The following is a 57,671-nucleotide window of genomic DNA, read 5'->3' as shown; positions in this document are numbered from 1 at the left end:
GTAGGAAACCCTGCTGAACGTTTTAACGAAGATGCTTTGCGCATCATGCGTGGTTTTCGTTTTGCAGCCAGCCTTGATTTTAACATTGAAGCAAATACCTTTGCTGCTATGGCCTCTCATGCACCTTTGCTTGAAAAAATTTCAGTAGAGCGCTCTTTTATTGAATTTGATAAGCTTTTGTTGGCACCGTTTTGGCGAAAAGGGATTACAGCTATGTTGGCCAGTCAGGCCCAAAAATACTTGCCACATTTGGAAGAAGCACATGAAAATCTACAAGGCTTGTTGGATCATTTGGCTGAGGACTATCATTTCAAAAGCTCTGAGCAAGCTTGGGCAGCTCTGCTATTGTCCCTAGACATTACCGATAGTCGTGCTTTCTTGAGATCTTGGAAAACGTCAACGCAGTTTCAGAAAGATGTTGAAACCATTGTGACTATTTACCGTGCGCGTTTGCAATCTTCTCTGGATAAAAAACAGGTTTATCGTTATGGAAAAGATTTGATTGAGCAGGCTGAGGATTTACGAATTGGGTTTGGCTTGCCAGTTGATATTGAGCGCATCGAGCGTTTGGACGAGGCATTGACTATTCATGACAAGCATGAAATTGTGGTTAATGGTAGCATTTTAATCAAAGAAATGGCTTATAAACCAGGACCAGACCTAGGACGTACCTTGAAACAGGTTGAGGACGCGATTGTACTAGGCGAGTTGGCCAACGATAAAGCAGCGATTCTGGAATGGATTAGAGAGGCGAGTAAATGAGTGACTTTATTGTAGAACATTTAACAAAATCAGTCGGTGACAAGACGGTTTTTCGTGATATTTCCTTTATCATGCACGATTATGACCGTATTGGGATTATTGGGGTCAATGGAACAGGTAAAACGACGCTGCTGGATGTGATTTCAGGTCGACTTGGTTTTGATGGAGATGTTTCTCCATTTTCAGCTAAAAATGGTTATAAAATCGCTTATTTGACCCAAGAACCTGATTTTGATGATAACAAAACGATTTTGGACACGGTGTTATCATCTGATTTGCGGGAAATGGCTTTGATTAAAACCTATGAGCAATTGATGGCAGACTATAACGAATCCAACCAAGCTCAGCTAGAAAAAGTCATGGCAGAAATGGATTCTCTTGATGCTTGGACCATTGAAAGCGAAGTCAAAACGGTCTTGACCAAGTTAGGCTTGCATGATTTGTCGCAAAAAGTCGGTGATTTGTCTGGTGGGCTCCGTCGCCGTGTGCAATTGGCTCAGGTCCTCTTGAATGATGCGGACTTATTGTTATTGGACGAACCAACCAACCACTTGGATATTGATACCATTGCTTGGTTGACGCAATTTCTGAAGAACAGCAAGAAAACCGTGCTCTTTATCACCCACGACCGCTATTTCTTGGATAATGTGGCAACGCGTATTCTTGAGTTGGCTGATAGTCAATTGACGGAATATCAGGGAAATTACCAAGATTATGTGCGCTTGCGTGCGGAGCAAGATGAGCGTGATGCAGCAACCTTGCATAAGAAAAAACAACTTTACAAGCAAGAATTAGCCTGGATGCGGACTCAGCCGCAAGCACGTGCAACCAAGCAACAAGCCCGTATCAATCGTTTTAATGACTTAAAAGCTGATTTATCAGGTACTAAGCAGTCCAGCGAAATGGAAATTCATTTTGAAACCAGCCGTATTGGTAAAAAGGTTATCGAATTTAAGGATGTTTCATTTGCTTACCCCAATAAACCAATTTTGCAGGACTTTAATTTGTTGGTGCAAAACAAGGACCGTATTGGGATTGTGGGTGACAATGGTGTTGGAAAGTCAACCTTACTCAACCTTATCAATGGTGATTTGCAGCCAACTAGCGGTCAACTGGACATTGGGGAAACCGTCCGAATTGGTTATTTCTCGCAATTGATAAAAGACATAGATGAGAATAAACGCGTGATTAACTACCTGCAAGAAGTAGCAGATGAGGTGAAAACGAGCGTTGGGACAACGAGCATCACGGAATTGCTGGAGCAATTTTTATTCCCTCGCTCAACACACGGAACCTTGATTTCAAAATTATCAGGTGGTGAAAAGAAGCGCTTGTATCTGCTTAAGATTTTGATTGAAAAGCCTAATGTCTTGTTACTTGACGAACCGACTAATGATCTTGATATTGCAACTTTGACTATTCTTGAAAATTTCTTACAAACATTTTCGGGACCTGTTATCACAGTGAGCCACGATCGCTACTTCCTTGACAAAGTAGCCAATAAAATTCTCGCTTTTGAAAATGGTCAAGTGCGTGCCTTTTTCGGTAATTACACCGATTATTTGGACGAAGAGGCTTTTGAAGAAAATGCAGCGACTGAGCAAGCTAAGAAGGCAGCTGCACCCAAAGCAGAAAAAGAAAAAACGAAGAAAAAACGCATGTCTTACTTTGAAAAACAAGAATGGGAAACCATCGAAGATGAGATTGCCAAATTAGAAGAAGACATCGAAACCATCGAAACTCAAATGCAAGAAAATGCCAGCGATTATGGCAAATTAGCAGAACTGCAACGCTCGCTAGATGCTGCCAATGAAACCTTGCTGGAAAAATACGAACGTTATGAGTATTTAAGTGACTTAGCCGAGTAAACGTTCATACGTTTGCTTGCTAGAGTGCTGTTGAAGGAAAAATAAAAGAGGAAGGATAAGAGCTATGAAACTCATCTGGACTTATTTGAAAAAATATCCCAAATGGCTTGTTTTGGACGTCTTTGGTGCCTTGGCATTTGTCTTGGTTAACCTTGGTTTGCCAACAGCCTTGGCGCGTATGATTGACCAAGGGATAACGGCAAACGACCGACAGCAAGTTTACTTTTGGGCAATGATTATGTTTGCGATTGTTGTTATTGGGGTGATTGGTAGAATTACCTTAGCTTATGCGGCTGGGAAAATCACGACAAACATGATTAAAGATATGCGTAATGATATGTATGACAAATTGCAAGAATATTCGCATTATGAGTACGAGCAAATTGGGGTGTCTTCGCTGGTGACTCGGATTACCAGTGACGCCTTTATTTTGATGCAGTTTGCTGAACAATCGTTGCGTATCGGGGTGGTGACACCTTTGATGATGATTTTCAGTGTGGCCATGATTTTAATCACCAGCCCATCTTTGGCTTGGATTGTCGCTGTTGCTATTCCCCTTTTGATTTTGGTTGTCTATTACGTTGCTGTTAAGACACGACCATTATCTGAAAAACAACAAGCAACGCTGGATAAAATCAACCAGTATGTTCGTGAAAACCTCACAGGCTTGCGTGTTATCCGCGCCTTTGCTCGTGAAGAATTCCAAGAAGAACGTTTTGACCAAAAAAACGAAGAATACAAGGATATTTCAAGTCGCTTGTTCAAGCTCACAGGTTTGACAGAACCTTTATTTGTGCAAATTATTGTTGCTATGATTGTGGCTATTGTGTGGTTTGCCCTTAATCCGCTTGGTAAAGGAAATCTACAAATTGGTGATTTGGTTGCCTTTATCGAGTACAGTTTCCATGCCTTGTTCTCTTTCTTGATGTTTGCTAATCTTTTTACCATGTATCCCAAAGTCGTGGTTTCTAGCGAACGGATCACAGAAGTGATGGATATGCCTATTTCGATCAATCCAAATGAAAATGGCGTGACAACAACTGATAAGAGAGGTTATTTAGAATTTGACAAGGTCACTTTTGCTTATCCTGGAGAAACCGAAAGCCCAGTACTAAAAGACATTTCCTTTAAAGCCAAGCCAGGTGAAACGGTTGCCTTTATTGGTTCGACAGGTTCTGGAAAATCATCCTTGGTTAATTTGATTCCACGTTTTTATGACGTGTCTTTGGGCCGTATTTTGGTGGATGGCGTGGACGTTCGCGATTACCAGCTCAAGGCCTTGCGTCAAAAAATCGGCTTCATTCCACAAAAAGCGCTGCTCTTTACAGGAACGATCGAGGAAAACCTTAAATATGGGAAAGTGGATGCCAGCACTTTTGAATTGCAAGAAGCGGCGGAAGTGGCTCAGGCGAAAGACTTCATCGAAAACAAGGACGAGCGTTACCAAACCCACCTTGCAGAAGGCGGAAGCAACTTGTCAGGTGGTCAAAAACAACGTTTGTCTATTGCGCGTGCGGTGGTCAAAAAACCAGATATTTACATCTTTGACGACTCTTTCTCTGCTTTGGACTATAAAACCGATGCGCAATTACGTGCACGCTTGAAAGAAGTCACGCAAGATGCGACAGTTTTGATTGTGGCACAACGTATCGGAACCATCATGGACGCAGACCACATCATTGTCTTGGATAATGGTGAAATTGTTGGACGTGGTACACACGATGAATTGATGAAAACCAATGACATTTATCGTGAAATTACCAATTCCCAACTGAAAAATATGGATGAAATGGGAGGAGAATAAGGATGAAACAACGTAATGCTTTTCTACGCTTGTGGGATTACCTTAGGCATTATAAAGGAGCGCTCTTTTTTGCCATCTTCCTAAAAGTGCTCAGTAGTGTGATGAGCGTGCTAGAACCTTTTGTTCTCGGTTTGGCTATCACCGAATTGACAGCTAACCTCATCGATATGGCAAAAGGGATTCCAGGTGCGCACATCAATACCACCTACATTGGCGTGATTTTGGTGCTCTACTTCCTGCGCGGCTTGCTTTACGAATTGGGCAGTTATGGGTCAAACTACTTTATGACCAATGCGGTGCAAAATAGTATCCGTGATTTGCGTCATGATTTGAGTGAAAAAATTAATAAAATCCCCGTTTCTTACTTTGATAATCAACAATTTGGGAATGTCTTGGGGCGTTTCACATCGGATATCGAAACCGTTTCAAATGCCCTTCAACAAAGTTTCTTGCAGATTATCAATGCCTTTTTAACCATTATTTTGGTTATTGCTATGGTGCTCTACCTCAACTGGCAATTGGCGATGATTGTGATTGTCATGATTCCAATCACTTATGTCAGTGCTCAGTTCATCTTGAAAAAATCGCAACCTTATTTCAAGAAACAAGCCGATGCTCTTGGTGATATGAATGGTTTTGTTCAAGAAAATCTAACAGGTTTTAATGTCTTGAAGTTGTACGGACGTGAAGAAATTTCAAGTGAGGAATTCCGTGAGATTACGCAAAACTTGCAAGAAGTCGGCTTTAAAGCCAGCTTTATTTCAGGGATAATGATGCCTGTGCTTAGTGCCATTTCAGATATGGCTTACTTGATTATCGCAGCAATTGGTGCCCTTCAAGTGCTTTCAGGAACTTTGACAATTGGTAATATGCAGGCCTTTGTGCAATACGTTTGGCAAGTTAGCCAACCCGTCCAAACCATCACTCAGCTAGCCAACGTTCTTCAAAGTGCCAAATCATCTTTAGACCGTATCTTTGAAGTGTTGGATGAACCTGATGAAGTGTCACAAGTCACAGAACATTTGACACATGATTTGACAGGACAAGTCAGCTTTGAAAATGTGTCTTTCCAATATGTTGCAGACAAGCCTTTGATTCAAAACTTTAATCTGGAGGTCAAACCAGGTGAAATGGTTGCCATCGTTGGTCCGACAGGTGCTGGTAAGACGACCTTGATTAACCTTTTGATGCGTTTTTACGATGTGACTGGTGGTTCTATCAAAATCGACGGGCATGATATTCGTAATCTCTCTCGTCAAGAATACCGCAAACAATTTGGAATGGTTTTGCAAGACGCTTGGCTCTACGAGGCTAGCATTAAGGAAAACCTTCGCTTTGGTAATTTAGAGGCGACGGATGAGGAAATTGTTGCGGCTGCCAAGGCTGCCAACGTTGACCATTTCATTCGGACCTTGCCAGGTGGCTACAACATGGAGATGAACCAAGAATCAACCAACGTTTCCTTGGGGCAAAAACAATTGTTGACCATTGCGCGTGCCTTGCTCGCTAACCCTAAAATTCTTATCTTGGACGAAGCGACTTCATCAGTTGATACACGCTTGGAATTGCTTATACAAAAAGCCATGACGAATTTGATGGAAGGACGCACTAGCTTTGTCATTGCCCACCGTTTGTCAACGATTCAAGAGGCTGATAAGATTTTGGTGTTAAATAACGGTCAAATTATCGAACAAGGAAACCATGAAAGCCTACTTGCCGCCAAAGGTTTCTACTATGACTTGTACAACAGTCAATTTAGCAAGAGCAGTTAATTGACAATCCCCATTGAATATCTGCTTGAAAGATGTTATCATAGATACTGTTATTATAACGATGTTTGGGAAAAGCCATCGCTAAAAAAAACCAGCTCTATGACTGATATTAGCGCTCCTATGGACTTTTTCATAGGGGCTTTTTTTGACCCAAATATCTTAGAAAAGATAGAGGAGAATGGACATGAAACGCCAATCAGCCCTTGTTGTTTTTAGTGGGGGGACAAGACTCCACCACTTGTTTATTTTGGGCACTAAAACACTACGAACACGTTGAAGCAGTAACCTTTAATTATGGTCAACGACACAGTTTAGAAATTGAAGTCGCAAAGCAGATTGCCAAAGAACAAGGGGTCAAGCACCACTTGTTGGATATGTCTTTGTTGGGACAATTAACAGAAAATGCGCTGACACGCGACATTGCAATTGAAAATCCTGAGGATGACCTGCCAAATACATTTGTGGATGGCAGAAATCATTTGTTCTTATCTTTTGCTGCAGTTCTTGCGAAAGGGCTTGGGATTACTGACATTGTGACAGGTGTTTGCGAAACGGATTTTTCAGGTTATCCTGATTGTCGCGATTCCTTTGTCAAATCCCTCAACGTGACCTTGAATTTGGCTATGGCTTATGATTTTGTTATTCAGACACCCTTGATGTGGCTGGATAAATCAGAAACCTGGGAATTGGCTGACCAACTAGGAAAATTTGAGTACGTGCGTGACCATACCTTGACTTGCTACAACGGTATCAAAGGTAGTGGTTGTGGGGAATGCCCAGCCTGCCACCTTCGCCAAGCAGGCCTAGAGCAATATCTGGCTAGAAGAGGTGAGGCTTAATGTTTCAAATACCAACAGAAGTAAAAACCCCAACGGGTGAATCTTTGGTTTATTGCCCTCGCCGTGTCTGCGTATCTAAAGAATTTACCTTTGATGCTGCCCATCATTTATTTGACTATGAGGGGAAATGCAAAGCCCTACACGGACATACCTATCACTTGCAAATAGCGGTATCAGGTTTTTTAGACCATCGTGGCATGGCGGTGGATTTTGGGGATTTGAAAGCCATTTACAAAACGCACTTGGAACCCTATCTCGACCACCGTTACCTCAACGAAAGTTTGCCTTACATGAACACAACAGCAGAAAACATGGTGTACTGGATTTTCAAACAAGTTCAGACCCATTTGCCGACAGAACGCGATATAAGACTAGAATCTGTGCGTCTGTATGAAACGCCAACCTCTTTTGCAGAATTTAGAAGGGAGTGGGATAAGGATGTCGAAACGACCGCTGACACTACCCATTCTTGAGATTTTTGGTCCCACCTTTCAAGGAGAGGGGCGAGCAATTGGGCAAAAGACCATGTTTGTGCGAACAGGAGGATGTGATTACCACTGTGCTTGGTGTGATTCTGCCTTTACTTGGGATGGTTCCGAAAAACCTAGACGCATGACGGCTGATGAAGTCATTGCTGCATTGGACCAACTGGGGCAATATGATTATGTGACCTTGTCAGGTGGTAATCCTTGCTTGCTGGCAGCCAATATGGCAGAATTGGTGGCTAAATTAAAAGCCAGAGGAGTGACCTTAGCTGTTGAAACGCAAGGTTCTCGCTGGCAAGATTGGTTAAAAGATATTAACCAAGTAACTCTGAGCCCAAAACCACCTTCAAGTCAGATGACTGTCCAATTGGACACCTTAGATTTTATTGTGTCACAACTAGACAAAGACCAAGTTACCTTTAAAATTCCTGTCTTTGATGAAGCCGATTTGGCTTTTGCCAAAGCCATTCAAAAACGTTACCAGCCTGATGTTTTGTATTTATCAGCAGGCAATCCCGAGCCAAACGCTAGTGGCAATATTGTGGAGCACCAATTGGTTCGTTTAAAGCAACTATGGGATAGTGTGGCCAAAGACCCAGATTGGCAAAGCGTATGCGTCTTGCCCCAATTACACACCTTATTATATGACAACCAACGAGGCGTTTAAAAAGGAGCTAACATGACAAAAACAGATGAAATGAAAGATTTAACCCTTTTGGCAATCAAAAAACAGACTACATTTACGAATACGACCCAAATATTTTGGAGGCTTTTGATAACCGCCATGTCGATAACGACTATTTTATCAAATTCAATTGCCCTGAATTCACGTCGCTGTGCCCTATGACTGGCCAGCCAGATTTTGCGACCATTTACTTTTCTTATATTCCTGACCAACGTTGCGTGGAATCAAAATCGCTGAAACTCTACCTATTTAGCTACCGCAATCATGGGGATTTTCATGAAAATTGCATCAATACCATTGGTAAGGATTTGATTGCGCTCTTGGAACCACGCTACCTTGAGGTTTGGGGAAAATTCACCCCACGTGGAGGCTTGTCGATTGACCCTTACTTTAATTATGGTAAACCAGGTACTAAGTATGAAAAAATGGTAGAGTACCGCTTGATGAATCACGACCTGTATCCTGAAACCATTGACAATCGTTAAAAACATAAAAAAAGAACCTACTAACAGGTTCTTTTTAAGTATTTGGGGCTAGATACGGAATGAAAAGGCAATGCCTGACGCGCCGACTGCCATGAGCAAAAGCCCAGTCAAACGTCCGATGAAAATCGCAGACAATGTTGGGTTAAAGAGTAGGAAAATACCAAGGAAGATAGCCAAAATCGCAGAGATTAGGAAACGATTGGCATCGTAAAAACCAGCTTTTCGCATTTGAATCCCACCGACCAAGCGAAGGAATCCACTAATTAAAATCCAATAAGCAGCAACCGTAACCACTACATTTGAGAGTGAAAAGGCAGAACTTGATAATAAAATAATCCCAAACACAATGGATAAGATGCTTTGCAACAAGTACCAAAATTGTCGTTCGACGCTATTGGTGTACATGATGAGGCTGGTTAACCCTGACATAAAGACCAAAAAAGCGATAATCCAACCAATCATAGCAGTTGTCGTAAAAGGACGGACAAAAAGCCAAATCCCAATCAGCAAGGCAATCACACCTGACCATAATGAAAGACGTTTCATAAAAGACCTCCTCGTTCGTTACCCTTATAGTACCATATTTTTAGCAAAAGGAAAAGGAAGCTGCTAAAGAATATCAACTATTTGCCAATCATTTGGATTTTCGGTGATTTTAAAGTCTCTTTTGTAAAGAGAATGCAAAAAAGAACGTAAATACTTGACAATAATTTTCAGAAAACTTTATAATATTCATATAGTCATTTTGTTTGATTATAATCTAAATTCCGGAGGAATAGATATGACAACAGGTAAAGCCTATGTAACAAGTGTCTTTGAAAAAGTCAAAGCACAAAATGCTCATGAACCAGAATTTTTGCAAGCCGTTGGAGAAGTGTTTGAATCACTTGTTCCCGTGTTTGATAAATATCCAAAATACATTGACGAAAATCTTCTCGAACGTTTGGTTGAACCAGAACGCATCATTTCATTCCGTGTGCCTTGGGTAGATGACAAAGGTCATGTTCAGGTTAACCGTGGTTACCGCGTGCAATTCTCATCAGCGATTGGTCCATACAAAGGTGGTCTTCGTTTCCACCCATCTGTTAACCAATCAATCATCAAATTCCTTGGTTTTGAACAAATCTTCAAAAACTCATTGACTGGCCAACCAATTGGTGGTGGTAAAGGTGGTTCAAACTTTGACCCTAAAGGAAAATCAGACAATGAAATCATGCGTTTCTGCCAAAGCTTCATGACAGAATTGAGCAAACACATTGGGGCTGATACAGATGTCCCTGCGGGTGATATCGGTGTTGGTGGACGTGAAATTGGTTACCTTTACGGTCAATACAAACGCCTTCGCAACGAATACACAGGTGTTCTAACAGGTAAAGGGTTGACTTACGGCGGTTCGCTTGCCCGTACAGAAGCGACTGGTTATGGTGCTGTTTACTTTGCAGAACAAATGTTGAAAGCACGTGGCGAAGATTTCGCTGGTAAAGTGGCTATCGTTTCAGGTTCTGGTAATGTAGCTATTTACGCGACTGAAAAACTGCAATCTCTTGGTGCTAAAGTCGTTGCCGTTTCAGATTCATCAGGTTACGTTTACGACCCAGAAGGTATTGACGTTGCTCTCTTGAAACAATTGAAAGAAGTCGAACGTGCTCGTATCGTTAAATACGCTGACGCTCGTCCAAGTGCTACTTTCACACCAGCAGGTGAAGGTTCAATTTGGTCAATCAAAGCTGACCTTGCTTTCCCATGTGCAACACAAAATGAAATTAACGAAGAAGACGCTAAAACCCTTGTTGCTAATGGCGTTATCGCTGTTACAGAAGGGGCTAATATGCCATCAACGCTTGAAGCTATCGAAGTCTTCCAAAAAGCAGGTGTGTCATTTGGTCCTGCCAAAGCAGCTAACGCTGGTGGTGTAGCCGTATCAGCGCTTGAAATGGCTCAAAACAGCCAACGCACAGCATGGTCATTTGAAGAAGTTGATGCCAAACTTTATGACATCATGAAAGGCATCTACGAAAACGTAGCAGCAGCAGCCAAAGAATTTGGTGCAGAAGGCGACCTTGTTGTTGGTGCCAACATCGCTGGTTTCCTTAAAGTGGCTGAAGCCATGTCAGCACAAGGTATCGTTTAATCAGACGATTCTACCTCTAAAGAGCTCACTTAGTGGGCTCTTTTTTTGGTATAATAATACTATCGGATAAAAGAACGATGGGAGAAAACATGATTAAAGAGATTGTAAAAGACACCTTTTTCTTGGCGCAAAAATCAGAAGACGCTACAAAAGACGATTTGTATTTAGCGCAGGACTTGCAAGATACCTTGGAAGCCAATCGTGATCAGTGTATCGGCATGGCAGCCAATATGATTGGCGTGATAAAGCGTGTGATTATTGTGAATATGGGAGTGGCAGATGTGGTGATGTTCAATCCCGTCTTGCTCAACAAATCCATTCCATTTGATACCAAAGAATCTTGCCTATCATTGTCTGGGGCTCGTCCGACACGTCGTTACCAAACCATCGAAGTGTCTTTCTTAGATAAGTACTGGCAACGTCAAACCTTGGCCTTAACAGGTTTACCAGCACAAATTTGCCAGCATGAGCTTGACCATTTGGAAGGGATTATCATCTAATAAGAAGGAGCGTGGAGCGCCATGCTCTTTTTTTCTGAAAAAATGTGAAAAAGCAACGTTTTCACTTGACAATGGTTTCCATGAGAACTATAATGTTGTTTGTTAATAAATCGTGCTTATAAATGCTTAGAAAGTGAGGAGACAATGCGCCCAAAAGATCCATTTTCACAATTTAGGGATTTTATTAATTTGATGGAAAATCGTGTCAATCATCTTGCTGCGGTGTACGGAATTGAAAAACTAGCTGGTCCACAAGGATTTGCGGTGATGTATCTTTGTGAGGATAAAGGAAAAGAAATCTTTATCAAAGACATTGAAAAGCGGTTAAACATTTCCAAATCAGTAACGAGTAACTTGATTAAACGTATGGAAAAAAATGGTTTTATCCAAGTGATTCCATCAAAAGTGGATAAGCGCTACAAACAAGTTGTTTTAACAGAATTAGGTGAATCAAAAGCGAAGGCTATCAAGGCATTTCACGATGAAATGCATGACCAAGTGTTAAAAGGGATTAGCCGAGAGGATTTGAGAACCTCTTTTCGCGTCTTTAAACAAGCTTTAAAAAATTTAGAAAAATAAGGAGTAAGGCATGTTAAAAATTTTGAAACGTTTAACGGCAAAGGAAATCACCATGCTTGTCTTTGCCATCTTATTCGTTTGCTTAAATGTGTATCTTGATTTGAAAATCCCAGATTACATGTCAACGATTACCAAGCTCTTGTCAACGCAAGGGACAAAGGCGGATGATATTTTCGCTTGGAATGTTGATTCTCCAGGGATGCGAATGATTTTGCTATCGTTTGCTAGTTTCTTATCAGCTGTTGTTGTCGGCTTTTTAGCTTCTCGTATCGCGGCAAGTTTTAGTACGAGCTTGCGAGATGACATTTTCCACAGTGTTTTGAATTTCTCTGATGCTGAAATCAAGAAATTTTCAATTCCAAGTCTTTTAACCCGTACAACCAACGATATCACACAAATTCAATTGGTATTTACCATGGGAATTCAGGTGGTTACCAAAGGACCTATCATGGCTATTTGGGCCATTACGAAGATTGCCGATAAAAACCACGAATGGCTTTGGGTATTGATTGTCGCTGTTGCAGTCATGTTCTTGATGTTGACCTTCCTACTCATTGTCGTTATGCCTAAGCAACGTATTATCCAAAAATTAACGGATAAATTGAATAGTATTACTCGTGAGTCGCTGACTGGTATTCGTGTGGTTCGTGCTTACAACGCCGAATCTTACCAAGATGGCAAATTCGCCAAAGCCAATGACGATGTAACCAATACCAACTTGTTCATCAACCGTTCAATGGCTATCTTGTCACCAGTCATGACAGCAATCTCTAGCGGAATGACTTTGGCCATTTACTGGATTGGGGCACATTTGATTGAAGATGTGGCTATTCCAAAAGATCCAACTAAAATTGCTGGTGCCATGCATGACAAAGTCGGACTTTTCTCTGATATGATCGTTTACTCATCTTATGCCATGCAAGTCGTTATGGGATTTATGATGATGATTGTCGTCTTCTTCATTTTGCCACGTGCGGTTGTCGCAGCTGGTCGTATCAATGAAGTGCTAGAAACTAAGACCTCAATTGCTTACCCTGAAGCTACTAAAGAACAACCAACTGAAAAAGGGTCTATCGAATTTGACAATGTGTCTTTCCGTTACAGCAAAACTTCAGAAGCTGTTTTGGAACACGTTTCATTCAAAGCTAAAGCTGGTGAAACGGTTGCCTTTATCGGTTCTACAGGTTCAGGTAAATCAACGCTTGTGAATTTGATTCCGCGTTTCTATGACGCTACTGAAGGAACGATTAAAGTCGATGGTTTAGACGTTCGCCAATATGACCACGATACCTTGCATAATATTGTCGGTTATATTCCACAAAAAGCTGTCTTGTTTAGTGGTGATATCGCTTCTAATATGGACATGGGTGAAAGCCCTGAATCTCCTCTAAATGATAGCCAAATGTGGGAAGCACTAGATTTGGCACAAGGTAGAGAATTTGTGGAACGCAAAGAAGGGCAACTGAAAGCGCCTGTATCACAAGGCGGCCAAAACTTCTCTGGTGGTCAAAAACAACGTTTGGCGATTGCGCGTGCTTTGGCGCGTAAACCTGAAATTATCATTTTCGATGATTCCTTCTCTGCTCTTGATTACAAGACAGACCGTATCTTACGTACTCAATTAAGAGAAAAAACAAGTCACATGACAAAATTGATTGTGGCGCAACGTATCGCAACCATTATGGACGCCGACCAAATCCTTGTTCTAGACAAAGGCCGTGTGGTTGGTCAAGGAACACACAAAGAATTGTTGGCATCTAATGAAGTTTACCGTGAAATTGCGTACTCACAATTATCTAAGGAGGAATTAGAAAATGGAAAATAAAAAGAAAACAAGTTTCTATAGTCAATTGAAACCTTATATCAAAGGTTTCAGACTTCCATTTCTCCTTTCGGTTATTGGTGCTTGTATTTCAGCCACGGTAACGGTTATCGGTCCTGATAAGCTAAAAGAAATCACCAATACCATTACCAAAGGCTTAACACCAACAGCTACTGGAACGATTCCAGGTATTGATTTGGATAAAATTGGTCATATTGCGATGACCTTGGCCATTTTGTATGGGATTGCAGCTGTTGTGGGTTACATTCAAAACTTCACTGTGGCCACTATCGTTCAACGTTTTTCACAACGTTTGCGTCGAGCTATCCAAGATAAGATTGATAATGTGCCATTGAATTATTTCGATAGCCATGCCCAAGGGGATACCTTGTCACGCGTCACAAACGACGTCGATTTGTTCGCCCAATCACTTAACCAAAGTTTAGGAACACTGGTAACATCAACGATGTTGTTGATTGGCTCAATCATCATGATGTTCTATTCAAACATCAGCATGGCCTTCACTACAATTGGTTCTGTCTTGATTGGCTTTGTCTTGGTGATCGTGATTATAGGTTCTTCACAACCCCTCTTCAAACGCCAACAAAATAACCTAGCTGCCATTAACGGTTATGTCGAAGAAATTTATTCTGGTCATAACGTGATAACAAGCTACAATGCAGCAGAAGAAGTGAGCGAATCCTTTAAAGAATTGAACCAAAACCTTTACAAATCAATGTGGCAATCACAATTCTTATCAGGTATTATGATGCCTTTGATGATTTTCATTGGTAACTTTGGTTACGTTATGGTCTGTGTCGTTGGTGCGGTCAAAGTTATCAACGGTGACCTAAACATGGGTGACGTTGTTGCCTTCATGACTTATGTGCGTATCTTCTCACAACCCCTTTCTCAAATCGCTCAAGCCTTCACCCAATTGCAATCAGCTATTGCCGCTATGGGACGTGTCTTTGATTTCCTTGGCGAAGAAGAAATGGAAGACGATTCTGATAAGAAACGTCAACTTAACCATGTGAAAGGTGAAGTCGCTTTTGATAATGTTTTCTTTGGTTACTCTAAAGATAAAACCATTATTCATGACTTTTCAGCTGTGGCAAAACCTGGTCAAAAAGTTGCGATTGTTGGACCAACAGGTGCTGGTAAAACTACCATTGTTAACTTGTTGATGAAATTCTACAACATTGATAAAGGTCGCATCAGTATTGACGGCGTGGATACGCGTTTGATGTCACGTGAAGAAGTGCATGACCAATTCTCAATGGTGCTTCAAGACACTTGGTTGTTTGAAGGAACTATTAAGGAAAACTTGGTTTATAACCAAGAAAACATCACTGATGCGCAAGTCATTGCAGCAGCTAAGGCTGTTGGTGTGCACCACTTTATCATGACCTTGCCAGACGGTTACGACACTTATTTGGATGATTCCGTAACGCTTTCAATCGGTCAAAAACAATTGTTGACCATTGCGCGTTCTCTGTTGAAAGATGCTCCATTGCTTATTTTGGACGAAGCCACATCTTCAGTTGATACACGTACTGAAGAATTGATTCAAAAAGCCATGGATAAATTGATGGAAGGACGCACATCATTTGTTATCGCTCACCGTCTATCAACCATTAAAAATGCCGATTTGATTCTCGTGATGAAAGATGGTAATATCATCGAACAAGGTAACCACGATGAATTGATGGAACAAGGTGGCTTCTATTCAGATCTTTACAATTCACAATTTGAAGTCGCTTAATAGACAGGAAAAATCAGACGTAGCTCTGGTTTTTCTTTTTTGTCTGATGCCAAAACCAAATAGTTGACGCAAGTGGAGGTCTGTGCCATAATTGGTAGCGTCATGAAAGCCGTTTCAGATGCTACCAATTTATCTTTTTGCCATACCAAAAAATGTTATTGCAAGAGAGATTGTGGTATGCTGATACTGTTATGGAAACTTATCGGAAAGTTAGTAGGAAAAGCCAATGATTCAAGACATTATCACCTATTTTGTAAATAATGGTCAGACGTATTTAACTTATGTCGGGCAGCATTTGAGCTTGAGTATCGAAGCTCTGGTACTGGCTTGTGTGCTGGCGCTTCCTATGGCTTATTTTTCTTATGAAAAGCCTTGGGTCAAGCAGGTATCAACCCTTTTGACGCAAGGTTTGCGGGTTATTCCTAGCCTTGGGATATTGTTTATTCTCATTCCTTTTATCGGAGTGGGGCGGCTGCCTGCCTTAATTGCTTTGGTTATTCTGGGTATTCCTCCCATTTTGCTGCAGACCATTATCGGTTTTGAATCGGTGTCGGACACTCTAGTGGAAACAGCGCTTGGACTTGGTATGACCAAATGGCAATTGCTGACCAAGGTTCAACTCCCTTTGGCTTTGCCGCACCTTTTAAATGGCATCAAGCTAGCCTTGGTGGAATTGATTGCCAGCACGACCTTGGCGACCTACATTGGAGCAGGTGGTTTGGGAACCCTGATTTTCACTGGTTTGGGGCTTTATCGTTATGACCTATTGCTGATTGGTGGTGGTTCGGTCGCTCTCTTGTCTTTTGTGAGCATGGTTGTTTTCGATTTAGCTATCAAAGGAGTCACACATGATGAAACGTAGAAAACAAATAGCAGGCGGTTTATTAGCGCTGATTATCTTCACTCTTGTGGGAGGCATTTGGTCTTGGCGTCGCTACCAAGCCACTCAGATGAGCAAGTCCTCTATGCCTATTCGCATTGGGTCCAAAGATTTTACGGAAAATCTGATTGTTGCTGAAATCTACGCCCTAGCCTTGGAGGACCACGGGTATCGTGTGGAGCGGGTGTCCAATATTTCCAGTTCCCTGATTCACAACGCTATCGTGAGCAACGACATTGACTTGTATCCCGAATACACGGGGACGGGCTTGTTGTCTATTTTAGGGGAAAAGATGGAAACTAATTCTGACAAGGTTTATGAAACCGTTAAAAATGGGTATGAGAAACGCTTTCAACTCACTTGGTTAAAGCCTTCTCTTGCCAATGATAGTCAGGGATTGGTGATTCGAACCGATGTGGCTAAAAAGCTCCATATCCAAACCATTTCCGATTTGCAGGCTCACGCCAATAATTTACGCTTTGCCTCACAGGGCGAATTTGATGAGCGTGACGATGGTTTGCCAGGGCTTGAAAAAACTTATGGTCCTTTCAAATGGAAATCGTCTAACGTTTATGACAACAGTCTGAAATACAGTATTCTAGCCAATAATCAAGCAGATGTTAGCCCAACCTACACCACAGAGGGTCAATTGATTAATACTGACCAATTCACCCTTTTAGAAGACGATAAGCATTTTTGGCCGCCTTATAATGTGGCCCCTGTTGTTCGGGATGATGTGTTAGCCAAATACCCTGATGTAGCAAGTATTTTAAATCATGTGTCAGCGACTTTGGATACCAAAACGGTGACTCAGTTGAATGCCAAAGTGGATGTTGACGGTCAGGATTATACAAAAGTAGCCAAAGCCTACTACGAGAGCATAAAAGATTAGGAATGAGTGTTATGACAGAAAAGACAATGATTCAATTTGAAAATGTCAGTAAGGTTTATGGGGAAAAGACAGTGGTGCAGCCACTTGATGTTAGTATCCAAAAGGGTGAATTTATCACTATTCTAGGGACATCAGGTTCTGGAAAAACGACCCTACTCAAAATGATTAATAAATTAATTGAACCGACGACAGGCAAGGTCTTCTTTGATGGTCAGGATATTGCTCAGATGAATTCGGTGGCTTTGCGCCGTCAAATTGGTTACGTTGTTTAGCAGATTGGCCTTTTTCCTCACATGACTGTTGCGGACAACATTGCGACTGTGCCTAAATTGCTGGGCTGGGAGAAGGAAAAAATTGCTCAGCGGGTGGAGGATTTGCTGGATTTGGTGTAATTACCTGCCAAAGATTATGCCAGCCGTTATCCCAGAGAATTGTCAGGCGGTCAGCAACAACGGATAGGCGTAGCGCGTGCCTTGGCTGCTGACCCTGATGTGATGCTATTTGATGAACCATTTGGTGCTATTGATGCCATCACGCGCCACGATTTGCAACAAGAACTGCAGGCTATTCATCAGGCTTTGCACCATAAAACCTTTGTTTTCATTACTCACGATATTTACGAGGCTCTTCAGCTAGGAACGCGGGTGATTGTCATGGATAAGGGAGCAATTTGCCAATACGATACACCAGAAAATATCGTCAAATACTCAAAATGCCTTCGTGCAGAAATTGATTGAAACGGCTAAGGCACAAGAAGAGGTCTGGAGGGTGCGTTATGATTGAATATGCCAAAATATCCTACGACAAATTGATCAATGCTTTTATTGAGCATTTGGAGATAACGACTTTTTCCTTAGTTTTTTGAAGTCTTAATTAGTGTAATGAATGGGTCAGAATACTTAGCTTACAATGCACAAACAATGAAACGCATCTTACTTGGTGAATTAAATCAAATGACCATACGTTTCAAATTGGACGAAACCATTTATGATTATTTACGTAGCATCAAAGGAAAAACGGCTGAATTATTTTGGTTAGCTTGTAAAGAAGGGGCTTATTTCGGTGGTTGCGATGTGCAAACAGTACGTTTAGCCGGCCGAATTGGTCGTAACATCGGTTTTGCTTTTCAAATCTATGATGATATCCTAGACTATACTGCTGATCAGGATAAACTTAAAAAGCCAGTGCTTGAAGACTTAGGACAAGGCATCTATACCTTACCGCTACTTTTAGCCAAACAACAAAATCCTGAAGCATTGATTCCTTATCTATGTAAACAATCAGCGATTACTCCTGATGAGATTACTGAGGTCGCAAAGCTAGTTGTTCAATTAGGAGTCGTAGAGCAAGCAAAACAAATGGCTCAGGCTTTCACTCAAAAAGCTTTGATCGATATTGAAAAATTACCAAATTCTCCAGCCAAAGATTGCATTCAACAATTAACTTTACAATTATTACAGCGTCAATATTAACTTTAATCGTAAAGTAGCTTGGCTATTTTACGATTATTTATTATATATAGTCCGTTTTTATAAGAATTCCTATTCTAAAATATTCACAAAAAAGGAGGTCTGTTATCATTTTTAAGAGATCAATGTTTTATAAATAAATATTGAGGTGATAATTTATGACAAATGTGTCTAAAGGTAGTAAACATTTAATTATTTTTGCTTGTATGTTATTACAAGCCATTCCTTATGGTATTGCACAAAACATCCCTCCATTATTCATTCACTATTTAGAGAAAGAATATCATTTTAGTGTCCAAAGCGTTGGCTATATTTTTATGATTGGCGCTTTAGCAGCATCATTAATTTCACCAATGGCTGGTAAATTGTATAGTAAATTTCCAGTCAAGCTAATAATGTTAGGTGGATTAATTTTGTCTGCTTGTGAAGTTATGCTAAACGCAGTTTCAACCAAATTATGGATGTTTTTAGTAGCGAATGCAATTACTCAAATTGGAACTGTTACGTTTTCAGGTTTAGGGGTACCGTTTTTAATTGCTACTTGGTTTGATAAAAAGTCTAAAGCTAGCGCACTAGGAATTACCTTTGCAGGTGGTTCTATCGGGAATTTCTTTTTACAACCTATCGTAACCAACCTACTCAATCATTATGAATTGCATAGAGTCTATTTCATGTGTGCATTGGCTTCCTTGATTGTTGGGGTACTTATCGGTGTGTTTTTAATCCATCCTAACAAACAACCGGTCGAATCTAGTGCTGCCAAACAATCAACTGATTCTTCTAAAGACTCAAAAACCTCTACAAATCAATCTGTTCTCCAAGATACCCATCCTGCTAATACTCAAACCGGTATCGGCTATAAAAAAACTACCCAACAAAAAAGTTTTTGGGCATTATCTTGTTTTTATTTAATTATAGGATTAGCTATTTCTGCTCTTTCCAGTCAATATGCAAACTTTTTCGCTTCTATTCATATCAATACTACCTTAATTGGTACGATTGGCTCTACGTTTGCCATTGCTTGTTTAATTGGAAATGTTGGCGGAGGTTTCTTATTCTCAAAAATTGGTGTACGCAACGCCATGTTTTTAGCCTTTATTTTACAACTAGTTACCGTTATCTTGCTAATTGCTAGTATTTTTATTCCTAGCATTAAAGTCATTTCTGCATTTGCTTGGGCCGTCCTTTATGGTTTTAATGTTTACTCTTATATGAGTGCACCGGCTGTAATGATGCAAACACTCTTCGGTATGAAAGACACCAGTCAAATACTAGGTGTATTTAGTATCTTTTTTGCAGTTGGCTTTGCTTTAGGAAATATTGTATTTAGTTTCTTTGTTGATACCTTTGGCTTTACTGTAGCTTGGATTAGCATTTTATGTTATGTACTTATCGGATTTTCTGGTTTATTATTCTTCATTACCGATATTCAAAAACATAAATTTGCCGATGAAACTGCTTAATGCATAATTTTTTTGAAAGGAGTGCATCATATTTATGTGTACTGGATTAAGATATGTTAACGGAGATTTTTACTTTGGACGAAATTTAGATTTAGATTACCATTTTGGCGAAGAAATTGTTATTACACCTAGAAACTATGAAATCACCTATAAAAATGAACCTTCACAAAAATCACACTATGCTTTTATCGGCGTAGCTATGGTATTAGATAATTATCCACTTTATGCCGATGCGATTAACGAAAAAGGCTTAGGCATTGAAAATTTGAATTTCCCACAGTTTTCTAAATATGCTGATGAAATCAAAGAAGGTGCCCTTAATCTTCCTCCTTATGAATTAGTGCCTTGGGTGTTAGCACAATTTTCAACTGTTAAGGAAACTAAAGCTGCCCTTAAAAATTTAAATATGGTTGATATTCCTTTTAAGCCTAATGTACCGAACACTACTTTACATTGGTTTATCGCCGACAAAGACGAAGCGATTGTCGTTGAAATTATTGACGGAAAAACCGTCATTTATGACAATCCTGTTGGCGTTTTAACTAATAGTCCTAGTTTTGATTATCATTTAATGAATTTACACAATTATCGTCATTTAAGTAGCAAACAACCTCACAATTCTTATTCTCCTGATTGGGATGCAAAACCTTTTGGCGAAGGTTTTGGTGCGATTGGTTTACCTGGTGATTGGTCACCGGCATCTAGATTAGTTAAAGCTACCTTTGTTAAAGAACATTCAGTTTGTCCTCAAGATGATGTAGCCAACGTTACACAATTCTTCCACATTTTAGATTCAGTCGCTTTTGTTCAGGGCTGTACCACTTCTGATCAAAATACTCATGATATCACTGTGTATTCTTCTTGCGGAAATACTGCTACTGGTGATTATTACTATAAAACCTATACCAACAACCAAATCTCAAAGGTTTCTATGTCAAAAGTTGATCTGGAATCTACTAAATTGTTTGTTTACCCTATGGAAGATAAACAACAATTTAGACAAGTCAATTAAGGCGTTGGGTTGCTCATTTTAATTAGCTTAATCATAAATAATTGGTAAATGCAGTAAAATTTGACTTAAATAAACATCCTCTTTCAACTTCTTTACGCTGCGTGTTTTCTTCACACCTTTTTTATTTCATACTAACGTAAAATATCAATTAAGTCTTTCTTAGCCGCCTCTCTAGCTGGCATTACTGAAAAGACTAAACCAATTAACGTCGAGACACCTACAGCTATACTAATAGTAAAAAAATCAATTTGAATACCAATTTTCATAATAGCGCCTATCGAATAGGCCACAACCATTCCTAAAAGGTAACCGATAATTCCACCAGTAAAGGTTAACATGATGCCTTCTAATAAAAACTGGATCATAATCGAACGCTGAGTAGCTCCTAAGGCTCTTCTTATACCGATTTCTTTTGTCCGTTCAGAGACAGAAATATACATCATATTCATTACACCTACACCGGCAATAAATAATGAGATACCTGCCACCGCCGAGATAAAGTAGGTAATGGTACTTAAAACTTTACCGATACCCTTGGTTAAGAAACTACTATCAAATGATTGATAAGTTCCCTGATTACGTAAGCTTCCTTGTTTTTTCAATTTATCCAAAATTTTATTAGCTACTTCATCTGGTTTTGTCCCTTTATCCAATACAGCTGTTACACTAGCGGTATTTTTACTTCCTTGATAGTAACGTGAATAGGTTTTTTTGGGTATTTTGGCTTGATAATTGGTATCTGAACCAAACATGCCCGCCATCCCCATCTCATCTTCACTAATTGCTTCATCTTCATAAACACCCACAATGGTAAAAACTTGTGAGCCTAAAGATATACCACGATTTAAAGCCGCTTGTGGTGAATGATATAAATCTGTTGCTAAACTGCGATTAATAAGGGCTGTTTTATTAAAATTTAAATTATCTACTACGCTTAGATTACGCCCAGCAATCAAGTTTTGATCAGTCTTTTTGACTAAATCCACACTGACATTTTTTTCTTCACCCTTCAGTGGCGTTGATAGTGTCGCTTGTTTTAAATCAATTGTTTCAAAATCCGCACTTTTCACACCCTTGACTTGACGAATTAAACTTAAATCGCTACTTTGAAATGAAGGGCGATTGGTATCATAAAAGGCAGGATCATTAGGATTAAAGATAATCTGTACTTCCACTTGGCCATTATCACTTTTAGTTAAGCTTTTGATTAAATCTCGCTCATAACCTCGACCAATCGCTAAAATGGCAATGACAGCCGCAATCCCTATCACAATCCCTAGCATGGTTAAAATACTTCGTTTGCGATTATTTGCAATCGCCTTGAAAGCTGAACGCCAATTTACATATAAATTCATGATTTGCTCAGCTCCTTATCCTCAATAATTGCCCCATCACGAATCCGAATTAAACGATGACAATAAGGAACGACTTCTGGATCGTGAGTAACTAAAATAATGGTTGCACCATCTTGTTGATTTAATTCTTCAAAAAGCTTCATAATTTCTTCTGAAGTATGGGTATCTAAAGCGCCTGTTGGTTCATCGGCAATAATAAATTTAGGATTATTGATAATTGAACGGGCAATGGCGACTCTTTGTTGTTGTCCACCAGATAATTGTTTAGGATACTTGTCTTCCTTACCTTCTAGCCCTACTCTTTTTAAAGCAGCCATCACTTTTTCTTTCGTTTGCGAAAAACTATAACCACCATATAACAAGGGCAATTCTACGTTTTCATATACTGTATTATTTTCAATTAAGCTAAAATTTTGAAAAACAAAACCTACCGTTTGATTACGCACTTTTGATAGCCGATCATCACTACTAGCCACCAGTGATTCACCTTCAAATAAATACGTCCCTTCAAATTTACGATCAATAAAACCTAGTAAATTGATTAAGGTGGATTTTCCCGAACCAGATGGACCCATAATCGCAACCATTTCCCCTTGTGAGACGTGCAAATTCACATCTTTTAACACATGAAGGGTTTCTTCGGCATTTTTGTAATATTTATTGATTCCAATTAAATCGATCATTCAAACACCTCCACTTCTTTACCCTCAGTTAAGCGTTTATCAGGATCAACAATATACTGCTCATCAACAGCTAAGCCTTTCTCTACAGAATAGCCATCTACTTGTTCTTTAACTGTTACCTTAGTAAGATGGACTTTACCTTTTTTGTAAGTATAAACAAACGTTTCTTCCCCTTTTTTAACCAGTGCTTCTTTAGGGATGGTAATGTCACTTAAATGAACAGAAATTTGTACACTAAAACCATAATGAATTTCTTCTTGAGCTTCCACTGTAAAGCTATAATTGGAAATAGTTGTCCCACCACTAGCAGTATTGCCCGCGCCGGATAAAGCGGCACTAGCTTGATTGCTTACTGCAGCACTTTGCGGTAAAGTCGAAATATTTGTAATGCTACCTAATACTTTTCTTGAATCATTCACAGGTAAAATTTCAACTTTTTGACCTAGTTTTAATTTATTGTAGTCATACTCTGTAACGGTTGCTTGGACAATCGTTCCCGGAGATACAATGGTTGCATAAGGCGTATTGGCTGAAGATTTACCTGCTTCATCAATGTAAACGGTACCATCAAACGGCGCAGTTACTGAAGTAGTAACTTTCTTACGTGTTTGCTCGACTTGGGCATTAGCATCAGAAAAATCTAAATTGGCATTATCTAGTGCTTGTTGCGCTTGATTGACCACTTCAACTTGGGCATCATAGGCTTGTTGGGCTGCATCTAATTGTGCCGATGCTTCAATTGCACTAGGATCATTGGCTGCTTGCAAACTTTGCACATTCTTTTTAGCTTGGGCTAATTGATTGGCTAGTTGGTTACGTTTTTGAACGGCACTATCTAAATTTGTCTTAGCATTGGTAATGGCTAAATTTAATTTATTTAAAGATTGAGCTTGCTCATTGGCTTGATCAGCAATCGTTGCATTTTGATAAGTAGCAATCACATCGCCACTTTTAACTTGCTGGCCATTTTTTACGACAATATTTTCTAAAGTACCTAAAGAAAGATCCAGACTGAAACTGCGACTTTCCTTAGGTTCAGCCACCATCAATGCTGGCGGATTAGGTCGCATTTTGTTTGATGGCTTGCGCACCATGAGTTTTCCGCCTTTGATTTGGGGCATTCTCCTCACAGTGGCTCTTTCAATCTTGGTTCAGGTTATCTTGTATTTGACCGAAGAATTATTCAAAAGTGAAGGAGTGGAGTAACCTCTCAAGCCGTTTTTGGAAAATAAGAAAGAGCACCCAAATCTAAGATTTTGAGTGCTCTTACGATTAAGATGGGAAGAAAGTTGATAAGCGCTTGACTTGCTCAGGGCTTTCGTTTGGACCATAGTCGTTTGGATAACGGTCGAGAGCTTGAATGCGTTTGAGGTCATCATCTGTCAATTGGAAATCAAAAACATCGATATTGTCACGCATACGGTCAATATGTGCTGATTTTGGAATGGTGAGAATATCACTTTGAATTTGCCAACGAAGAATGACCTGTGCCACGGTTTTGTCGTGCTTTTCAGCAATGTTGTTCAAAACAGGATCCTTGAAGATATTGTCCTCTCCGCGGTTGAAAGGGCTCCATGCCTGAGTTGCCACTCCAAATTCGGCATTAGCCGCTTGCATGAGAGGGCGTTGCTTGTAAGGGTGCAGCTCAATTTGATTAAGCGCTGGCACGATATCAGTATTTATCGCAAAATCTGTCAAGCGACCAGTTGAAAAATTAGACACCCCAATAGCGCGAATGCGTCCCTCACGGTACAAGTCAATCATTGCTCGCCAAGCCCCGTGTGTATCGCCATAAGGTTGGTGAATGAGATAAAGGTCCAAATAATCGGTATCAAGCTTTTGAAGGCTTTTTTCAAAGGCTTTTTTGGTTGCTTCATAACCCAAGTCATTAATCCAAACCTTGCTGGTTAGAAAAACGTCCTCGCGGGCTAGACCTGAAGCCTTGACCGCACGTCCCACAGCCTCTTCGTTTTGGTAAAGAGCAGCGGTATCAATCAGACGGTAGCCAACGTCAAAGGCCTCCTCCACCGCACGTTGGCAGTCAGCTTGGTCAAACATTTGCCACACGCCAAACCCCAAAACAGGTATTTTCACGCCGTTATTAAGTGTTTTCCATTCCATAATGCATCCTCCTTTTTTCTATTGTAACACAAAAAGAGAAAGTGTTTTCAAGAGAAGTCTTAGATGGCATTTGGAAAGGCATCTAAACTTTTTCGCACTTCAGCAACAAAAGCCGCCCCAATGTCAGACATTTTTTATGTTTATGGGTAACGTAGCCAAGTGTATGTTTGGGGCTATCCTTCAGCGGAATCAAGACAATCTGGTCACGCACAAAACTATTGACGATGCCAAGACCAGAAGCATAAGCATCCGTGGCACAAAGCAAATTCATGACCGTTCCTCTATCATTGCTATAAAGTACGCGCTGTTTACGATGAATGCTCAGAGCGTCATCATCAAAATGCAATCCAGACTCTTCCTGACGAAAACGAATTTGGTCGTAGCCCTTCAAATCACTCTCAGAAATCTCTTTTTTCGTTGCCAAAGGGTGTTGCCTTCGCAAAAAAATACGCGTGGGAAAATCCCCCAAAGACGTAAACGTCAGATCATGATGCTTCAAGGACGTTTCTAAAATATGCTTGTTGTCGTCATCAAGGTAAATAATGCCCAAATCTGCCTCAAAAGTCGCCACACTATCCAAAATCTCCTTGGTTGTGGTTTCAATGGTTTGAAATTCCTGATATTCCTCGTTAAATTGCTGCGCTACGGTTGCCATGGGAATGGACAAAAAATCATAGTGGTGCGATGCGACTGTAAAACTCTTTTTGAAATCTTCCTGATAACGTTGCTCTAATAAATCCACCTCACCAAGAATCCGCTTGGCGTATTTTAAAAAATCATAGCCATCTTCGGTCGGGCGCGTGCTGACATTGGAACGCACAAAAAGCTGAACCCCCAATTCATTTTCCAAATCCTTAATGGAACTGGATAAATTGGGCTGTGTCATAAACAATTCCTTAGCCGCCTGACTAAAAGACCCCATACGAGCCACCATATCAACATAACGACACTGCTGTAAATTCATATGAACCCATCCCTCCTTGTGAAAGTTGTAGCTATTATAACAAAAAGTAAACTGAAAAATCGCAAAATTCTGATATAAAAAACCAAACCCGTGATAAAAAAATGTAATAGCGAAGGGGGAAGGTTCATGTGTCCTTTAATGAAAGAACATTTTTTAAAAGTCCTCTATAAACATGATTTATAGCTTGCCATAAGTAAAATAGAGTATGCAAGGTGAAAATGAGGTGATAAGATAATAGCAATCTGAAAAGAGGAGGATAGGCATTTGTCAGATACGTTTTATCAAAAATTGACAGCGATTCGTCACCATATTCATCAACATCCAGAAGTTTCAGAAAAAGAATACAACACCACTCGTTTTATCAAAGAACAGTTGCAAAATATTGGGATTGAGCCCTTGGATTACCCTTTGAAAACAGGGGTTATTGCTGAAATTGGGCATGGATATCCCATTATTGCTTTACGAGAAGATATTGATGCTCTTCCTATTTTTGAAAAGACAGGGCTTGCCTATGCGAGTGATAATGGTGCGATGCATGCCTGCGGCCATGATTTTCACCAAACCAGTTTATTGGGAGCAGCAGAACGTTTAAAACAACAAGAAGCAACATTAAAAGGAACCGTTCGCTTGATTTTCCAAGTAGCAGAAGAAAATTTTCAGGGTGGACATCAAGTCATAGCGGCTGGTGGCATAGAAGGGGTATCAGCTATTGTGGGGTATCACAATAATCCTCATTTAAAACCAGGTCAAATCGGTTTGCGTTCAGGAGCTATAATGGCTGGAGTGGAACAATTTGCAGTGACAGTCAAAGGCATCAGCGCTCACGCAGCTCGGCCTGATTTAGGTGTTGATACAGTATTGGTTATCACAACTATTATTAATAATTTACAGTCGATTGTGTCAAGAACAATCTCACCTTTTCAATCAGCAGTCTTGTCTGTGACTCATATTGATGTTGGCAATACTTGGAATGTTTTACCAGCCAGTGGTTTTTTTGAAGGGACTATTCGAACATTTGATCCTGACGTTCGCTTGTCAGTCATTGAGCAATTTACCAAAGTAGTCGAACATACGGCGGAACAATTTGGAGCGGAAGTTTCGATTTCTTGGGGAAGTTCACCAAAAGTTACGTTTAATGATTCTACGCTAACGCCTTTGATTTTTGAACATTCTAAAACCTTTGCTGAGGTTATTGAAACCCTGCCATCAACAGGTGGTGAAGATTTTGCTGCTTATCAAGAAAAAATTCCAGGAGTTTTTGCCTTTATTGGTTCAAATGGTGACGAAAATGCCCCTGACTGGCACCACGATGACTTTAGTGTAAAAGATGAGGCGCTTCCAGTTGCAGTTAATTATTTTGTTAAAAATGCCTTGTATTTATTGGATTACTACGCTGGTGAGAAATGATTTGAGAAGTTATGAGCGTTACTAAAAAAATGATCCAACAATTGCAAAAAGAGATTCATGATACTCCGCAATATAAGGAAAGCATAGCGCTTGCGAAAATAGCTTTATTAGATTATTTAGCTTGTTATTCTGCTGGATTACAATCAGCTAAAAGGAAAGGTTTGTTGCAAGCATCACTCGAAAAAGCTGGCAGTCATCTGATTCTTTTAACCCCTTATCGAACATCAAAGGAGCAATCAGCCTTGCTATCAGGCTATTTGGCTCACTACCATGATTTAGACGGTGTTCAAGCCAATTTTCGAGGGCATCCAAGTGCAGTCATCTTTTCGGCGCTGTTAGCTGTCAGTGATGCCGATGATTCTTTTGAAAGGTTATTAGCGGCTTATGTTCAAGGCGTGGAATTTGCTGGCAGGATTGGTCTGCAGTGCCAACCTCAACACATTAAACAAGGCTGGCATAGTACAGCCACCATTGGTAGTTTAGCTGCTGCTGTTGCTATTGGTTATTTTAAAACCTTACCGTTGACGAATATTCTCAGTTATTATCGTTAACATCAACGCAATCTGCAGGCTTTCTCTGCCAAGAAGGAACAGATGGTAAGCCTTTAAATGTAGGATTTGCAGCAAGAAATGCTGTTCAAGCCTATGAGTTAGTGAATTTGGGCATGACAGCTTACGATGATGTCTTATCCCCCTTGACAGGTTGGTTTCAAATCTTTAATCGGCAGCATTTCTCTGTGACGGCTTTCTTGGATAATTGGTTGGAACCTGCTCAAATCTTATCACCAGGCTTATGGTTTAAGAAATACCCTTTTTGCTCTACAGCCAATGCTGGCTATGATTTGGGAGAAAAAGCTTACCAATTTGGGATAAGGGGCTGATGAAGTATCTGATATTGAAGTACATTTTTCTGCGACAGGGGATCGGGCTTTGACGCATCGTTTTCCTAAAACGTGTTTAGAAGGTAAGTTTTCAATTGAATACCTTTTGTGGTTGGTTTTATCTAAAGGAAGTGTGGAAAGTTCTGATTTTTCCGAGGAAAAAACATTTACTGACTTTCGTGAATTTGCACAAAAAATTAGCCGTTTTAATGATTTGCCAAGCGATGATAGCACACGTCCAATACGTTTGATTATCAGAAGCAATCATCAGATCATTTTTGATCAGTTAGTACAATATCCTAAAGGTTCTCCTCAAAATCCGTTATCATCACGAGAGCATTTTGCTAAGTATCACCAGTTAACTCAAGGGAAACTCGACGCCATTTATTGGCAACTAATGGAAAAAACACTGCTAAAACTATCAGAATTTTTTGAAAAAATAACATTGTTAGACTAAAAAAGAAAGGAAATGTATGACCTATCAGCAAGCAACATATGAATTTAGTGAAGCATTAGTGAACTTGTATCATCAAGCTTATGAAGCAAATGAAAGACTAGGAATTCATTTTAAAGCAGGGATAATGACTCAATCAGAACTTGAAAAAGCACTGCAAACAACGCCTACTTTTGTAAAAGTGCTTGATAAACAACTGGTATCGTCTGTTTCAGTTAGGCTGCCTTGGTCAGATAATCCGAGTCCTTTTTTCCTCCCCCACTTAGGCTGGGTGGCGACAAATCCTCATTTTCAAGGGCAGGGACATGCTAAGTCCTTGATATCAGAAATCATTGACAACTATATCCTAAAAGAATTGAAGGCACCTGCTGTGACGCTGGGAACGGCTCTAGAACATCCTTGGCTCATTGATGCTTACGAAAAAATGGGTTTTCGTTACCTTGGTGAGAAGTCACTTTTTTCAGATCATAAAACGGTTTACCTCATCAAAACCTTTAATCAAGAAGCTTTGTTAGATGTTAAGGATGAAGCTTTGCAAACATTATTGAAAGGAGTAAGCCATGAATTTTAGTTGGCAATACTTTTTTGAATTATTTTTAAAATTACCTGCCTACATTCCTGTAACCATTTTTATTGCAATGGCTTCTATGTTATTAGCGATTTTAGTCGGAGCTTTGATGACATGGTTTCAACTATCCAATCAAAAAACGCTACGATACTTTGCTAATGTTTACATTTCCTTATTTCGTGGGATGCCGACCTTGGTGCAATTGTTTTTAATATTTTATGGCTTACCTCAGTTATTTCCAGCTTTTCAAGGAATGACCGCCATTACCTCAGCTGTTGTAGGTCTTGGCTTAAAACAATCTGCTTATTTGGCTGAGATTTTTAGAGCAGCCGTTAATTCTGTTGATAAAGGGCAAATTGAGGCAGGGCAAGCTCTTAACATCCCGGGTTGGAAGATTTTTCTACATGTCATTTTGCCTCAGGCGACTTTAAATGCTTTACCCGCTACCGGAAATACATTTGTTAGTTTGCTAAAAGAAACATCGCTTGTATTCACCTTGGGAATAACAGAGTTATTTGCCCACGCAAAAATGATTGCAGGAGGTTCTTTACGCTATTTTGAAACCTATTTAGCCATAGGGCTACTGTATTGGCTGATGATTGTGATCTACACTTGGATACAACATCTATTTGAAAGAGATTTGACAGCACCGTATAGGAGGTCCGTAGATGAGTTTGATTGAGTTAACTAATTTAGAAGTGACAATAGGTCACAAAACCATTTTAAAATCCATTGATTTAACTATTGAAGAAGGAACGGTGACCGCTTTTGTTGGACCAAGCGGTTCAGGTAAAACAACCCTGTTACGCACCTTGAATCTGTTACAGATACCAACGTCAGGAAGGTTGCGAGTTGGAGATACTGAAGTCATCGGAGGAAAGATAAATAAGCGTGATATTCGTCAGATTCGTCAGATTCGCAACCATTCAACCATGGTTTTTCAACAATTTCACTTGTTTAAGAATTACACGGTTTTGCAAAATGTGGTTCAGCCTTTGGTTTTAAGCGGTCGTTTTTCAAGAAAAGAGGCCGAAATCATCGCACATGAGTCTTTGGAAAAAGTTGGTTTAGCAGATTTTGAAAATAAGTACCCAGTTACTTTATCAGGCGGGCAACAGCAACGTGTTGCTATTGCGTTTAAGCCCAAAATCATTTTATTTGATGAGCCAACTTCAGCTCTTGACCCTGAAATGGTCGATGGAGTCTTGCAAGTTATCTCAACTCTGGCAGAAGAAAACATTTCCATGATTTTAGTGACTCATGAAATGGCATTTGCTAGAAAGACGGCAGATAATGTTGTCTTTATTGAAAATGGGGAAATTTTAACACAAGGACCTACGGATCTATTACTTTCTAATAATAACAGTCATGAGCGCGTGCGTGCCTTTGTTCATTCACTCTATCGTGGGTCTTTAGAGAGTTCAGCCTTATAAGAAAGGGAAAGATGACAAATGACAAGTGTTTTAGATTCGATATTATTGCAAAATAATTTTTCAACACCTGAGATTCGCTTGATTTGGAGTGACGAGAACAAAGTATCAAAACAATTAGCGGTTGAGGTGGCTCTGGCTAAAATTGAAGGTGAATTGGGCATTATTCCAAAAACGGCAGCACAACAAATTATTGAAAAAGCAAAAGTTGAACATCTCAACCTTTTGGCCTTGCAAAAAGAAAGTGCTCAAAAGCGGCACTCTTTGATTGCTTTAATTCATGCGCTTCAAGAATTAGTCGGCACTGAGGCGGGGGAATACGTGCATTACGGTGTTACCACTCAAGATATTGTTGATACAGGTATTATGTTGCAAACCAAAGAAGCCTATGATGTGATTGTGCAACATTCAAAAGCCCTCATTCAAACAGTAGCAGCATTGGCCCAAAAGCACCGTTCTACTCTTATGATGGGGCGAACTCATGGCATTCACGCTATTCCGATTACATTTGGCGTTAAATTAGCCATTTGGTTGGATGAATTATTAAGAAATCACAAACGTTTACGCCAATTGGAATGCAATGAGGTTTTTGTTGGAAGTATCAGTGGTGCTGTTGGGACATACGCTGCATTTGACGGAAGGGGAATTGAAGTTGAGCGTTTAACCTTGGCTGAATTGGGTTTGGTCGTTCCCAATATTTCATGGCAGCCATCCAGAGATCGCTTTTCAGAATTCGCTACGACTTTAGGGATTTATGCTGGTACCTTGGGTAAAATTGGACATGAACTGTTTACCCTGATGAAAACTGAAATCAATGAAATTCACGAACCTTTTCGTAAGGGGGAAATTGGTTCATCAACCATGCCTCAAAAACGCAATCCAGCTTTGATAGAAGGGGTTGCGAGCCTGACGCAGCCCATTTTTTCAGATGATAGCGTAATATTACAATCTATGTTGATTGATGGCGAACGTGACGCTATTCATTGGCGCAATGAGTGGGTTGCTCTTCCAGAAATCACCAGTTATTTGGATGCTCAGCTAGTTCAATTGACTTATATCTTGTCGGAGTTAGAGGTTAATACCGTTCAGATGCGGAAAAACCTTGATATTCAAGGCAGTCTCCCTTATTCAGAGCGTATCATGTTTAAGTTGGGGAAAGTTATTGGTAAGCAAACCGCACATGAGTTGGTTTATCAAGCAGCGATGAAGGCAATCGAAAATCACGATGATTTTATTAGTTTGCTTTATCAAGAGCCTACTGTAAGCACTCATTTTAGTAAGGAGACAATTCAATCTTGGATTGTTCCCGAAAATAATATTGGAGAAAATTTAGCTAAAGTTGACGATGTGGTGTCAACTGTTCAAGTTTATTTTAGAGGAGATTAATGAATGAAGAAAAAATCGATTATTGGGATTATTGCCATTGTGGTTATTGCAGTACTTGCTTATTTTGGCTATCAAACAGCTACCAAGGGCAATCAAGCATCAGAAAGCACAGCCTCATCAGATAAACCTGTTTTGAAAGTGGCGACAACTGGGGTTAGTTTTCCAGGGTCTTATATAAAGATGATAATGGAAATTTAACAGGATTTGACGTAGAAGTTATGAAAGCTGTAGCAGATAAAATGGGTTATCGTGTTGATTTTACGACAACTAGTTTTGACGGTTTATTTGGTTTGTTGACTAGCCATAAAGTGGATGCAGTGGCAAGTTCTGTGGCAATAACGGATAAACGAAAAGAAGCCTATGATTTCTCAACACCGTATGCTGCTTTCCAATATGGTGTTGTCACTCAATTAGATTCTCACCTAAAATCTGTTGATGACTTATCCAATACGACCATCGCAGCAACTGTTGGTTCTAACCAAATCACCGTCCTTAAGCAATTTAATCCAAGCACCACCATCCAAACTTATGATGACCGCGAAGCTGCATTTTCTGCAGTGACAAATGGTCAAGTCAATGGCTATTCAAATGCTAAGACCATTTTAGCTGCTATTATCAAGCAAAAAGGATTGGATTTGAAAATTTTAGATGGTGAAATTGGTGAAGAAAACATTGCCATTGCTTTTAATAAAGGTCAAGATGAAGCTCTTCAAAAGAAGATTAACAAAGCCCTGAAAGAACTTGAACAAGATGGCACCATTTCCAAATTATCTAAACAATTTTTCTCTGGCATTGATGCTAGCTACAAAAATCAATAAGAATTGTTAAATGCAAGTAAGTGTAATCCCACTGTCAATAAGACACAAGGATTATACTTACTTTTTTCCTTCCAAAATGTGGGTAGCATATGAAAAGAATTATATTCCCTCTAATCAATTTTCAGTAATAGTCGCTTTTTTTTGTTATTGATGATACAATGGTAGGTGGACTAAATTTTTTAATAAGAGAAGAAAATGACTAAGAAAATTGGCGTTGGTAAGGCGCATAGTAAGATTATTTGGATGGGTGAGCATTCGGTGGTTTATGGCTATCCTGCCATTGCGATTCCGCTTAAGGGAATTGAGGTTGAGTGCTGCATTTATCCAGCCAAAGAGAAGATAACATTTGACTTTTACGATACGGTGTCAACTGCGATTTATTCAGCTCTTGAGTACCTTAATCACACGGATATTCCGATTTCTTGTGCCATTCGTTCCGAAATTCCTCAAAAACGAGGGATGGGGTCGTCGGCAGCGGTATCTATTGCAGCTATTCGAGCGGTTTTTGATTACTTTGAGCAAAGCATTGACCGACAAACATTGGAAATTTTGGTGAACAAGGCGGAAATCATTGCGCATTCCAATCCGAGTGGTTTGGATGCCAAGACGTGTTTGAGTGACCAAGCCATTACCTTTGTCCGAAACATTGGTTTTAACACGCTAGATTTGGATTTGGGGGCTTATTTGGTGATTGCAGACACGGGGATTTATGGTAACACCAGAGAAGCCGTCGAAAAAGTGGCACAAACTGAAGAAGCCAACCTTCCTCATCTAGCGGCATTGGGTGATTTGACGGAAATCGTCCAGAAAGCGATTCAAGATAAGGCTATTGACACCATCGGTCAGATGATGACCAAGGCCCATAGTCATTTGCAAGCTATCGGTGTCAGCGTGGATCTTTCGGATCAGTTGGTTGCTCTTGCTTTGAAAAATGGTGCCCTTGGAGCCAAGATGAGCGGTGGCGGACTTGGGGGGTGTATTATTGCCCTTTCAAGCGATCAAGCTGACGCGGAGCACATTAGTCATGTATTAAAAGAAGGAGGAGCGGTTCAAACGTGGATCGAAAAACTGTAACGGTAACATCATACGCTAATATTGCCATTATCAAATACTGGGGAAAAGCTGACGCTGCCTGCATGATTCCAGCAACTAGCAGTATTTCCTTGACTTTGGACAATCTCTTTACGACAACAACCGTTTCTTTCCTGCCCCCATCAGCAACTAAGGATATATTTTACATCAATGGGGTCTTGCAAGACGAGAAAGAACACGCTAAGATTTCAGCCATTATTGACCAATACCGTGGGGACCGTAGCCAGTTTGTCAGCGTTGAAACAAGCAATAACATGCCAACAGCTGCGGGATTATCCTCAAGTTCTAGTGGCCTATCAGCCCTTGTCAAAGCTTGCAACGAACTATTTGAAACTGGATTGACGCAGGCTCGACTAGCTCAAAAAGCCAAATTTGCCTCTGGTTCATCGTCGCGTTCTTTTTTTGGACCCATTGCAGCTTGGGATAAGGACAGCGGCGACATTTACCCTGTTCAGACTGACCTCAAGCTGGCGATGATTATGCTAGTTTTAAACGATAATAAAAAGCCTATTTCTAGCCGCGAAGGCATGAAACGTTGCGTAGAAACCTCAACCACTTTTGCGGATTGGGTCAAACAATCAGAACAAGATTACAAGGATATGTTGGCTTATTTAAAAGCCAACGACTTTGAGCGCGTGGGGGAATTGACTGAGCGCAACGCCCTTGCCATGCATGATACCAATACCCATGCCAATCCTCCTTTTAACTATCTGACCGATGCGTCTTATGAGGCTATGGATTTTGTTAAGAGTTTGCGTGCCCAAGGGGAAAAATGCTATTTCACTATGGATGCAGGTCCGAACGTTAAAGTGCTTTGTTTAGAAGATGATTTGGAGCGCTTAACCAAACGTTTTGAAGAGAAGTATCGCGTAATTGCCTCACAAACCAAGGTATTGCCAGATGAAAACGATTAGTGTGCAAACAGGCGGTAAGCTTTATATTGCGGGGGAATACGCTATTTTAACCCCAGGTCAGACCGCTATTATCAAAAATATCCCCATTTACATGACCGCGCAGGTTAGGGAAGCTAGGACGATCCACCTCTTTTCAGATATGTTTGATGCAGGTGCTGACATGACTCCAAACAGTGATTACTCCCTTATTCAGCAGACGATTAAGACATTAGCCGCTTGTTTGGGGAAATCTTTGGAAGAATTGCCTGCCTTTGACCTTCGTATTACAGGAAAAATGGAGCGCGACGGCAAGAAATTTGGTATTGGCTCAAGTGGTTCAGTGACGGTTCTGACATTGAAAGCCTTGTCTGCCTTTTATGACTTGAACTTATCGGCAAATACTATTTTTAAGTTGGCGTCTTATACGCTCTTGAAAATGGGGGACAACGGTTCAATGGGCGATATTGCCTGTATTACTTATGAGGACTTGGTGGCCTTTACCTCTTTTGACCGTCAAAAAGTCGCAAGTTGGATTGCCACAGAAAGCATTCAAGAGGTGCTGGCTAAGGATTGGGGCTATCGCATTGACATTCTTAAGCCTGCTTTAGCCTGTGATTTCTTGGTTGGTTGGACCAGACAACCTTCTATTTCAAAGGATATGATTTGTTTGGTCAAATCGGCTATCACACCAGATTTTTTGAAGGACACTCAAAATCAAGTCTTAATTTGCCAAGAAGCCTTACAAACAGGTGATAAAGATGTCATTAAAACCAGTCTGCAAAAGGTCAGCGATTTGTTGCTCGGTTTGAGCCCAGCCATTTACAATGACACTCTGAAAACTTTGAAAGCAGCCGAAGAAGGCTTGGACGTTATTGCCAAATCATCAGGTTCAGGCGGCGGCGATTGCGGCATCGCTCTGTCCTTTAATCAAACAGACACCAAAACCCTCATCAAACGCTGGGAAGATGCAGGAATTGTATTACTGGATTTGGAGGAATTAGCATGACCAACCGTAAAGATGACCACATCAAGCACGCTTTGGCTTACCAGTCGCCCTACAATTCATTTGACGATATGGAATTGATTCATCATTCCTTGCCAGACTATGATTTGAGCGAGATTGATCTCACAACTCATTTTGCTGGGCAAGATTTTGATTTTCCTTTTTACATCAATGCGATGACGGGTGGCTCGGAAAAAGGCAGAGCTGTCAATCGCAAAATAGCTCAGGTGGCCCAAGCGACAGGACTGGTTATGGTGACGGGTTCTTATAGTGCTGCGCTGAAAAATCCAAAAGACCAGTCTTATCCCAAGTCGTCAGAATTTCCACAATTGTTATTAGCGACCAATATCGGCATTGATAAGCCTTATGAACTCGGTCTGCAAACTATTCAAGAGCTGCAGCCTATTTTTCTGCAAGTCCATGTTAATCTCATGCAAGAGTTGCTTATGCCTGAGGGAGAGCGCGTTTTTCATCAGTGGAAAGCCAACCTAGCTGATTATGCCAGCAAATCTCCTGTTCCCGTTATTCTTAAGGAAGTCGGCTTTGGGATGGACCTTAAAACTATTGAGATGGCGCATGACCTGGGTATTCAGACTGTCGATATTTCAGGGCGTGGTGGGACTAGTTTTGCTTATATTGAAAACCAGCGTGGCAATAACCGTTCTTACCTCGATGATTGGGGACAAAGCACAGTGCAGACCCTTTTAAATGCTCAGCCAATGGTGGATAAGATGGAAATTCTTGCCTCTGGTGGTGTTCGCCATCCTCTGGATATCATTAAATGTTTGGTATTAGGGGCTAAAGCAGTCGGTTTATCTCGCACTGTTTTAGAACTTGTTGAAAAATACCCAGTCGAAAAAGCGATTGCCATTATCAACGGCTGGAAAGATGACCTGCGTTTGATTATGTGTGCCCTAAATTGCAAAACCATTGACCAACTTAGGCAGGTTGATTATTTATTATATGGCAAATTACAAGCAACAAAAAAACACTGATAGCGATATCAGTGTTTTTTTGTATTACAACATGAAGAAGACGATGGCAACGTAATGCAGCATAGAGGCTAATAAAATGAAGAGATGCCAAATCATGTGGTCGTAAGGGCGTTTGCGTGCGTAGAAAATCGCACCAACGGTGTAAGACAATCCACCCGCAAGCATGAGCAACCAAAAGACGACACCAGTCTTCGTCACAATACTTGGAATGATGAAAATCACCAACCAACCCATAAGCAAATAAAGGGAAAGGGAGAATTTTTCGTTTATCTCTTTGGCGAAAATCTTATACAAAATACCAAAGATAGTCGCACCCCACTGCAAAACGATAATCAGATAACCAAGCCATCCGCCCACTAAAGAGAGAGCAACAGGCGTGTAAGAACCCGCAATGGCAATGTAAATCATACTATGGTCAATAATTCGAAGAACGAATTTTTGCGGTGAATCGTACTGCATAGAGTGGTAAATGGTCGATGATAAAAACATCAAAAATAGACTAATATCAAAAATCGACATCCCAACAGCAGCTTCCATACCATAATGTTGGTAGCTGTAAATAGCGGTAATAGGTAATAAAACAAGCATGGCAACAGTCCCAACGGCATGTGTCACGCTGTTGGCAACTTCTTCACCAAATGATAAGCGTTTACTTAATTTCATGGTCATGCTAGCATTCATCAGCGACTCCTCCTAATTCTTGAACTAATTGGTGGGTTTGGTCATACAGTTGCAAGGTCTGACAAGCAGAAAGCACAACAGCTGGCACGTCAGCGACCTCTTCCCCATTCATGCAAGCAACAAAATCATCGTAGCGTTTTTGCGACTGATCATCTGCGGTTAACAGCGCCAAGGTCTGACTGATTTCTTGAATGGAGAAAACATTTTTCAAACACGTAATCACAATGAGCCTCGCTACTTGCTTGCGACTGTATTTCTTTTTAGTGGGCTTATCCAAATGCCCGTGTTTGACGTAATTATTAATCATAGAAGCGGTCAAGCCTTTGTCACTTGGATGATTGGCTTGGTTGATTTGGTTGACGTAAAGAAGTACTTGGTCCAAATACAAGTCAATTTCTGGCAAATCCGCCCATTTTGGATAAGATTTTGTCATAACGTTTTCCTTACCTCTTTATCTAGTATTTATAACTAGATTATATAATCTATGAAAAATATTGTCAAGAAAAAACACCCGAAATATCGAGTGTTGCTTGATGTCTTGAGTTAGTTTAAGGTTTTGAGAATGGCCTGAGCAGTTTCCAAATTCATGTGAGGGGCTTGAAGGAGCTGGTTGACTACCTGAGTGACCTCATTTTCCTTAGCACCTGCTAGGAGAGCCAGCGATTTGGCTTGCAATTTCATGTGTCCCGCCTGGATACCAGTTGACGTGAGGGCTTTGACGGCAGCAAAATTTTGTGCCAATCCGACTGATACGATAATCTGAGCCAATTGTTGGGCGTCTGGTTGACCAAGCAGCTCATGGGCGATGTAGACCGTTGGGTTAAGTCCAATTGAGCCTCCTCGCGTTGCAATAGACATCGGCAGGGTCAATTGACCATGGAGATGCTGCTTGTCCTCGTCAAATGTCCAAGTCGATAAGCCACGGTATTGCCCGTCTTTGCAAGCATAAGCATTGGCTCCAGCTTCGATAGCACGCCAGTCATTTCCTGTGGCTAAAACGACAGCATCCACTCCATTGAAAATACCTTTATTATGAGTGGTGGCACGGTAGGTGTCCACTTGCGCCAGTTGGCTTGCCATTTGAAATTTTCTCGCTAGCTTTTTGGCTTCGCTTGTATTGCGGCTGAGGTAGCGGAGGTCCACTTGACACTCGGCAGTAACAAGGGCTTGCGTCGCATAGTTTGACAAGATAGCCATGAGGCTTTTGCCTCCAGATAGTTCTTCCAAGCTTGGGACTAAAGCTTCCATCATGGTATTAACCATATTGGCTCCCATAGCCTCTTTGGTATCAACGTTCACGTAAACGATGAGAAAGGCCTCTTTTTCTTCCACTCGCAGCGATTGTGCTCCGCCACCGCGTTTAACGATAGAAGGATGGGCGTCATTTGCCACGGATAATAGCTGCTCAGTGTGTTCTAAGATACGTTTTTGAGCGGCTGCCTTGTCTGTGACGTCATAAAGCGCCACCTGCCCAATCATTTGACGGGAATGAACAGTGGTTTTAAAACCACCTGAACGTTTGATGATTTTAGCAGCAAAACTCGCAGCAGCCACTACTGACGGCTCTTCCGTAACCATTGGCACATTGAAAACTGTTCCATCCACCAGAAAATCAGGCGCCAAAGAAAAGGGTAGCGAAAAAGTGCCTAAGACATTTTCGGTCAATTGATTGGCTATATCTAGGGACAAGCCTTTATTTTCCTTGAGCAGAGCAAGGTTGTCTTGACTGAGTAAGTGGTGGGCGTCTAGCACATCAAGGCGCTCTGGCAACGTTTTTTTGGAGAAGCCTCCCCAGTTTCCTTTAGTTTTTGTCATTTGTTCTTCCATACAATCTTTCGTGTCCAAGGATTTCTTTGAGGGCAAATGGTCCTGTGAGGTAGTCTGCAAAAGTGGCATTACCGTCCGCATCGAGCTGAGCCTCTTCAAAGAAGAGTTTTTCATAAGTCGCAACGCTAAGTGGTTGACGTTGGTTGAGTTCTTGGAGGCGACTGCTGTGGAGTTGCTCTTGAAAGCCATCGACCAAGGTTCCTGTGAAAATTTCAGCCACTGCACCACTGCCATAACTAAAGAAGGCAATGCGGTCACCTGCCGCTAGGTTTTGGCTATTTTCAAGCAAGGAAAGCAGGCCAAGGAAAAGAGAACCTGTGTAGATATTGCCCACTTGTTTGCTGTAAAGAATAGAACTTTCAAAATTGGCTTGGAGTTTTTCTTGCCATTGGGTAGGTAAAGATTTGTCCATGATTTTGCGGAAGCCTTTGAGGGCTAATTTTGGAAATGGCAAGTGGAAGCAAAAGGCAGAAAAATCAGCCAATGAGGTGTCAAAACGTTTTTGAAATTCAGCCCAAGTCGTTTTGAGCATATCAAGGTATTGCTTGGTTGAATACATGCCGTTGACATAAGGGGTTGTTGAATAATTTGGACGCCAGAAATCCATGATATCGCGTGTTTGAGCGACAGAGTTATCATTCAAAAGCAAAATACGAGGATTTTGTGTAACGAGCATGGCTACGCTACCAGCTCCTTGAGTGGGTTCACCAGGGGTATTGGCGCCGTAGCGTGCCACATCAGCAGCAATTACCAAGACTTTTGAGTCAGGGTGTTTTTCAACGTGCAAACGGGCATAATCCAGAGCCGCCGTCGCGCTGTAACAAGCCTCTTTCATTTCGATGCTACGAGCAAAAGGCTGAATGCCCAACAAATGGTGAATGTAAGTCGCAGCTGCTTTACTTTGGTCAATAGAAGACTCTGTCGCGACAATGACCATGTCAATCGTTTCTTTGTCCTCATCACTTAGAATGCTATCAGCCGCTGACGCTCCCAAAGTGATAATGTCCTCAGTAATGGGTGCGATACTGAGGTTTTCCAAAAGCAAACCTTTGCTGTATTTATCAGGGTCAACCCCACGTTCTTTGGCTAAATCATCCATATTCAATAGGTATTGCGTTGTCGCAAAACCAATCTTATCAATACCAACGTTCATTAGTAACAAACCTTTCTTAAATAGAATATTTTTGCGTGGGAGCTTAAAAACAATCACAAGCTCGTCATAATAAAATACATCCTGTCAAAAATGTCCAAAGTTAATTTTATCATAAACTCCCCAAAAAGCTCCACAAAAAACGTATTCATTTTAAGTTTCAAACTAAATAAGAATTTAAGCCATTTATTGGTTTCCTTTGCAATTTTGACACTTTTTAGCTAAAATAAAAAAAGCTAATTTTTGAGAATCGAGGAAAAACACATGACAAAGGCTGATGCCATTTTTAAAGAAAACATCCAAAAAATTATGACAGAAGGGGTCTTTTCAGAAAATGCACGGCCTGTTTACCAAAGTGGCGGGCAAGCCAACTCAAAATACGTAACGGGTGCTTTTGCAGAGTACGATTTGAGTAAGGGTGAGTTTCCCATTACCACTTTGCGCCCTATTCCCATTAAGAGTGCCATTCGTGAGATTTTTTGGATTTATCAAGACCAAACCAACGATTTATCCGTTTTAAATGACAAATACGGTGTGAAATACTGGAACGATTGGGAAGTTGGACACACAGGAACAATCGGCGAGCGCTACGGTGCCGTAGTCAAAAAACACGACATCATTAACAAAATTTTAAAACAATTGGAAGATAATCCGTGGAACAGACGCAATGTCATCTCGCTTTGGGATTACGATGCTTTTGAGCGGACGGAGGGGCTTTTGCCATGTGCCTTTCAGACCATGTACGATGTAAGGCGTGTAGGCAGCGATATTTACCTTGATGCGACCCTAACCCAACGCTCAAATGATATGTTGGTATCGCACCACATCAATGCCATGCAATACGTGGCTTTGCAGATGATGATTGCCAAGCACTTTGGTTGGAAAGTCGGCAAATTCTTCTATTTTGTCAATAACCTACACATTTACGACAATCAATTTGAACAAGCACAGGAATTATTACGTCGTGATCCAACGGATTGCAAACCAAGACTAGTTTTAAACGTACCTGACGGAACCAATTTCTTTGACATTAAGCCCGATGATTTTGAATTGGTAGATTATGACCCAGTTAAGCCGCAATTGACATTCGATTTGGCCATCTAGGTTTTGGGAAAATGCTCCTGTGATGTTGGATTTCTGAATTTTTTGGAGAAATTTGATAAAATGGAGTTGATGAATGGAAGGATAGTATGACAAAACAACTGATTGCCATTTGGGCAGAAGATGAAAATCACTTGATCGGTGTCGATGGCGGTCTGCCTTGGCATCTACCAAAGGAATTAAAGCATTTTAAAGAAACAACAATGGGGCAGGCTCTGTTGATGGGGCGAGTGACCTTTGATGGCATGGGTCGTCGTGTTTTGCCAGGGCGTGATACCCTTGTTTTGACGCGGGATAAAACCTATCAGGCTGACGGTGTGACCGTTGTTCATAGTCCTGAAGAGGTTTTCCAGTGGTTAGATGAACACGATAAAGACTTGTATGTCGTGGGCGGTAGCCATGTGTACGAACGCTTTTTACCTGATTGCCAGACCCTGATTAGAACAAAGGTTCATGCGACGTTTATAGGCGACACCTACTTCCCAGAAGTGGATATGACAGATTTTAAAACCGTTTCAGAAACGCATTACGACAAAGATGAAAAAAATGCTTACGATTTTACCATTACAGTTCTAGAAAGATAGGAAGAGGATGCAAAGAAGTATTTTTGGTGTATTTACGGCTTTTTTAATGGTTATTTGTATCTTGTGTGCTATCCCAGCACTTAGAAGAAGACGCTATGCCTTGGCTGTTCTTTTGTTTTTAAATGCCTTTACAAACCTAGTAAATACAATCCATGCCTTTTATGGCACGTTATTTTAATGAAATGAAAAGGATAGGTGAGAAAGAGTAACTATGGTTGGAAATCGAACAAATGATGTTAAAGTATATTGTTCTTTCTGTGGGAAAGGACAAGACGAAGTCAAGAAAATCATTGCAGGAAACAATGTGTTCATTTGTAATGAATGCGTGGCTTTGTCCCAAGAAATTATCCGTGAAGAACTGGCGGAAGAAGTGCTAGCGGATTTATCAGAAGTTCCAAAACCAAAAGAATTGATGGCGATGCTTGATGAATACGTTGTCGGGCAAGAATGTGCCAAACGTGCGCTTTCTGTGGCGGTTTATAACCACTACAAACGCGTGGCTTTTGCAGAAAACCGCGATGAAGAAGATGTTGATTTGCAAAAATCAAATATCTTGATGATTGGCCCAACGGGTTCAGGGAAGACTTTCCTTGCGCAAACCTTGGCCAAAACCTTGAATGTTCCATTTGCGATTGCCGATGCGACATCATTGACTGAGGCAGGTTATGTCGGAGAAGACGTTGAAAATATCTTGCTCAAACTGATTCAAGCGGCTGACTTTAATATTGAACGAGCTGAGCGCGGAATTATCTACATCGACGAAATCGATAAAATCGCGAAAAAAGGGGAAAATGTATCCATTACGCGTGATGTTTCTGGTGAAGGGGTGCAACAAGCACTTTTGAAAATCATCGAAGGAACCGTTGCCAGCGTGCCACCACAAGGTGGACGAAAACACCCAAATCAAGAAATGATTCAAATCGATACCAAAAATATCCTCTTTATCGTTGGTGGTGCTTTTGATGGCATCGAAGACATTGTCAAACAACGTTTGGGTGAAAAAGTTATCGGCTTTGGTCAAAACAACCGTAAAATTGCTGATGATGCTTCTTATATGCAAGAAATCATCTCAGAAGATATTCAAAAATTCGGTTTGATTCCTGAATTTATCGGACGTTTGCCAGTCGTTGCAGCGCTTGAAAAATTGACTGCAGATGACTTGGTTCGTATTTTGACAGAGCCACGAAACGCCTTGGTTAAACAATACCAAACCCTTATGTCTTATGATGGTGTTGAGTTAGAATTTGATGACGACGCCTTGCAAGCTATTGCCAATAAAGCTATCGAACGTCGAACAGGGGCGCGTGGTTTGCGTTCTATCATTGAAGAAACCATGATGGATGTTATGTTTGAAGTACCAAGCCAAGAAGATGTCACTAAAGTTCGTATCACGAAAGCGACAGTTGACGGAACGGAAAAACCGATTTTAGAAATTGCGTCTTAAGGAGAGAATGATGACTGAGTATTTAAATACCCATAATGCCTCGCTTCTTTTGAGTGCCGCTAACAAATCGCATTACCCGCAAGATGATTTGCCGGAAATTGCCTTGGCTGGACGTTCTAACGTTGGGAAATCAAGTTTTATCAATACCCTTTTAGGGCGTAAAAACCTTGCTCGGACATCAAGCAAACCAGGAAAAACCCAGCTTTTGAACTTTTACAATATTGATGACAAGCTGCGTTTTGTGGACGTTCCAGGTTATGGCTATGCCAAAGTTTCTAAGACCGAGCGTGCTAAATGGGGCAAGATGATTGAAGAGTATTTGGTGAGCCGTGACAATTTGCGTGCGGTAGTGAGTTTGGTGGATTTGCGCCATAGCCCTAGCGCCGATGATGTGCAGATGTACGAATTCCTTAAATATTACGAGATTCCTGTCATCGTGGTAGCTACGAAAGCTGATAAAATCCCCCGCGGTAAATGGAACAAACACGAGTCTGAAATCAAAAAAACACTGAATTTTGATAAATCAGACCAATTCGTTATCTTCTCATCTGTTGACCGTACTGGCTTAGATGACGCTTGGGATAGCATTTTAAGTGAATTATAAAGGAAAAGATTGGTTTAGCCAGTCTTTTTTTGTTATCGTTTTTGCCTAGCGCTATTGATAGATAAAGACTATTACCCTCCCTGAAAATCTTATGCTATTATAGATATATATACTTATTATAAAAGATGGCGTTTATAGAGAATTATCATTTTTAACACGGGGAACACTTCCAAATACAGGAGGAAATGAAATGAAAAATCAGCAAATGATGGATATTAACAAAAAGAGTACTGCTCTTACACTCATCGGTATAACAGTAATGATATTGTTGACTTTGACAAAAGTTGTTCCTTCCTCAACCATAGCAGGGTATTCCGTATTTGTGGGGATAGTATTTTTCTTTATAGTAGAAGATGTTAGTAAAACACGAGCTTCCGAATCGGGTTTACGTTTCAATACTATCGTCACCGACCTCAAAAAGTCGGGAGTCATTATTTGGATGTTGCTACCGAGTTTAAGTGGTATTGCGGCGCTTGTTGCAGGAAATATCATTTTTGGTGGAGAATTTGTTGCCCATGTAATGGGACGGACGGATTCTATCTTGTCTTTTGATAAGACGGCATTATTGATAGGTCAAGTTATCATTGCAGCATTTGGAGAAGAAATTGCATATAGAGGTTTCTTCTTTGGAAAATCCTTGAAAATATTTCCAATTTGGATTAGTGCCGTAGTATCGTCTATTGTTTTTGCTGCTGGACATATTGCTACTGGAAACATAGGAATTGTAGCTTACGATATTGCTGGTGTGTTCATTGACAGTTTGATTTTTTCGGTAATTTATTATAAGTCTGGAAATTGTGTTATCAGTACCTTTTCACATATTCTTGGCAATACAATATCAATTGTCGCTGTATTTATGTTCTTTTTAAGGAGGTAGGAAAGTTGCTTTATCTCTATATCCATTCCCATAGCACAGATTCGTTTCCGTAAAGCCTTCTTGAAGACACACACTTTAGATGACTTGTCTTTCAAAACACCTCTCACTCCTGTTTTGCCCTATATCACTATTGTGTTGTTGGTGATTTCGATTATCGGTATTGCTTGGGATGCGTCACAACGTGCAGGACTGTATTTTGGCATTCCGTTTGTTCTTTTATATTATGGTTATCATTATTTGCGGTATAAAAAATGGTAGGAGGAAAATAAGCCATGGGAAAATTGGAGGATTTATTAGCCAATCAGGAAGTTATCATCTTAGATGGTGCTTTGGGTACGGAATTGGAAGAGCGTGGCTATGATGTATCTGGAAAATTGTGGTCTGCTAAATACCTTTTGAAAAATCCTCGTATCATTCAGTATCTTCACAGTATTTACCTTCGTTCGGGAGCAGATATTCTGACAACGTCAAGCTACCAAGCAACTGTTCAGGGCTTAACGGATTTTGGTTTATCTGAAAAAGAAGCTCTGGACATCATCGCTTTGACAGTCACCTTAGTCCAGCAAGCTCGTGATGAGTTTTGGCGTACTTTATCAGATGAAGAAAAGGCCAAACGCTCTTATCCCTTGATTGCTGGAGATGTTGGGCCTTATGCCGCTTATTTGGCAGATGGCTCGGAGTACACGGGGCATTATCATCTAAGTAAAGAAGCTTACCAAGCCTTTCATCGTTCGCGTATTCAAACTTTGTTGGCTGCTGGATGCGACTTTTTAGCCATTGAAACCATTCCAAATGTTCATGAAGCCAAAGCTTTGATTGATTTATTGGCGACGGATTTTCCAGAAATAGAAGCCTATCTGTCATTTACAGCACAAGACGATAGCCACATTTCAGATGGCACTCCAATTGAAGTAGTGGCGGATTTGTGTGAGCAAAGTCCTCAGGTTTTAGCTTTTGGCATTAATTGTAGCAGCCCGACAGTTATTTCGGGTCTATTGAAACGCATTCGGACAGTATCTCAAAAAACGCTAGTTGCCTATCCTAATTCTGGTGAAGTTTACGACGGTAGCACTCAAACTTGGACTTCAAGTCCTGATGAAGCACGGACCCTTCTTGAAAATAGCAAGACTTGGCTAACATTAGGTGCCCAAATCATTGGTGGTTGCTGCCGTACTAGTCCCAAAGATATTGTTAGTTTGGCGCAAGCTTTTCACAAATAAAAAAAGCCCAACTCAAACGAGTTGGGCTTTTTGGGAGCGTTTAGTGGAAAAGATTATTTTTCGCTAATAACAAGTTCGCCATCTTCCATATCGGCTTTAAGGTGTTTCACATCGGTGTGGTCAAGGTAGAAGTCAGTGATTTTATCACGGATTTCTTGTTCAATGACACGGCGAAGTGGACGGACACCCATGGCTTCATCGTAACCTTCTTCGATAAGGTGTTCTTTAGCTGCGTCACTAACAACCAAATCAATACCTTTCTTAGCGATAGTCTCGCTGACTTCATCAAGCATCAAGTTGACAATATCTTTCAAATCTTCCTTAGTCAAATGAGAGAATTCGATGATACCATTGAAACGGTTAAGAAATTCTGGGCGGAAGTAAGGAGCGATACGGTCCATAATCTCCATATCTTTTTCAGCGTCACCAGTTAATGATTCATGACCAAAACCAGCATTTGATGTCGCAATGATAACCGTATTCTTGAAGTTAATGGTGTTACCTTGACCATCTGTCAAACGACCATCGTCTAAGACTTGAAGAAGAAGGGTGATGACTTGAGGGTCTGCTTTTTCAATTTCATCCAAAAGGACGATAGAGTAAGGATTACGACGAACACGTTCCGTCAAAGTGTTGTTGTTGTCATCGTAACCAACGTAACCAGCGGTTGTACCAATTAATTTAGAAACGGCTGTACGGTCAGAGTACTCAGACATATCCAAACGAATGATGGCATCTTTTGAACCAAACATATCAAAGGCTAGTTGTTTAGCAAGTTCGGTTTTACCAACACCAGTAGGACCGACAAATAAGAAGCTACCAATTGGGCGATTACCTTCGTCAAAACCAGCACGGTTACGACGGATAGCACGAGCAACAGCTTCAACAGCTTCGTCTTGACCGATGACTTTACCTTTCAAACGGCTAGCCAATTCTTTCAAACGTTCAATATCACTAGCACCCATATTAGATACAGGCACACCAGTCAAACGTTCAACAGATTCAGCCACATCGTTAACCGTAGCAGTTACTTTTTGACCTTCAGTGTGGTTGTCAATTTGTTTTTGAAGGGCTTCAATACGTGTCTTCGTATTAAGTGCTAATTCATAATCTTCATTAGCAACAGCTTGTTCTTGTTTATCTTTTTGTTCTGCAATTTCTTTTTCAAGTGTTTTGACATCTGTGACAGGATGTTGTGCAGCCAAGTGAGCAGCTGTCATATCAATCAAGTCAATAGCTTTATCAGGTAAGCTACGTTGTGGGATGTATTGGATAGAAAAATCAACGGCAGCTTTCAAAACATTGTCAGGAAGGACAACGTTGTGGTGCTTTTCATACAAATCACGAATACCCATCAAGATGTTAAAGCTATCTTCAGCAGAAGGAGCATTTACTTTAACTTCATTGAAACGACGAGCAAGAGCTGCGTTCTTCAAAATAGTGTTACGGTATTCGTCTTGAGTAGTAGCACCTATAACGGTCAATTCACCACGAGAAAGAGCGGGTTTCAAAATATCAGCCAAACCTTTAGAGCCAGAGTCACCGCCAGTAGAACCAGCACCTAAAATTTGATGGATTTCATCAAAGAATAAGATGATGTTTCCAGCGTCTTTGACTTCTTTAACGAGGTTTTGTACGTTTTCTTCAAAAGCACCACGGTATTGTGTACCAGCTTCAAGACCAGAGATATCAATTGAAATGATTTCTTTATTCTTAATAGCAGCAGGGACATCACCATTGACAATAGCTTGTGCTAAACCTTCAACAACGGCTGTCTTACCAACACCAGCATCACCGACTAAAACGGGATTGTTCTTTGTACGACGTGATAAGATTTCAGCTGTTTCTTGAATTTCTTTATTACGACCAATAACAGGGTCCAATTCGTTAGCGCGAGCACGTTCTGTCAAGTTAGTACCAAGTTTTGCAAGGATACCATTTTGTTTAGGAGTGTTAGCAGCAGCTTGTTCTTGGTATTCTTCGTTACCAGGAAGTTTACCTGTCTTACGATAAGCAGCAAATTCTTCAGGTGTTACTTCACGTCCATTGATAAGATAACGTTTATTTTCAGAATTATATCCGCCCATGTTTCCCATGAGTTGATTGAAAATATCGTCCATTCCTCCAAAAGGATCTCTTCCATAAAAATCACGACTTGCCATAATCTATTACCTCTCTTCATATAAATGATATTATAGTACGATTTTAAACAAAAGGTGATATGCGATACAAAATCTCTTTTTCGGACTAGATCAATAGCTTGATAAGGCTTGGTTGATTGTCTTTTCTCAATCACCTTTATAGTATTATCATATAGCATATTCTCTTAAAAGTCAACAAAAAAGACTCAAAAAATGTAAAAAAAGTAATACTATAATATGATTCGGAGCTAAAAACCTATATTTTTATAGGAAAGAGACGGTGTTATTAAAAAGAGAAAGTTTCCTAAAATAGCAAAAAAGATAAAAAAGTGGGCGTAATGGGTTGACAAGTCATCAAAAAGACGATATACTGATTAAGGTTTTATGATAAAACTGACCTAAGACAGCAGGGGAGCCGTGCTCATAATATTCCTGCCGAGGCACAAAACGTAATGAGAATAACGTATTTGTACTTTCGTGTCTAGGTTTAGGTGCGTTTTTTTGTGCCTATCCCAAAAATAATAACGGAGGTAAAACTAATGAGTGAAGCAATTATCGCTAAAAAAGCTGAGCAAGTTGAAGCTGTTGCTGAAAAAATGAAAGCTGCTGCATCTATCGTTGTTGTAGATTCACGTGGTCTTACAGTTGAGCAAGATACAGTTCTTCGTCGCAATCTTCGCGAAAGCGGTGTTGAGTTCAAAGTTATCAAAAACTCAATTTTGACTCGTGCAGCTGAAAAAGCTGGTCTTGACGATATGAAAGATCTTTTCGTTGGACCATCAGCAGTAGCCTTCTCTAACGAAGATGTTGTTGCTCCCGCTAAAATTATCAATGATTTTGCGAAAGATGCTGAAGCACTTGAAATCAAAGGTGGTGCAATCGAAGGTTCTGTTTCTTCAAAAGAAGAAATCCTTGCCCTTGCTACATTGCCAAACCGCGAAGGACTTCTTTCTATGCTCCTTTCTGTACTTCAAGCGCCAGTTCGCAATGTTGCTCTTGCAGTCAAAGCAGTTGCAGACAGCAAAGAAGACGCAGCTTAATGCAAAAAGTAGCCTAGTGCTATATTAATTTATTAAAAAACATATACTATTTTTTGGAGGAATCTATAATGGCATTGAACATTGAAAACATTATTGCTGAAATTAAAGAAGCTTCAATCCTTGAATTGAACGACCTTGTAAAAGCTATCGAAGAAGAATTTGGTGTAACTGCAGCTGCTCCTGTTGCTGTAGCTGCTGGTGGTGCTGCTGATGCTGGTGCTGCTAAAGACTCATTTGACGTTGAATTGACTTCAGCTGGTGACAAGAAAGTTGCTGTTATCAAAGCTGTACGTGAAGTTACAGGTCTTGGTCTTAAAGAAGCTAAAGCTCTTGTTGATGGTGCACCTGCTAACGTTAAAGAAGGCGTTGCAACTGCAGAAGCTGAAGAAATCAAAGCTAAACTTGAAGAAGCTGGAGCTTCTATCACTCTTAAATAATAGAGTATCGCAATTTGATTGCGGAAGCCTAGTAAATCAAGGTTTTAGAATTGCTTAGAGCGATAAAAAATCGGGAGAATGTTATTATTCCCCACCAAAACCCCACCAAGATTTAATCTTGGTGGGGTTTTATTTATGGTATAATATGTATATATATCTCTAAGGGTACCCTTAGTCTATTGTGTAAGCAATAGACTAATACTATCAGCTATTAGATAAATCAGTTAAGGAGTCTATTTCATGGCAATAAAGGGAATTACATTAAAAGAGAGTATGAATCGCTCTGTTCAAGCAATTATGCCACTTGATGAAGAAAAAGAGGTTTTTAATCAAAAATTGGTTAGTTATTTGACTCATTTAAAAGACAAAGAGGATGAGTCAGAGGAATACCAGAAAAATCTTCTCAAGGGATTTTTAGAAAGTGTATTGCCTTATAATTTTATTAATACTTCTAGTAGAATAGACCTTGCTATCTATAATGGAAAAGACGCCAATTCGTCACTAGGTATTCTTTTTGAATGCAAGAGTTTGACTAACAAGTCTGAAATGATGTCAACGGAAAAAATCAATTCCAAAGCACTTCAAGAAGTTGTTTATTATTACCTACAAGAGCGCCTATTTAATAAAAATTTAGAAATCAAAAAGTGTATTATCACAAATGGCCTATCTTGGTTTGTGATAGAGGCTAAAGAATTTGAAAAACATTTTTTCAAAAATAAAAAGCTAGTTGACCTCGTGACAAAGTTTCGAAATAATCAACTTTCTAGCAATAAAACAGATTTTTTATATTCTGAAGTTATCGCACCAGAAATTGATAAAGCCATTGAAAAGGGAATCGTGATTGCTCACTTTGATTTACGTCAAGCTTTGGTCAAATCTGGCAAAAACATTGAAATCAAGAAAAATAATCTAACTCAACTTTACCGATTCTTCACAGCAGAGAATCTTCTCAATAAAGAGATTTTTACTGATTCAAACAAACTCAATAAGAATTTCTATGATGAATTGCTTTATTTGATGGGGCTGGAAGAAACGAAGTTAGGGACTTCAAAAATTATCTCACGCTTAAAACCCACCAAACGTCAGCGATATTCTTTTGTTGAGAATATTATTGATAAATTGGAGATGAAAGATGTTCCAAAAGAAAGGCAGGAAGACATTGCTATTCAACTAACAGTTGTCTGGATAAATAGAATTCTATTTTTGAAACTGTTAGAATCTCAGCTGGTGCTGTTCAACAAAGATGAATCGTATAGGTTCTTGACCTATGAAAAACTGCCTAACTTTGAGGAGATTTATAGTTTATTCTTTGCTGTACTTGCTAAGAAAGTGTCGGAAAGAAATGAACGAGTGCAAGAAAAGTTCAGTTATGTCCCTTATCTGAACTCATCACTGTTTGAAGAAACAGAATTAGAAATTTCTAAAGATGGGATTGGTATTGATAGATTACCAGAGGGAGATATTGAAATTTTCTCCAAAACAGCTCTTAAAGGCGTAGATAAAAAACGTAAAAAAGGGAACATCAATTTTATTGAATATCTCTTTGAGTTTTTGGATTCTTATGACTTCTCGACCTCCATCAGCCACCATGAGAAATCTAAGAATGACCTTATCAATGCGTCAGTTCTGGGATTAATTTTTGAGAAAATCAACGGCTACCGTGACGGCTCTTTTTATACGCCAGGCAATATTACCATGTATATGTCACGTAAGGCGATTCGTACAGCAGCAGTGGACAAAGTTAATGAGGCACTCGACTGGCAGTGTGAAACAATCGAAGATATAAAGTTTAATATACGTAATGCTCAGATTGCTAAAAAGGTATCAGATGCAATTGACAGTTTGAAGGTTTGTGACCCAGCGGTTGGATCCGGTCACTTCCTCGTATCAGTCCTGAATGAAATTATTGCTCTTAAAAGTGATTTAAATGTTTTGTTTGACGCTGATGGCAAATATATTGGAAACCTGATTCAATGTTATGTTATCAATGATGAGCTAGTCATTCAAGATATGTCTGGAAATAATTTTTTGTATCAGACAGGTAATCAGCAGTCAGAACAAATTCAAAAGGCAATTTTCAACCAGAAGAGACATATTCTGGAAAATTCGCTCTTTGCAGTGGATATTAACCCAAGTTCGGTCAATATTTGCCGTTTGCGCCTCTGGATTGAACTCTTGAAGTCTTCTTATTACTATCAGGATACTGATACCAACCAACCTGTTTTGACGACTTTGCCAAATATTGATATCAATATTAAAGTAGGCGATAGTCTCTTACATAAGTTTGGATTTGACTATGAATTTGATATGAGAAAAACAGATTTCAAGGACTATCTATCTCTAGTTAAAGACTATAAGGAGACGAATAATAAACGAGTTAAAGCAGAAATCTGGGAGAAAATCGAAAGGCTCAAACATTCCTTTGATGACACAGCTTCAAGCCCTGAATTAAAGAAATTATCTCGGCTCATATCTGAACGAAATAAGGCTGGTGCCATTAGCTTATTTGAGGAAGAGAATAAAAACTCTAAAGAAGTAGCGGAATTAAATAAGCAACTAGCAAAAGCTGAAAAGGAATTGGAATACAGACTGAAAAATCCACTATTCGCTAAAGGTATGGAATGGCGAATGGAATTTCCTGAGATTTTGGGAGAAGCTGGCGAATTTATCGGCTTTGACCTTGTGATAGGAAATCCACCTTATATTTTTGCAAGTAATCAATCTTTTAGTGATGAGATGAAATCATATTACACTAGAACATATCCTCTCAACAATTATCAAGCTAACACTTTCGGTTTATTCCTAGAACTTGCTTTTTCGTTAGTAAGAAAAGGTGGGGGAATATCTTATATTATTCCCAATTCATTTCTAACGATCAATCAATATAAGACACTTCGCCATCATATTTTAAAAACTTATGATGAAATAACTTTCATCAATTCAAAAGATAAGATTTTTGATGAAGCTTCTATTGATGTTTGTATTATTGACATGTTCACTAAACGACCTGCAAAAGTCATTCTTGGAGAAATCGTCAATAGTGAAGTTAATTTACTGACTGAAACAAACTCAGATTTACTGTTGGATCAAGATGTCATTACTATTTCATCTGCTAATACAAGCTCTCAAAAACTATTGATTAAAATAGAAGCTCAATCTAAAGTTCTTGAGAATAACTATGGTCACGTAAAAGATGGGTTAAAAGCCTTTGAGAGAGGTAAAGGAACGCCTAAACAGCCAGAAGACAAAGAAGATTTTCAAAAATTCAAGAATGAAAAACCATTCTTTGCAAAAGAGCAAGTTAATAGTAGTTACAGAAAGTTCTTATCAGGCTCAGATTTACAAAGGTACAAAATAAATTGGTCAGGACAGTTTTTATCGTATGGAAAACATTTAGCAGCACCAAGAAATGCTTCAATTTTTGAAGGTATCCGAATTTTAATTGCTCGTATTCCAGTTAAATCCAGATATACCTTTAGAGCCACGTTGACAGAAGATAATTTTGTTCATGAACAAAGTATAGAAGTAATTACAGATTTGATTGGGAATCCAAAGTTTTTAATAGGAGTTTTAAACTCTAAGGTAGTTTCTTACTATGCTATTCATAGGTTTGATTTTTTACAACGTAGCACATTCCCTCAAATGCGTTTAACTCAAATTAAGGACTTCCCAATTCCAGATGCTACTGATTCCCAGCAAGAAGACATAGCACAAGTTGTTGAGCAACTGATGGAGGAGATGAAAAAAGATTCTCCTGACACTGAAAAAGTCAATCAGCTTAATCTGGAAATTGATGAACTTGTCATGGACTTGTTTGACTTGGCTGAAGAAGAAAAACAAACAGTTAGAGATTTTGAAGTATAGAAAGTAGGTATAAATGGCAAAAAGTTTGCAAAGTCAATTCAGAGATATTGAGAGAAATTTAGTCAGAGAAACGAATAAAATGGTGAAGAGAGCTAATAAGAAGATAAAGCCTGTTAATTCTTATCCTCTTTAATTCCAATATCCTTTAATAATTGTTCGTTGATAGCTTTGACAGCTTCTTCCTGTGCCAATAACAATTCAACTTTGTCAGCTTTAGCTTCAAACATCTTGTCTAACTTATTAACAGACTCTTGCTTTGAATGGATGACATTATCATATTGTTCAATTGATTGTGTTTTTCTATCAATCTCTTTTTCAAGTGTATTTAACTTCTCTTTCTTTTCTGCAAATTCTTTTTCTACTTTTGAGACCTCAGAAGTGATTTCAGCTTTAATATCATTCAGTTTCTTTTCTTTCTCCTCCTCAAGTTTAGCCATCATTTCTTTGTACTCACGCATATCTTTAATATTATTTGTGCCTACTTTTTTACGTTCGACTGCCATTTCTTTCAACATTGTCTCGAGGACTTTAATTTCGTTGTTGCGAAAAGCCATCAGTTGAAATTTTCCTTTTTCTGTAAATCCCTCTTGCTTCAATGCTTTTGAAAAGCTGGGCTGTTTAGAGAGACCATTTTTATAACCGTCTGCGATGGGAACGACATTGAGATGTAAATGCGGAGCACCTTTTTCATCAAGATGCACTACTGCATTATAAACACGAAAATGTGGATGACGTTTTTCGAAATCTTGCGCATATTTAGCTAAATATGACCCAATGTTGAGTCTATATCCCTCTGGTAATTCATCCCAATCCGCTTTTGATCCAATACCAATGATAAACTCTCTCTGTTGATCTAGTATACTTTATTCTTTGGATATAAGAAAAGAGCCTCATAGGGCTCACTTTATAATATTCTTTTTATATCAGCAAGTAGTCTAAGATTTGTGAAAATAGAGGAATATTATTTATTTTGGAGTAACGATATTTTCTGGCAAAGCCATTTTGTATAGAGAAAAAGCTCCGTCTAGATTTTTAACGCTAAATCCGTGTTCTTTCAAAATTCGCTCAGCGATGTAAGAACGCAGTCCACTATGGCAGCTGACGATATATTCGTTTGAACGATCTAGTTCGCCAATACGCTCACGGAGTTGGTCCAAAGGAATGTGAAGAAACTCTTTGAACTGTCCACTTTCGACTTCGCTAGGATTACGAACATCTAACAAGATTTTTCCAGTAGCCAGTTCCTCATCTAGCTGGTGCCATTGGATATTTTGGCTGATACCTTCTGCGATATTCATAGCAGCATAGCCAATCATATTAACAGGGTCTTTGGCAGAGCCAAATGGCGGAGCGTAGGTTAATTCTAGCTCTGGTAAATCAAAAATCGTCAGTCCAGCCTTGATAGCAGTGGCAAGGATATCTATCCGCTTGTCGACTCCTTTTTGACCAACTGCTTGGGCACCGAAGATTTTTCCATCAGTTGGTGAGAAAATCAGTTTCAGAACAATGTCAGTTGCACCTGGATAGTAACCTGCGTGGTCTTTTCCGGTAGTATGAACAATGGCATATTCATAGCCGAGGGATTGAACAGTACGTTCGCTTAATCCTGTTGAAGCGGCAGCTAAGTCAAAGACTTTCACAATAGCTGTTCCGATTGAACCCCTATTTGTACGAGCTAGTCCAGCAATAACATCCGCTACTTGTCGTCCTTGTCGGTTAGCAGGAGAAGCTAAGGAGATGAGGGCGTCTTGACCAGTAATTTCCTGTTTGACGACGATAGCATCACCAACTGCGTAAATATTATTTTGACTAGTTTGGTAGTTCTGATCAACGAGAATCCCGCCACGGAGTCCCACTTCAATGTCAGCATCTTTTGCTAATTGGCTATCAGGTGCGACACCAACTGATAGAATAGTTACATCAGATGACAAAGTTTGTCCGTTTGATAGTTCTAAGCTGTGTCCCTTTTCACGAAAAGCAGTGACGGATTGTCCAGTGATAACGGTTATTCCTTTTCTGATGAGCTCAGTTTCAATAAATCGTGCCATTTCCAAGTCAAAGGTTGGTAGGACATGAGGTGCTCGTTCAACAAGAGTGACGTTCAGTCCTTTTAAAGCTAGATTTTCAGCCATTTCCAGACCGATAAATCCAGCACCGATAACAACTGCTTGACCTGATTCATTTTTGGCAAGTTTATTTATGATCTTATCCAAATCAGGTACGTTTCGAAGTGTAAATAGATTGTCGGCTTCGTAAATTCCTTCAAGTGGTGGAATGACTGGCTTGGCACCTGGTGATACAATCAGTTTGTCATAGTTTTCAATGATTTCGCCGCTAGGTGTTTTGACCGTCACAGTTTGATTGTCAGCATCGATTCCAACAACTTCATGGAAGGGGCGGACATCTAGATTAAATCGTTTATTCAAACTTTCTGGCGTTTGGAGTAACAAGCTATCGTGCTCTGCGATTTCTCCTGAAATATGATAAGGTAAGCCGCAATTGGCAAAGGAAACATAAGGTCCTTTCTCGAAAACGATAATTTCTGCATTTTCCATTAGACGACGAAGGCGTGTCGCAGCGGACATACCTCCAGCAACACCACCAATAATAATAATTTTCATTTGAACCTCCTAGATTATTTCACCTGTCCAAGCGTTCATGCCGCCTTTTACATTGACCGCTTGATAGCCTTGAGATGTTAGAAAGTCTGTCGCCCGTTGGCTACGCATACCAGATTGACAGATGATAATATAGTGTTTGTTTTTATCACCTTTGAATTGATCGAGTTGACTTAGAGGTTGGTTGATTGCTTGCGGAATATGACCACTTGTAAATTCATCAACTTCACGGACGTCTAATAATACGGTGTTCTTTTCTCTTAATGCCTGAGTGACATCCGAGATTGATAGGCCGTCACCTGAAGAGAAAAGTCCAGATAGTAATTGTTTAAACATGATAGATTCTCCTTTATACCCTTTGGGGTATATAAAATATAACAAATGGGTGGAATGATTGTCAAGTTTTAGAATTGACATTTTGTAAAACTAGCGGTAGGATATAATTATGAACAAAGATAAAAAAACATTAATAAATCGATTAAAACGAGCTGAAGGACAACTTCGTGGTATTCAAAAAATGATTGAGGAAGAGCAAGAATGTATTGATATTGTGACACAATTAAGTGCCGTCCGTTCCAGCATCAATAGCATGATGGGCTTGGTCATTGCACAAAAAGTTCAATCATGCATGGAGAACCCTTCTGATAATCCCGAGGAACAAGAAGCACGTTTGCAGGAAGCCATCAAGCTGATTGTGAAAAAATAATAAGCTAATAAGCAGCGGAAAATTCGTTGCTTTTTTTTCGTTTTGACAAATATACCCATATGGGTATATAATTAGAATATTAAAGATAGGAGAATACAATGACTCAAAAAATTGT

General features: G+C 39.9%; 52 protein-coding genes, 7 pseudogenes and 1 other annotated feature (1 of these 60 running past the window's edge). Of the genes and pseudogenes, 45 read left to right on the top strand and 14 right to left on the bottom strand.

All coding sequences use genetic code 11. The annotated features are described in order from the left end of the window. The 8 genes and pseudogenes from B3473_RS05435 to queF form a co-directional block, all read left to right on the top strand. On the top strand, nt 1-762 hold the 3' portion of the coding sequence (locus tag B3473_RS05435; RefSeq protein ID WP_154454603.1) for a CCA tRNA nucleotidyltransferase. Its footprint begins 444 nt before the window's first position; only the last 762 of its 1,206 coding nucleotides appear in the window; the start codon falls outside the window, past its left edge; its stop codon occupies nt 760-762. Beyond that, nucleotides 759-2,630, top strand: a complete 1,872-nt coding sequence (locus B3473_RS05430) for an ABC-F family ATP-binding cassette domain-containing protein (protein WP_235280699.1) — start codon at nt 759-761, stop codon at nt 2,628-2,630. Before B3473_RS05435 ends, B3473_RS05430 begins: the two co-directional genes overlap by 4 nt. Before the next feature lie 64 nt (nt 2,631-2,694). Continuing rightward, a complete protein-coding gene (locus B3473_RS05425; RefSeq protein WP_293677831.1) occupies nt 2,695-4,434 on the top strand; it encodes an ABC transporter ATP-binding protein in 1,740 nt (579 codons plus the stop codon). Nucleotides 4,435-4,436: 2 nt separating this feature from the next. Next, a complete protein-coding gene (locus tag B3473_RS05420) occupies nt 4,437-6,206 on the top strand; it encodes an ABC transporter ATP-binding protein (RefSeq protein WP_293677830.1) in 1,770 nt (589 codons plus the stop codon). Nucleotides 6,207-6,390: 184 nt separating this feature from the next. After that, a pseudogene (gene queC, locus B3473_RS05415) lies at nt 6,391-7,045 on the top strand (7-cyano-7-deazaguanine synthase QueC). Then, nucleotides 7,045-7,518, top strand: a complete 474-nt coding sequence (queD, locus tag B3473_RS05410; RefSeq protein WP_154454610.1) for a 6-carboxytetrahydropterin synthase QueD — start codon at nt 7,045-7,047, stop codon at nt 7,516-7,518. The pseudogene queC and the gene queD overlap by 1 nt, the downstream one beginning before the upstream one ends. Then, a complete protein-coding gene (gene queE / locus B3473_RS05405) occupies nt 7,484-8,197 on the top strand; it encodes a 7-carboxy-7-deazaguanine synthase QueE (RefSeq protein WP_293677828.1) in 714 nt (237 codons plus the stop codon). The genes queD and queE overlap by 35 nt, the downstream gene beginning before the upstream one ends. 12 nt (nt 8,198-8,209) lie before the next feature. After that, nucleotides 8,210-8,700, top strand: a pseudogene (gene queF, locus B3473_RS05400) (preQ(1) synthase). A 48-nt stretch (nt 8,701-8,748) separates the two neighbouring features. Here queF and B3473_RS05395 read toward each other — a convergent pair. Next, nucleotides 8,749-9,246, bottom strand: coding sequence for an HdeD family acid-resistance protein (locus tag B3473_RS05395; RefSeq protein WP_154454612.1), 498 nt, complete (start codon nt 9,244-9,246; stop codon nt 8,749-8,751). 235 nt (nt 9,247-9,481) lie between these two features. On the opposite strand from B3473_RS05395, the gene gdhA reads away from it, so the two are divergent. From gdhA to bsh, 11 genes and pseudogenes are all read left to right on the top strand, one after another. Next, on the top strand, nt 9,482-10,831 hold the full coding sequence (gene gdhA / locus B3473_RS05390) for an NADP-specific glutamate dehydrogenase (RefSeq protein ID WP_293677826.1): 1,350 nt from the start codon (nt 9,482-9,484) through the stop codon (nt 10,829-10,831). 89 nt (nt 10,832-10,920) lie between these two features. Next, entirely contained in the window at nt 10,921-11,331 is a 411-nt protein-coding gene (locus B3473_RS05385) for a peptide deformylase (protein ID WP_293677825.1), read from the top strand. 144 nt (nt 11,332-11,475) lie between these two features. Beyond that, nucleotides 11,476-11,910 (top strand): MarR family winged helix-turn-helix transcriptional regulator, encoded by a 435-nt coding sequence (locus B3473_RS05380; protein WP_235280696.1) that lies wholly within the window; start codon nt 11,476-11,478, stop codon nt 11,908-11,910. 10 nt (nt 11,911-11,920) lie between these two features. Beyond that, on the top strand, nt 11,921-13,735 hold the full coding sequence (locus B3473_RS05375; protein ID WP_154454616.1) for an ABC transporter ATP-binding protein: 1,815 nt from the start codon (nt 11,921-11,923) through the stop codon (nt 13,733-13,735). Continuing rightward, entirely contained in the window at nt 13,725-15,497 is a 1,773-nt protein-coding gene (locus B3473_RS05370; RefSeq protein ID WP_154454617.1) for an ABC transporter ATP-binding protein, read from the top strand. The genes B3473_RS05375 and B3473_RS05370 overlap by 11 nt, the downstream gene beginning before the upstream one ends. 226 nt (nt 15,498-15,723) lie before the next feature. Further along, nucleotides 15,724-16,359 (top strand): ABC transporter permease, encoded by a 636-nt coding sequence (locus B3473_RS05365; protein WP_154454619.1) that lies wholly within the window; start codon nt 15,724-15,726, stop codon nt 16,357-16,359. After that, complete coding sequence (locus B3473_RS05360) at nt 16,349-17,269, top strand: glycine betaine ABC transporter substrate-binding protein (protein WP_154454631.1); 921 nt, start codon at nt 16,349-16,351, stop codon at nt 17,267-17,269. Before B3473_RS05365 ends, B3473_RS05360 begins: the two co-directional genes overlap by 11 nt. A gap of 26 nt (nt 17,270-17,295) precedes the next feature. Further along, a pseudogene (locus B3473_RS05355) lies at nt 17,296-18,052 on the top strand (ABC transporter ATP-binding protein). A gap of 74 nt (nt 18,053-18,126) precedes the next feature. After that, a pseudogene (locus B3473_RS05350) lies at nt 18,127-18,741 on the top strand (polyprenyl synthetase family protein); the annotation flags it as partial. A gap of 155 nt (nt 18,742-18,896) precedes the next feature. Further along, nucleotides 18,897-20,201 (top strand): conjugated bile salt MFS transporter, encoded by a 1,305-nt coding sequence (locus tag B3473_RS05345; RefSeq protein WP_293677822.1) that lies wholly within the window; start codon nt 18,897-18,899, stop codon nt 20,199-20,201. Between the two features lie 34 nt (nt 20,202-20,235). Further along, the gene (gene bsh, locus B3473_RS05340) at nt 20,236-21,213 is read left to right on the top strand and encodes a choloylglycine hydrolase (protein ID WP_269725482.1); all 978 of its coding nucleotides are present in this window, start codon (nt 20,236-20,238) and stop codon (nt 21,211-21,213) included. 131 nt (nt 21,214-21,344) lie between these two features. Here bsh and B3473_RS05335 read toward each other — a convergent pair whose 3' ends face one another. The 3 genes from B3473_RS05335 to B3473_RS05325 are packed head-to-tail and all read right to left on the bottom strand — an operon-like array spanning nt 21,345 to nt 24,321. Continuing rightward, entirely contained in the window at nt 21,345-22,568 is a 1,224-nt protein-coding gene (locus tag B3473_RS05335; RefSeq protein WP_235280917.1) for an ABC transporter permease, read from the bottom strand. After that, complete coding sequence (locus tag B3473_RS05330; protein WP_264879513.1) at nt 22,565-23,251, bottom strand: ABC transporter ATP-binding protein; 687 nt, start codon at nt 23,249-23,251, stop codon at nt 22,565-22,567. The genes B3473_RS05335 and B3473_RS05330 overlap by 4 nt, the downstream gene beginning before the upstream one ends. Further along, entirely contained in the window at nt 23,248-24,321 is a 1,074-nt protein-coding gene (locus tag B3473_RS05325; RefSeq protein WP_349675897.1) for an efflux RND transporter periplasmic adaptor subunit, read from the bottom strand. Before B3473_RS05325 ends, B3473_RS05330 begins: the two co-directional genes overlap by 4 nt. Between B3473_RS05325 and B3473_RS07330 the strand changes: the two are divergent. Continuing rightward, nucleotides 24,290-24,457: pseudogene (locus tag B3473_RS07330) on the top strand (ABC transporter permease); the annotation flags it as partial. The gene B3473_RS05325 and the pseudogene B3473_RS07330 overlap by 32 nt on opposite strands. Before the next feature lie 66 nt (nt 24,458-24,523). Here B3473_RS07330 and B3473_RS05320 read toward each other — a convergent pair. Together B3473_RS05320 and B3473_RS05315 are read right to left on the bottom strand one after the other, a co-directional pair. Then, on the bottom strand, nt 24,524-25,372 hold the full coding sequence (locus B3473_RS05320) for an aldo/keto reductase (RefSeq protein WP_154454623.1): 849 nt from the start codon (nt 25,370-25,372) through the stop codon (nt 24,524-24,526). 59 nt (nt 25,373-25,431) lie between these two features. Continuing rightward, nucleotides 25,432-26,336: pseudogene (locus B3473_RS05315) on the bottom strand (LysR family transcriptional regulator). 264 nt (nt 26,337-26,600) lie between these two features. Here B3473_RS05315 and B3473_RS05310 point away from each other — a divergent pair. From B3473_RS05310 to fni, 14 genes are all read left to right on the top strand, one after another. Further along, nucleotides 26,601-27,743, top strand: a complete 1,143-nt coding sequence (locus B3473_RS05310) for an amidohydrolase (RefSeq protein ID WP_293677816.1) — start codon at nt 26,601-26,603, stop codon at nt 27,741-27,743. A gap of 11 nt (nt 27,744-27,754) precedes the next feature. Further along, the gene (locus B3473_RS05305) at nt 27,755-28,294 is read left to right on the top strand and encodes an MmgE/PrpD family protein (protein WP_235280911.1); all 540 of its coding nucleotides are present in this window, start codon (nt 27,755-27,757) and stop codon (nt 28,292-28,294) included. 113 nt (nt 28,295-28,407) lie between these two features. After that, nucleotides 28,408-28,623, top strand: a complete 216-nt coding sequence (locus B3473_RS05300) for a hypothetical protein (protein WP_235280910.1) — start codon at nt 28,408-28,410, stop codon at nt 28,621-28,623. Nucleotides 28,624-28,672: 49 nt separating this feature from the next. Further along, nucleotides 28,673-29,080 (top strand): hypothetical protein, encoded by a 408-nt coding sequence (locus B3473_RS05295; protein WP_293677813.1) that lies wholly within the window; start codon nt 28,673-28,675, stop codon nt 29,078-29,080. A gap of 16 nt (nt 29,081-29,096) precedes the next feature. Next, complete coding sequence (locus tag B3473_RS05290) at nt 29,097-29,648, top strand: GNAT family N-acetyltransferase (RefSeq protein ID WP_293677812.1); 552 nt, start codon at nt 29,097-29,099, stop codon at nt 29,646-29,648. After that, complete coding sequence (locus tag B3473_RS05285) at nt 29,638-30,327, top strand: amino acid ABC transporter permease (protein WP_154455212.1); 690 nt, start codon at nt 29,638-29,640, stop codon at nt 30,325-30,327. The genes B3473_RS05290 and B3473_RS05285 overlap by 11 nt, the downstream gene beginning before the upstream one ends. Continuing rightward, complete coding sequence (locus B3473_RS05280; protein ID WP_154455213.1) at nt 30,314-31,078, top strand: amino acid ABC transporter ATP-binding protein; 765 nt, start codon at nt 30,314-30,316, stop codon at nt 31,076-31,078. The genes B3473_RS05285 and B3473_RS05280 overlap by 14 nt, the downstream gene beginning before the upstream one ends. 18 nt (nt 31,079-31,096) lie before the next feature. Continuing rightward, nucleotides 31,097-32,461, top strand: coding sequence for an adenylosuccinate lyase (purB, locus tag B3473_RS05275; RefSeq protein WP_293677810.1), 1,365 nt, complete (start codon nt 31,097-31,099; stop codon nt 32,459-32,461). Nucleotides 32,462-32,464: 3 nt separating this feature from the next. Continuing rightward, nucleotides 32,465-32,659 (top strand): hypothetical protein, encoded by a 195-nt coding sequence (locus B3473_RS05270; protein ID WP_235280904.1) that lies wholly within the window; start codon nt 32,465-32,467, stop codon nt 32,657-32,659. Nucleotides 32,660-32,679: 20 nt separating this feature from the next. Beyond that, nucleotides 32,680-33,279, top strand: coding sequence for a transporter substrate-binding domain-containing protein (locus B3473_RS05265; RefSeq protein ID WP_240892650.1), 600 nt, complete (start codon nt 32,680-32,682; stop codon nt 33,277-33,279). A gap of 195 nt (nt 33,280-33,474) precedes the next feature. Beyond that, complete coding sequence (gene mvk, locus B3473_RS05260) at nt 33,475-34,353, top strand: mevalonate kinase (protein ID WP_154455215.1); 879 nt, start codon at nt 33,475-33,477, stop codon at nt 34,351-34,353. Next, entirely contained in the window at nt 34,335-35,285 is a 951-nt protein-coding gene (mvaD, locus tag B3473_RS05255; RefSeq protein WP_167829306.1) for a diphosphomevalonate decarboxylase, read from the top strand. Before mvk ends, mvaD begins: the two co-directional genes overlap by 19 nt. After that, nucleotides 35,272-36,270: a phosphomevalonate kinase gene (locus tag B3473_RS05250; RefSeq protein WP_293677807.1), complete on the top strand. Its 999-nt coding sequence runs from the start codon at nt 35,272-35,274 to the stop codon at nt 36,268-36,270. Before mvaD ends, B3473_RS05250 begins: the two co-directional genes overlap by 14 nt. Next, nucleotides 36,267-37,262: a type 2 isopentenyl-diphosphate Delta-isomerase gene (fni, locus tag B3473_RS05245; RefSeq protein WP_154455217.1), complete on the top strand. Its 996-nt coding sequence runs from the start codon at nt 36,267-36,269 to the stop codon at nt 37,260-37,262. Before B3473_RS05250 ends, fni begins: the two co-directional genes overlap by 4 nt. Before the next feature lie 24 nt (nt 37,263-37,286). Here the strand turns inward: fni and trhA are convergent, their stop codons facing one another. From trhA to B3473_RS05225, 4 genes are all read right to left on the bottom strand, one after another. Next, nucleotides 37,287-37,943: a PAQR family membrane homeostasis protein TrhA gene (gene trhA, locus B3473_RS05240; protein WP_154455218.1), complete on the bottom strand. Its 657-nt coding sequence runs from the start codon at nt 37,941-37,943 to the stop codon at nt 37,287-37,289. Next, nucleotides 37,933-38,376, bottom strand: coding sequence for a DUF1836 domain-containing protein (locus tag B3473_RS05235; protein ID WP_154455219.1), 444 nt, complete (start codon nt 38,374-38,376; stop codon nt 37,933-37,935). The genes trhA and B3473_RS05235 overlap by 11 nt, the downstream gene beginning before the upstream one ends. Before the next feature lie 110 nt (nt 38,377-38,486). Further along, nucleotides 38,487-39,770 (bottom strand): hydroxymethylglutaryl-CoA reductase, degradative, encoded by a 1,284-nt coding sequence (locus B3473_RS05230; RefSeq protein WP_235281027.1) that lies wholly within the window; start codon nt 39,768-39,770, stop codon nt 38,487-38,489. Continuing rightward, on the bottom strand, nt 39,745-40,923 hold the full coding sequence (locus tag B3473_RS05225) for a hydroxymethylglutaryl-CoA synthase (RefSeq protein ID WP_154455221.1): 1,179 nt from the start codon (nt 40,921-40,923) through the stop codon (nt 39,745-39,747). Before B3473_RS05225 ends, B3473_RS05230 begins: the two co-directional genes overlap by 26 nt. A 261-nt stretch (nt 40,924-41,184) precedes the next feature. Here B3473_RS05225 and B3473_RS05220 point away from each other — a divergent pair, with 261 nt between their 5' ends. The 7 genes and pseudogenes from B3473_RS05220 (at nt 41,185) to mmuM (ending at nt 46,750) form a co-directional block, all read left to right on the top strand. Then, entirely contained in the window at nt 41,185-42,024 is an 840-nt protein-coding gene (locus B3473_RS05220; protein ID WP_264879506.1) for a thymidylate synthase, read from the top strand. Between the two features lie 86 nt (nt 42,025-42,110). Beyond that, a complete protein-coding gene (locus B3473_RS05215; RefSeq protein WP_154455223.1) occupies nt 42,111-42,605 on the top strand; it encodes a dihydrofolate reductase in 495 nt (164 codons plus the stop codon). Nucleotides 42,606-42,816: 211 nt separating this feature from the next. After that, on the top strand, nt 42,817-44,049 hold the full coding sequence (gene clpX / locus B3473_RS05210) for an ATP-dependent Clp protease ATP-binding subunit ClpX (RefSeq protein WP_168260665.1): 1,233 nt from the start codon (nt 42,817-42,819) through the stop codon (nt 44,047-44,049). A gap of 7 nt (nt 44,050-44,056) precedes the next feature. Continuing rightward, nucleotides 44,057-44,653, top strand: a complete 597-nt coding sequence (gene yihA / locus B3473_RS05205) for a ribosome biogenesis GTP-binding protein YihA/YsxC (protein ID WP_154455226.1) — start codon at nt 44,057-44,059, stop codon at nt 44,651-44,653. A gap of 190 nt (nt 44,654-44,843) precedes the next feature. Further along, nucleotides 44,844-45,530 carry a CPBP family intramembrane glutamic endopeptidase gene (locus tag B3473_RS05200; RefSeq protein ID WP_235281029.1) on the top strand — a complete coding sequence of 229 codons (687 nt, stop codon included), beginning with the start codon at nt 44,844-44,846 and terminating at the stop codon, nt 45,528-45,530. Between the two features lie 18 nt (nt 45,531-45,548). Further along, a pseudogene (locus B3473_RS05195) lies at nt 45,549-45,788 on the top strand (amino acid permease); the annotation flags it as partial. A gap of 14 nt (nt 45,789-45,802) precedes the next feature. Continuing rightward, a complete protein-coding gene (gene mmuM, locus B3473_RS05190; RefSeq protein WP_235281030.1) occupies nt 45,803-46,750 on the top strand; it encodes a homocysteine S-methyltransferase in 948 nt (315 codons plus the stop codon). Nucleotides 46,751-46,803: 53 nt separating this feature from the next. On the opposite strand, the gene B3473_RS05185 is transcribed toward mmuM, so the two are convergent. Continuing rightward, entirely contained in the window at nt 46,804-48,912 is a 2,109-nt protein-coding gene (locus tag B3473_RS05185; protein WP_293677800.1) for an AAA family ATPase, read from the bottom strand. A gap of 358 nt (nt 48,913-49,270) precedes the next feature. After that, nucleotides 49,271-49,403 (top strand) — a sequence feature (ribosomal protein L10 leader region). A 27-nt stretch (nt 49,404-49,430) separates the two neighbouring features. Between B3473_RS05185 and rplJ the strand changes: the two genes are divergently transcribed. From rplJ to B3473_RS05170, 3 genes are all read left to right on the top strand, one after another. After that, nucleotides 49,431-49,931 (top strand): 50S ribosomal protein L10, encoded by a 501-nt coding sequence (gene rplJ / locus B3473_RS05180; RefSeq protein ID WP_154455229.1) that lies wholly within the window; start codon nt 49,431-49,433, stop codon nt 49,929-49,931. A 68-nt stretch (nt 49,932-49,999) separates the two neighbouring features. Next, complete coding sequence (gene rplL / locus B3473_RS05175) at nt 50,000-50,368, top strand: 50S ribosomal protein L7/L12 (protein WP_003065188.1); 369 nt, start codon at nt 50,000-50,002, stop codon at nt 50,366-50,368. Between the two features lie 240 nt (nt 50,369-50,608). Continuing rightward, nucleotides 50,609-54,232 carry a DUF7149 domain-containing protein gene (locus tag B3473_RS05170; RefSeq protein WP_252531527.1) on the top strand — a complete coding sequence of 1,208 codons (3,624 nt, stop codon included), beginning with the start codon at nt 50,609-50,611 and terminating at the stop codon, nt 54,230-54,232. A 113-nt stretch (nt 54,233-54,345) separates the two neighbouring features. Here the strand turns inward: B3473_RS05170 and B3473_RS05165 are convergent, their stop codons facing one another. From B3473_RS05165 to B3473_RS05155, 3 genes are all read right to left on the bottom strand, one after another. Further along, nucleotides 54,346-55,008 carry a plasmid recombination protein gene (locus B3473_RS05165; protein WP_394961214.1) on the bottom strand — a complete coding sequence of 221 codons (663 nt, stop codon included), beginning with the start codon at nt 55,006-55,008 and terminating at the stop codon, nt 54,346-54,348. 189 nt (nt 55,009-55,197) lie between these two features. Continuing rightward, the gene (locus tag B3473_RS05160) at nt 55,198-56,853 is read right to left on the bottom strand and encodes an FAD-dependent oxidoreductase (protein ID WP_293677794.1); all 1,656 of its coding nucleotides are present in this window, start codon (nt 56,851-56,853) and stop codon (nt 55,198-55,200) included. Nucleotides 56,854-56,862: 9 nt separating this feature from the next. Beyond that, nucleotides 56,863-57,186 carry a rhodanese-like domain-containing protein gene (locus B3473_RS05155; protein ID WP_293677792.1) on the bottom strand — a complete coding sequence of 108 codons (324 nt, stop codon included), beginning with the start codon at nt 57,184-57,186 and terminating at the stop codon, nt 56,863-56,865. Between the two features lie 109 nt (nt 57,187-57,295). Between B3473_RS05155 and B3473_RS05150 the strand changes: the two genes are divergently transcribed. After that, entirely contained in the window at nt 57,296-57,556 is a 261-nt protein-coding gene (locus tag B3473_RS05150) for a metal-sensitive transcriptional regulator (RefSeq protein ID WP_293677790.1), read from the top strand. The last annotated feature ends 115 nt before the right edge of the window (nt 57,557-57,671 follow it).

It is taken from the genome of Streptococcus sp. UBA632 (assembly GCF_002300045.1).
In the GTDB taxonomy this organism is placed as follows: Bacteria; Bacillota; Bacilli; order Lactobacillales; family Streptococcaceae; genus Streptococcus; species Streptococcus alactolyticus.
The sequence above is the reverse complement of the archived record's forward strand: the minus strand, read 5'-3'. Positions and strand labels throughout refer to the sequence as shown.

Bases quoted from the DNA above. Each gene is read 5' to 3' on its own strand.
- B3473_RS05430 (WP_235280699.1), top strand. From the start codon at position 759: ATGAGTGACTTTATTGTAGAACATTTAACAAAATCAGTCGGTGACAAG.
- B3473_RS05425 (WP_293677831.1), top strand. From the start codon at position 2,695: ATGAAACTCATCTGGACTTATTTGAAAAAATATCCCAAATGGCTTGTT.
- B3473_RS05420 (WP_293677830.1), top strand. From the start codon at position 4,437: ATGAAACAACGTAATGCTTTTCTACGCTTGTGGGATTACCTTAGGCAT.
- queD (WP_154454610.1), top strand. From the start codon at position 7,045: ATGTTTCAAATACCAACAGAAGTAAAAACCCCAACGGGTGAATCTTTG.
- queE (WP_293677828.1), top strand. From the start codon at position 7,484: ATGTCGAAACGACCGCTGACACTACCCATTCTTGAGATTTTTGGTCCC.
- B3473_RS05395 (WP_154454612.1), bottom strand. From the start codon at position 9,246: ATGAAACGTCTTTCATTATGGTCAGGTGTGATTGCCTTGCTGATTGGG.
- gdhA (WP_293677826.1), top strand. From the start codon at position 9,482: ATGACAACAGGTAAAGCCTATGTAACAAGTGTCTTTGAAAAAGTCAAA.
- B3473_RS05385 (WP_293677825.1), top strand. From the start codon at position 10,921: ATGATTAAAGAGATTGTAAAAGACACCTTTTTCTTGGCGCAAAAATCA.
- B3473_RS05380 (WP_235280696.1), top strand. From the start codon at position 11,476: ATGCGCCCAAAAGATCCATTTTCACAATTTAGGGATTTTATTAATTTG.
- B3473_RS05375 (WP_154454616.1), top strand. From the start codon at position 11,921: ATGTTAAAAATTTTGAAACGTTTAACGGCAAAGGAAATCACCATGCTT.
- B3473_RS05370 (WP_154454617.1), top strand. From the start codon at position 13,725: ATGGAAAATAAAAAGAAAACAAGTTTCTATAGTCAATTGAAACCTTAT.
- B3473_RS05365 (WP_154454619.1), top strand. From the start codon at position 15,724: ATGATTCAAGACATTATCACCTATTTTGTAAATAATGGTCAGACGTAT.
- B3473_RS05360 (WP_154454631.1), top strand. From the start codon at position 16,349: ATGAAACGTAGAAAACAAATAGCAGGCGGTTTATTAGCGCTGATTATC.
- B3473_RS05345 (WP_293677822.1), top strand. From the start codon at position 18,897: ATGACAAATGTGTCTAAAGGTAGTAAACATTTAATTATTTTTGCTTGT.
- bsh (WP_269725482.1), top strand. From the start codon at position 20,236: ATGTGTACTGGATTAAGATATGTTAACGGAGATTTTTACTTTGGACGA.
- B3473_RS05335 (WP_235280917.1), bottom strand. From the start codon at position 22,568: ATGAATTTATATGTAAATTGGCGTTCAGCTTTCAAGGCGATTGCAAAT.
- B3473_RS05330 (WP_264879513.1), bottom strand. From the start codon at position 23,251: ATGATCGATTTAATTGGAATCAATAAATATTACAAAAATGCCGAAGAA.
- B3473_RS05325 (WP_349675897.1), bottom strand. From the start codon at position 24,321: ATGCGACCTAATCCGCCAGCATTGATGGTGGCTGAACCTAAGGAAAGT.
- B3473_RS05320 (WP_154454623.1), bottom strand. From the start codon at position 25,372: ATGGAATGGAAAACACTTAATAACGGCGTGAAAATACCTGTTTTGGGG.
- B3473_RS05305 (WP_235280911.1), top strand. From the start codon at position 27,755: ATGAGCGTTACTAAAAAAATGATCCAACAATTGCAAAAAGAGATTCAT.
- B3473_RS05300 (WP_235280910.1), top strand. From the start codon at position 28,408: ATGACAGCTTACGATGATGTCTTATCCCCCTTGACAGGTTGGTTTCAA.
- B3473_RS05290 (WP_293677812.1), top strand. From the start codon at position 29,097: ATGACCTATCAGCAAGCAACATATGAATTTAGTGAAGCATTAGTGAAC.
- B3473_RS05285 (WP_154455212.1), top strand. From the start codon at position 29,638: ATGAATTTTAGTTGGCAATACTTTTTTGAATTATTTTTAAAATTACCT.
- B3473_RS05280 (WP_154455213.1), top strand. From the start codon at position 30,314: ATGAGTTTGATTGAGTTAACTAATTTAGAAGTGACAATAGGTCACAAA.
- purB (WP_293677810.1), top strand. From the start codon at position 31,097: ATGACAAGTGTTTTAGATTCGATATTATTGCAAAATAATTTTTCAACA.
- B3473_RS05270 (WP_235280904.1), top strand. From the start codon at position 32,465: ATGAAGAAAAAATCGATTATTGGGATTATTGCCATTGTGGTTATTGCA.
- B3473_RS05265 (WP_240892650.1), top strand. From the start codon at position 32,680: ATGAAAGCTGTAGCAGATAAAATGGGTTATCGTGTTGATTTTACGACA.
- mvk (WP_154455215.1), top strand. From the start codon at position 33,475: ATGACTAAGAAAATTGGCGTTGGTAAGGCGCATAGTAAGATTATTTGG.
- B3473_RS05250 (WP_293677807.1), top strand. From the start codon at position 35,272: ATGAAAACGATTAGTGTGCAAACAGGCGGTAAGCTTTATATTGCGGGG.
- fni (WP_154455217.1), top strand. From the start codon at position 36,267: ATGACCAACCGTAAAGATGACCACATCAAGCACGCTTTGGCTTACCAG.
- trhA (WP_154455218.1), bottom strand. From the start codon at position 37,943: ATGAATGCTAGCATGACCATGAAATTAAGTAAACGCTTATCATTTGGT.
- B3473_RS05235 (WP_154455219.1), bottom strand. From the start codon at position 38,376: ATGACAAAATCTTATCCAAAATGGGCGGATTTGCCAGAAATTGACTTG.
- B3473_RS05230 (WP_235281027.1), bottom strand. From the start codon at position 39,770: ATGGAAGAACAAATGACAAAAACTAAAGGAAACTGGGGAGGCTTCTCC.
- B3473_RS05225 (WP_154455221.1), bottom strand. From the start codon at position 40,923: ATGAACGTTGGTATTGATAAGATTGGTTTTGCGACAACGCAATACCTA.
- B3473_RS05220 (WP_264879506.1), top strand. From the start codon at position 41,185: ATGACAAAGGCTGATGCCATTTTTAAAGAAAACATCCAAAAAATTATG.
- B3473_RS05215 (WP_154455223.1), top strand. From the start codon at position 42,111: ATGACAAAACAACTGATTGCCATTTGGGCAGAAGATGAAAATCACTTG.
- clpX (WP_168260665.1), top strand. From the start codon at position 42,817: ATGGTTGGAAATCGAACAAATGATGTTAAAGTATATTGTTCTTTCTGT.
- yihA (WP_154455226.1), top strand. From the start codon at position 44,057: ATGATGACTGAGTATTTAAATACCCATAATGCCTCGCTTCTTTTGAGT.
- B3473_RS05200 (WP_235281029.1), top strand. From the start codon at position 44,844: ATGAAAAATCAGCAAATGATGGATATTAACAAAAAGAGTACTGCTCTT.
- mmuM (WP_235281030.1), top strand. From the start codon at position 45,803: ATGGGAAAATTGGAGGATTTATTAGCCAATCAGGAAGTTATCATCTTA.
- B3473_RS05185 (WP_293677800.1), bottom strand. From the start codon at position 48,912: ATGGCAAGTCGTGATTTTTATGGAAGAGATCCTTTTGGAGGAATGGAC.
- rplJ (WP_154455229.1), top strand. From the start codon at position 49,431: ATGAGTGAAGCAATTATCGCTAAAAAAGCTGAGCAAGTTGAAGCTGTT.
- rplL (WP_003065188.1), top strand. From the start codon at position 50,000: ATGGCATTGAACATTGAAAACATTATTGCTGAAATTAAAGAAGCTTCA.
- B3473_RS05170 (WP_252531527.1), top strand. From the start codon at position 50,609: ATGGCAATAAAGGGAATTACATTAAAAGAGAGTATGAATCGCTCTGTT.
- B3473_RS05160 (WP_293677794.1), bottom strand. From the start codon at position 56,853: ATGAAAATTATTATTATTGGTGGTGTTGCTGGAGGTATGTCCGCTGCG.
- B3473_RS05155 (WP_293677792.1), bottom strand. From the start codon at position 57,186: ATGTTTAAACAATTACTATCTGGACTTTTCTCTTCAGGTGACGGCCTA.
- B3473_RS05150 (WP_293677790.1), top strand. From the start codon at position 57,296: ATGAACAAAGATAAAAAAACATTAATAAATCGATTAAAACGAGCTGAA.